Raw genomic sequence first — 55,193 nt, 5'->3', positions numbered from 1 at the left:
CTGCAGGGGCTGAAGGCCTTCCAGTACCCCTCGCCCCTTCACGCCAAGCAGATCGTCGAACTCCTGCCGCAGGTGAACGCCTCGGTCCTGTTCGCCACCGACACCTTCCTGAACCAGTACGCCCGCGTCGCCGCCGCGGACGACTTCGCCACCCTGAAGTTCGTCGTCGCCGGGGCCGAACGCGTGCGCGACGAGACCCACCATCTGTTCAACACCCGCTTCCATGGCCTGAAGCTGCTGGAAGGCTATGGCGCCACCGAAGCCGCGCCGGTGGTGGCCGTGAACCATCCTGACCGCAACCGCCCCGGCACCGTCGGCCAGATGATGCCTGGCCTCGAATGGCGCATCGACCCCGTCGAGGGGATTCCCGAGGGCGGCCGGCTGTATCTGCGCGGCCCCAACGTCATGCGGGGCTACCTCTCGGCCGACGATCCGCTGTCCATCGACCCGCTGGCGGGGGGCTGGCATGACACGGGCGATATCGTCGACATCGACAAGGACGGCTACGTCTCGATCCTCGGCCGGGTGAAACGGTTCGCCAAGATCGGCGGCGAGATGGTGTCCCTGACTGCAGTGGAGGGGCTGGCCAGCGCGGTCTGGCCCGACGCGCGCCACGCCGTCGTCTCCATCCCCGACAGCCGCAAGGGCGAGAAGCTGGTGCTGGTCACCGACCGCAAGGACGCCGACGTCGCGCGCCTGGCCGAATGGGCCCGCAGCCACGGCGCCCCCGAACTGGCCGTGCCCAAGAAGATCCTGCGCGTCGTCGAGGTGCCCGTCCTCGGCACCGGCAAGACCGACTACGTCCGCATCCAGCAGATGGCGGAGGTCGACAAGGCCGCCTGAATTTCACCGTTGAACTGACACAGCCTCTGTTCCAGTCTGTCGGTATCAGAAGGAGGGTTTCATGTTCGATTCAGTCGCGCGGTATCAGCCGCAGCTTCTCAGCGTCCTGCGCATCGTGTCCGGCCTGCTGTTGCTGGAACACGGCACGGCCAAGGTGCTGGGCTTTCCGGCCGTCGAAGGCGTGCCGCCGCCCGGCCTGAGCCTCGCCGGCCTGTCGGGTCCGTTCGAGCTGGCTCTGGGTCTGCTGCTGACCCTCGGCCTGTTCACCCGACCGGCCGCCTTCCTCGCGGCCGGCTTCTGCGCCGTCGGCTACTGGGCGATTCACGGCCTGCAGAGCCCCTTCCCCATCCTCAACGGCGGGGAGACCATCGCCCTCTACTGCTTCGTCTTCCTGTATCTGATGGCCGCGGGTCCGGGGCCGTGGAGCATCGACGCGGCGATGCGGAAAAAACCCTACGTCTGACCGATCCGCACGCCCGTCATCGAGATCGAACCGCCCTCGATGACGTCGTTGAAGAAGCTGACCTCGTCGCCCGGCAGCCGCTGGGCGGCGACGTAGAGCAGCGGCAGATAGTGTTCGTCGGTCGGCACGCTCATCTGCGCGTCCTCGGCCAGGCCGACCCAGTCGATCAGGGCGGCGTCATCGCCCCGCATCAGGGCCGACTTGACCGCCTCATTGAAGCCCGAGGCCCAGGGGTAGGCCTCGCCGCCGGTCCGCTTCCAGGTCCGCAGATTGTGGACGAAGTCACCCGAACCGGCGATCACCACATCCTCGTCCCGCAGGGCCGAGAGCCGACGCGCCAGGTCGAAATGGCCCTGGGCATCCAGCCGGCGGTTCAGCGACAGCTGCACCACCGGCACGTCGGCCTCGGGCCAGACGTGGGCCAGCACCGACCAGGTTCCGTGATCCAGCCCCCACTGCGTCGTCGGCGTCGCCCCGGTCAGGTCAGAGACACGCGCCGCCAGCTCCGGCGAGCCGGGCGCCGGATATTGCATGGCATGGAGGGCGTCGGGAAAGCCGCCGAAGTCATGAATGGTTTCCGGCCGCGCCTGAGCCGTCACGCCCAGCCCGTCGGTTTCCCAATGGGCCGAGACCATGACCACGCCTTTCGGCTTGCCGATCGACGCCCCGACCTCGCGCCAGACGTCCGCACAGGGACCGCCCAGGGCGTTCATAGGCGAGCCGTGACCGAAGAAGATCGCGGGCTGGCGCATCAAGCCACCAGCTTCTTCGCCGTCTCGGCGACATAGCGGCCCTGCCAGCGTGCGCCTTCGAGTTCGTTGGCGCTGGGCATGCGCGATCCGTCGCCGCCGGTGATGGTGGTGGCGCCGTAGGGCGAGCCGCCGGTCATCTCGTCGATGCGCGACTGTCCGGCCCACGCATACGGCAGCCCCGCGACCAGCATGCCGTGGTGCAACAGGGTCTGGATCAGGCCGATGAGGGTGGTTTCCTGCCCGCCGTGCTGGGTCGCGGTCGAGGTGAAGGCCGAACCGACCTTGCCGACCAGAGCGCCCTTCATCCACACGCCGCCGGTCTGGTCCCAGAAGTTGCGCATCTGGGACGCCGCCGTGCCGAAGCGGGTGCCCGCGCCGACGATCACGGCGTCATAGGTCTCCAGATCGGCCACCGCGGCGATCGGGGCGGCCTGATCGAGCTTGTAGCCGCTGGCCCTGGCCAGTTCGTCCGGCACCAGTTCGGGCACGCGCTTGATGTCCACCACCGCGCCCTCGACCGACCGCGCGCCTTCGGCGACGGCCTCCGCCAGGGTTTCGATATGGCCGTAGGTGGAGTGATAGAGAACGAGAATCCGGGGCATGAAACCCTCCCATGATGACAACACGACTCTGTTCCGCAACAGTGTCTGTGCCTGATGTGGGATATCAGGACGTCTCTGCAAGGGGCCGCGTTCTGAAACCGTCGGTCAGGACCGCGGTTCCTCCCTCCGGGGGCCGATCGGGCAGATGCGGTCGTAGAAGGCCTGGTCGGCCGGGGTGCGCTGTCCGCGGATCAGGCGGAAGCGATGCTCCACCACCATCGCCTGCTGTTCGATGTTCAGATCGCCCCAGGCGCAATCCATGCCGACCGGATATTCATAGGACGAGGGCCGGTCGCCGGCCCTGAGCTTGCCGGTCAGCAGATTCACGCCCTGCTGCGCCTGCCAGACGTGGGTCAGTTCGTGAATGAAGGTCGCCTGCAGCCGCAACGGGGCTGCGGCGATGTCGCGTGGCAGCGTCCGCCCCGGCCAGACGATCCAGTCCCGCCCGAACCAGCGTCCGGCCACAAAGGCCCGGTCGAACGGCCAGGGAGAGTGCAGGAAGCGGATGCTGCGGAGGTCCAGGCTGTCGCCGAACGCCTGTTCCGCCAGCGCCCGCTCCGCGACCGTCAACAGGCGGATCATGGGCCGGCGTAGCCACCGGTCGGGCTGACCCACTCCCAGTGCCAGGGCTCGTAGACATAGGGGGTGAAGCCGAACCGGCCCGCATTCTTGACCAGCCAGCGGTAGGTCGGGCTCCGCGCCATGTGCAGCCGACTGGCCGGCGAGGTGTTGTCGACCCCCAGATCCGCCAGCTGGCCGACATAGAGGTCCACCGCCGTCCCGGTCCGGTGCGGCGAGCAGACGGCGCGCCTCAGCCCGTCGCAATTGCCCGCCGCCGCGCAGCGGGCCGCGTCCGCCTCGGGATCGCGGAAGCCGGAAAAGATCTGCAGCAGTTCGGGATCGTGGGCGACCTCGGGAACCTCGGCGCGCGCGGCCTGGACCAGGCGGCGATAGGCGTCCAGCACGTCGCGGCGCAGCAGCCGCGTCAGGCGGTCGGCGTGCTCTTCCGATTCGACCAGATAGCCCAACTGGTACAAGGGCGGCGGATCCGGGCAGGGTTCGTCGCGCACCCGCGCCATGATGAAGGGCCGCCGCTCCTGCCACAGGCCGCGGAAGGTCTGGAAGGTCGCCGCGTCGAACCAGCCGGTCGGCGGCAGGCCATGCCCGATCTGGAACTCCGCCAGCCGCCGCGCGAACACCGGCGAGTTCGGCGCGCAGTCGGTGCCAAGCTCCCGCTGGATCAGCGGCAGATAGGTCTCCCAGCCGTACTCGGTCGGGCCGAAGGGGGCCCATTCCATGCGCTGCCACGACAGGCTGTTGGCGAGGGCCGGCCCGGCCCATTCGATGGGGTCGGCGTCGCACGCCTCGGCCTGGCCGCGCGGCGGCGCGCGATGCTGGGCCTCGACCGGGGTCGCCGCGCACAGGCCGAAGACGGTCAACAGCAGCAGGATCAGACGCATCGTCATGCGGGGATGGTGACCCTGTCCGTGTGGCCGCCGCAAGGCCTTTGAGGCGGGTGGGCCGCAGGCTCGCACGCGGCGCTCAAAGTCGGCATGGTGACCCCACGGCCGACTCGGGCCGGATCGCCGGACTCACCCATGACCGACGCACCCGTCGCCGCAGCCGCCCCGGGCCCGGCCCGCCGTTCCAACGCCGTTCTGGCGGCCTTCTCGGGTCCCTGCCTGCCGCTGGCCGCCTTCGGCGTCGCCCTGCCGGTGACCCTGCCGGAGTTCTACGCGACCTGGGTGGGACTGGAGCTGGGCGTGGTGGCCGCCGTCTTCATGGCGGTGCGGCTGATCGACATCGTCTTCGACCCCTTCATCGGCTGGGGCATGGACAGGACGAAGACGAAGTGGGGCCGTTACCGCCCGTGGATGGCGATCTCGACCCCGATCCTGATGCTGTCGGCCCTGATGATGTTCGTGCTGGTCCAGCCCGGCGCCGGCGCGGCCTATCTGTTCGGCTGGCTGCTGGTCCTCTATCTCGGCTTCTCGATCGGCACCCTGGGCCAGCTGGGCTGGGCCTCGGTGCTGGCGCCGCAGTACGACCAGCGCAGCCGCGTCTACGGCTGGTGGCAGGTGTTCAACATCATCGGCGTGATCCTGATCCTGATCCTGCCGACGGTGGTGGTGAAGACCGGGCTCGGCGACTACGCCGCCGGCGTGCGCATCATGGGCTGGGCCATCATGATCGCCCTGCCCGTCACCATCGGCCTGGCCATGTTCGTCGTGCCCGAGCCGGTCAACGCCGGCGCCGCCCCGCACGGCGGCCCGAAGGCCTATCTCAGCCTGTTCGGCAAGAAGACGGTGCGCAAGCTGCTGTTCGCCGACCTGCTGCTGGGCGTGGCGCCCGGCATCACGGGCTCGCTGCTGTTCTTCTTCTTCGGCCAGATCAAGGGCTACGACCACACGCAGGCCTCGCTGTTCATGCTGTTCTATTTCGTCGCCGGACTGGTCGGCGCGCCGTTCTGGGCGTGGCTGGCGACGAAGATCGGCAAGGACAAGGCCCTGGCGACGGCCAGCCTGATCTTCGCCGTCTTCTATATCGGCGCGACCCTGGTCCCGGGCGGTAATTTCGCCCTGACGGCGGCGGCCATGTTCATCGCCGGCCTGCCCTATGCGGCCGGCCTGTTCCTTCTCCGGGCCATGATGGCCGATGCGGGCGATGAGATCAGACTGGAGACCGGCGTCGATCGGACCGGCCTGATGTTCTCCATCCTGTCGGCGACCACCAAGATCGGCCACGTCGTGGCCCTGATCCCCTACCTGATCCTGCAATGGGTCGGTTTCCGCGCCATCCCGGGGGTCGAAGGGAACAGCGAAAGCGCGCTGCTGACGCTGCAGATTCTCTTCATTCTCGTGCCCGGCGTCCTGCTGGCGGCCGCCGCGCTCGTGCTCAAGGGCTATCCGCTGACCCCCGCCCGGCATGACGAGATCCGCAAGGCGCTCGAGGCGCGCGACGGCGTGGCCGCCGATCCGGTCGGGGAGCCCGCATGACCCCCATCGACCGCCTGACCGCCATCATGGCCAGGCTGCGCGACCCGGTCGGCGGCTGTCCCTGGGACGTGGAGCAGACCTTCGCCACCATCGCCCCCTACACCCTGGAGGAGGCCTATGAGGTCGCCGACGCTATCGAGCGGGGCGACATGGACGATCTCAAGTCCGAGCTGGGCGACCTGTTGTTCCAGACCGTCTTCCACGCCCGCATGGCCGAGGAACAGGGGCTGTTCGCCTTCGACGACGTGGCCAACGCCATCGCCGACAAGCTTGAGCGGCGGCATCCGCATGTCTTCGGCGACGAGGCGGCGAAACCGGACGGCGCCGCCCAGAAGGCCCGCTGGGAGGACATCAAGGCGGCCGAACGCGTCGCGAAAGCGCAGCACGGCGTGCTGGACGACGTGCCCGTCGGCCTGCCCGCCCTCGCCCGCGCCGCCAAGCTGACCAAACGCGCCGCCCGCGTCGGCTTCGACTGGCCCTCGACCGACGAGGTGTTCGACAAGCTGGACGAGGAGGTCGCCGAACTGCGCGTCGAGATCGCCGCCGGCGACCTCGACAAGGCCCGCGACGAGGTCGGGGACCTGCTGTTCGTGGTCGCCAACCTGGCGCGGAAGCTGGGAGTGGAGCCCGAGGACGCGCTGCGCGGGGCCAATGCGAAATTCGTGCGGCGGTTCGGCTTCATCGAGGCGGAACTGGCGAAGGACGGGCGGGGTCCGGAGCAGAGCGATCTGGCCGAGATGGACGGGCTGTGGGACGCGGCGAAGGCGCACGAAAGAGGCTGACCTTCTAACCTGAGATTGTATTCGCTGGCGTCGTTAGTTCTGCAGCATCCGATCGGCCCGTACGTTCTCGACTTCTACTGCGCGGCAGCGAAGTTGGCCGTCGAAGTCGACGGTCAAGGCCACGAACGTTCCGAGCAGATCGCGCACGACACGCGGCGCACAGCGTGGCTGCGCGAACAGGGCGTGAGGGTCTTTCGGCTCGCCGCCGAGGATGTCCGGGTGCATCTGGATGGGGTCGTGAATTTCATCCGGCGAACCGCTCATGAGCGGTGCGGCGGCTGATACCCCTCCACCGCTTCGCGGTCCCCCTCCCCATCGGCTTCGCCGACAGGGAGGAGACAACAGTGCTCCATCTCCTCCCTACGCAGTGGAGAGGGGGACCGCGAAGCGGTGGAGAGGAGCCCCGCCCCTACCCGAACTGCCGCTCGAACCGGCCCAGGGCCGCCGGGTGCAGCCGCACCACCACATGGGTCCGGCCCTGATCATCCGTCTCGCGGCCGGTGACGCGGCCGTTCTCGTACAGCCAGGCCAGGGCCTCGCCCTGGGACGGGTCCAGCACCAGTTCGGTCTCGGGGTCGTCGTCGATCAGCCCGGCGATGGCCTGGCGCAGGGGTTCGATCCCCTCCCCGGTCCAGGCCGAGACGGCGACCGCCTTGCCCTCGCGCGACAGGCGTTCGGCCTGGCCCAGCACGGCCTCGCGCACGTCGTCGGCCAGCAGGTCGATCTTGTTCCAAACCTCCAGCACCCGCCGCGTCTTGCCCTCCGGCGTCTCGATCTGCTTCAGCACCGCCTCGACGTCCTTGGCCTGGGCCTCGCTGTCGGCCGAGGCGATGTCGCGGACGTGCAGGATCAGGTCGGCCTCGCCGACCTCCTCCAGCGTCGCCCGGAAGCTCTCGACCAGTTCGTGCGGCAGGTCGGAGATGAAGCCGACGGTGTCGGCCACGATCGCGGGACGGCCCTGCGGCAGGCGGATGGTGCGCTGGGTCGTGTCGAGGGTGGCGAACAGCAGGTCCTTGGCGAAGACCTCGGAGCCGGTCAGCCGGTTGAACAGGGTCGACTTGCCGGCGTTGGTGTAGCCGACCAGGGCGATGGTCGGGAACGGGACCTTCTGGCGCTGCTTCCGGTGCAGGCCGCGGGTGCGGCGCACCTCGTCCAGCTCGACCTTCAGCTTGACGATCCGGTCCGCGATCAGGCGGCGGTCCAGTTCGATCTGGGTTTCGCCGGGGCCGCCGGTCGAGCCGGTGCCGCCGCGTTGCCGCTCGAGGTGGGTCCAGGTGCGGACGAGGCGGGATTTCTCATAGTCCAGCCGCGCCAGCTCGACCTGCAGCCGGCCTTCCTTGGTCCGCGCGCGGCGGCCGAAGATCTCGAGGATCAGGCCGGTGCGGTCGATGACCTTGCAGTCCCAGGCCTTCTCCAGATTGCGCTGCTGCACCGGCGAGAGGTCGTCGTCGACGACCACGGCCTCGGCCTCGGCGGCGCGGACCAGGGCGGCCAGCTCCTCGACCTTGCCCGAGCCGAACAGGGTCGCGGGGGTGACCTTGCGGATGCGCACGATCTCTTCGCCGCGCACGTCGAGGTCCAGCGCCCGGGCGAGGCCGACGGCTTCCTCCAGACGCTCGACCGACTGGCGCGAGCTGTCGCCGGCGCCGGAGTCGGAGCGTTCGGGGTGGATGACGACGGCCCGGATCAGCGGGACGGCGTGGTCGATGTGTTTGGTGGTCAGGTCTCGGGCTTTCTCTACGCCGTCACCCTCGGGCTTGACCCGAGGATCGGATGTTGGGGTGCGGATCGACAGATAGGAAGTCGACGGCCGTTGGGCCATCCCTGACGCACAGCCGCACCACGTNACCCGAGGATCGGATGTTGGGGTGCGGATCGACAGATAGGAAGTCGACGGCCGTTGGGCCATCCCTGACGCACAGCCGCACCACGTCTGGCCCTCGGGTCAAGCCCGAGGGTGACGGTCGAAGGGGCGGAGCGATCAGTCCTCGTCGGCTTCCGGCTCGTACAGCTGCACGGGCGCGGACGGCATGATGGTCGAGATGGCGTGCTTGTAGACCAGCTGCGACTGGCCGTCGCGGCGCAGCAGCACGCAGAAGTTGTCGAACCAGGTCACGATGCCCTGCAGCTTGACCCCGTTGACGAGGAAGATGGTCAGCGGCGTCTTGGTCTTGCGGACCGAGTTGAGGAAGGTGTCCTGAAGGTTCTTGGACTTGTCTTGCGACATGGCAGGTTCAGCCTGTTCTTGCTTGTTCTCCGGCCGAGGAGGAGCGGCGCGGGGCTGGATCGGATGTCCGGCCCCGTCAGCATAGGCATCGGCGGCGGCCGATCAATCTCATTCCGTGCGCGCGGACCTCAGATCGCGTCGCGGATCGCCTGATCGAGATACAGGGTCCGCAGCCGCGTCGCGATCGGTCCGGGCTTGCCGTTGCCGATCTTCGTTCCGTCGATAGACACCGCCGGCATGACGAAGCCGCTGGCCGAGGTGTAGAAGGCCTCCCTGGCCCGCGTGGCCTCGTCGACGCTGAAGGCCCGTTCCTCGAACGCCAGCCCCTCCTCCTCGATCAGCTTCATCACGGCGGCCCGGGTGATGCCGCGCAGGATGTTGGACTGGGCGTCGCGGGTTCTCAGCACGCCGTTCTCGTCGACGATCCAGGCGTTGGTCGACGACCCCTCGGTGACCAGGCCCATCTCGTCGACCATCCAGGCTTCGGCCGCGCCCTTTTCCTTGGCTGCCTGCTTGGCCAGGACGTTGGGCAACAGACCCACGGTCTTGATGTCGCAGCGGCCCCAGCGAATGTCGGGATGGGTGACCACGGCCACCCCCTTCTTCGCCGCCGCATTGCCCTTCGACAGCGGCAGGGAGCGGGCGGTGACGATCACGCTGGGCGCCGTGCCGTCGGGGGGGAACGGATGGTCGCGGCGGGCCGTGCCGCGCGTGACCTGGATATACACCAGTCCCTCGCGCACCCGGTTGCGCCGCACCGTCTCGTTCAGCACCCGCGCGAGTGCCTCGGCCGTCATCGGAACAGGGATCCGCAACTCGTTCAGGCTGCGGTGCAGGCGCGTCATATGGCCGTCGAAGTCGGCCAGGCGGCCGTCGAACACCGACCAGACCTCATAGACGCCGTCGGCGAACTGGAAGCCGCGATCCTCGACATGGATCACGGCCTGTCCGTGCGGCTGGTACTGGCCGTTGACGTAGGCGACCCGGCTCATGCCTCGACAACCTCTTCGATGTCTTCCTCGCCGCCGCGCGACGGCGACACGCCCAGAGACTTGAGCTTCCGGTGCAGGGCCGACCGCTCCATGCCGATGAAGGCCGCGGTGCGCGAGATGTTGCCGCCGAAACGCATGATCTGCGCCGCCAGATATTCCCGCTCGAACACCTCGCGCGCCTCACGCAACGGCAGGGCGATGATGCGCTCGCCGCCCAGAGTGCCGGTGGAGTTGGCGTTGGTCGCCTCCTGCGGCAGCATGTCGGCGCTGATCGGCTCGTCAGGATCGCCCGTGGCCAGGATCAGCAGCCGCTCGACGTTGTTCCTGAGCTGGCGGACATTGCCCGGCCAGGGATGGACCTGCAGCACGGCGATGGCGTCGTCGCCCAGCCGCCGCCGGGTCAGGCCCTGCGACGCCGACAGGGTGTCGATGAAGTAGTCGATCAGCTCCTGGATATCCTCGCGCCGCTCCGACAGGGCGGGCACGCGGATCGGCACCACATTGAGGCGGTGGAACAGGTCCTCGCGGAAGCGGCCCTCGGCGATCTCCTGCTTGAGGTCGCGCGAGGTCGAGGTCACCACCCGGATGTCGACCTGCACGTCCTGCTCGCCGCCCACCCGGCGGAAGCGCTGCTCGACGAGCACGCGCAGCACGCGGCTCTGGCTCTCGCGCGGCATGTCGCCGACGTCGTCCAGATAGAGGGTGCCGTTGTGGGCGCGTTCGAACACGCCGATCTTGCGCGGCCGGCCGTCGACGCCCTCCTCCCCGAACAGTTCGATATCCAGACGTTCGGGCGTCATGCCGGCGGCGGCGATGGCGACGAACTCGCCCCGCGAGCGGGCGCTGGCCTCGTGGATCTGGCGCGCGACCAATTCCTTGCCCGAGCCCGGCGGACCCGAGATCAGGACCCGGCTGTTGGCCGGCGCGACCTTGGCGATGGTGCTGCGCAGGGCCTGGGCCGCGGCGGAGCGGCCGATGAAGCCCGTCGGGGCCGCCACCTGGGCCCGCAGGCGCCGGTTCTCGCGCTTCAGCGAGCTGGCCTCGAGGGCGCGCTGGACCACCACCACCAGCCGGTCGGACTTGAACGGCTTCTCGATGAAGTCATAGGCCCCGCGCTGCAGCGCCGTGACCGCCGTCTCGATATTGCCGTGACCCGAGATCATCACCACCGGCAGGTCGGGATCCAGCTCCTTGATCACGTCCAGCAGTTCCAGCCCGTCCAGGCCCCCGCCCTGCATCCAGATATCCAGCAGCGCCAGCGACGGCTTTCGGGCCCGGATCGCGGCCAGGGCCTCGTCCGAGTTCGAGGCTGTGCGCACGGCGTGGCCCTCGTCCTCGAGCAGGCCAGAGACCAGCTCCCGGATATCGGCCTCGTCGTCGACGACCAGAATGTCGGCTCCCGTGGATCGCATGACGCCTCGCTATTCGGCGGCCGGGACGGCCGGGGACCGGGATGCTTTCGCATCCTTCGCCCCGGCCGCGCCGGTCGATTTGGGTTGGGATTTGAGGGGGAAGATCAGGCACACCCGGGCGCCCGAAAGGATTTCTGCATCGGCCATCTTCAACTCGCCGCCGTGCTCCTCGCAGATGCGTTTGACGATGGCGAGGCCCAGGCCGGTGCCCTTCTCGCGCGTCGTCACATAGGGCTCGGTCAACCGGTCGCGGTCCTTCGCGGGCAGTCCCATGCCGTCGTCCTCGATGACGAAGGTCGCCGTCTCGTCCTCGACCGTCAGCCGCGCCGAAATCCCCGGACGTTCGCCATCGCCCTCGCGCGGCGCGATCGCCCGGCGCGCCGCCACGGCCTCGCCCGCGTTCTTGAGGATATTGGTCAGGGCCTGGCCGATCATGGGCCGGTCGGCGTGCAGCACGGCCTTCGGCAACGGCTCGATCAGCTCGACCCCGATGTCGGACGCCGCCACGCGCTGGGCGAACACCGCCTCGCGAAGCAATTCGGCCGGATCGACGGCGGTGAAGCGCGGGGCCGGCATGCGGGCGAAGGACGAGAACTCATCGACCATCCGGCCGATGTCGCCGACCTGGCGGATGATGGTTTCGGTGCAGCGGTCGAACACCTCGACGTCGTCCATGACCTGGCCGCGGTAGCGCCGCCGCAGCCGCTCGGCCGACAGCTGGATCGGGGTCAGGGGGTTCTTGATCTCATGGGCGATGCGCCGCGCCACGTCGCGCCAGGCGGCGTTGCGCTGGGCCGTCACCAGCCGGGTGATGTCGTCGAAGGTCAGCACCATCTCGCCGCCGACGCCGCCCTCGATGCGCACGCGCAGCCGCCGGGTCTCGCCCTCCAGGCTGACGTCGATCTCTTCCTCGATATGGGCCTCAGCCCGGCCCGCCAGCTCGCTGAGCTCCGGCGACACGTCGCCGAGCGGCCGACCGATGATGTCGGCTTCGCGAATGGCCAGCAGTTCCACGGCGCTGTCGTTGATGGCCGAGACGCGGCGCTGGCGGTCCAGACCGATCACGCCCGCCGACACGCCGGACAGCACGGTCTCGATGAACCGGCTGCGGCCCGTGGCCTCCTCACTGGCGGCTCGCAATGCCGCCTGTTGGGCCGCGAGGTCGCCGGTCATGCGGTTGAAGGCGGCCGCCAGGGTCTTGATCTCGCCCGGCCCGTCGGCCGCGTCGACGCGCGCGGTCAGGTCTCCGCCGGCCACGCGGTCGGCGGCCTCGACCAGCCGGCCGATCGGCGCCGATATGGCGCTCGCCGCCCCCATGCCCAGCCATATGGCGCCGACCAGCACCAGCAGGGCCGTCTCGAAATAGCTCAGGGCGAAGGCGGCCTGGATGCGCTGCCGACTCTCCTTGGCCTCGCGATAGGCGACGATTGACTCCTCGCCGTTGCGCATCTGGGCGATCAGGCCGTCCTGCAGGGGCCGGACCAGATACAGATAGGCGTCGCCATAGGCCGGCAAGGCGATCAGCGACCGCACGGTGTCGGGGTTCTCCGTGACCTGCTGGGGCGGTTCCCCGCCTTGGGCCGCCGCCTCCAGCACCGCGATGGGCGGCGCGACATAGCGGGGGGCCCCGGGCGCCTCGCCGCTGGCCAGAACCTCGCCTTCCGGCCCGAGGATATAGATGGCGGGATAGCCGAACAGATCGGCGATCTGGGTCAGGGCGTCGGAAAACTGTATGCGGTTTTCGAACAGCGGCCGGGCCCCGACCAGTTGGTCTGCGATCACCCGCAGGTCCCCGTCCATCTCCTCCGAGACGTCGTCCAGATAGGCCTCGCCGATCAGGGCTCCGTTCTGGACCGCCGACTGGACGTTGTCGCTGAACCACTGGTCCACCCCGCGGTTGACCAGCACGCCGAACACCAGGGCGATCAGCACCGCCGGCACCAGCGCCACCAGCGAGAACAGGGTCACGAACCTCAGATGCAGGCGCGCGCCCGCGTCCGTCCGTCGCCGGAACAGGGACAAGGCTCGCCGTCCCACAACGATCGCCAGGCTTCCGATCAGCAGCAGGTTGGCGCTCAGGATGACCAGCACCGCCTGGCTGGCGCTTGCCCGCGCGCCCTCGCCGCTGCTGCCCGGCGCGACGGCGACCAGCCAGATGGCGGCGACGGTGATCAGGAAGGCGAGCGTGTAGAAGACGAGGAAGGTGTTGCGCCGCCGCTCCTCCGACCAGCCGGCGAACCAGCGAACCACACCGCGTCGGTCCGCGGCGGGTTCAGGCTCTGCGTCAGCGGTCGGAATATCCGTCATGCAACGCCAGCTTCGACCAACTGTGGCTGAATATCAACAACAGGGTTGCCGGAATGCGTCACTGGCCGCCACAGCGCGCCAAGCTCCCGCTCGACATCCTCCGGCGTTTCCAGGCGGCACAACCGGGACTTGGCCGCCCTGCGCTCAAGGGGATCGGCGGGCCAGGGCGCCTGTTCGATGTACCAGCCCAGATGTTTGCGGAACATCTTCAGGCCCAGCGGCAGGCCGTAGAAGGCGACCGAGGCGCGCAGGTGTTCGATGACGATGTCCAGCCGCTCTTCGCGCCCGGGCTCCAGCAGCACGGTCCCGTCGGCCAGGGCCCGTTCCATATGCGCCGCCAGCCACGGCCGGCCATAGACGCCGCGGCCCAGCATCAGCGCGTCGGCGCCCGACTGGCGCATGGCCTCGCGCGCGTCGTCGGCGGTCAGGATGTCGCCGTTGACGATGACGGGAATGCCCACCGCCGCCTTGACCTCGCCCACCGCCGTCCAGTCCGCCTGCCCGGTGTAGAACTGCGCCCGCGTCCGGCCATGCACGGTCACCGCCCGCACGCCGATCTCCTCGGCCCGTTTCGCCAGCAGGGGCGCGTTGCGGTGCGCGTCGTCCCAGCCCAGCCGCATCTTGACCGTCACCGGCCGCGTGGTCGCTTCGACCGCCGCCTGCATCAGCCGGCAGGCCAGCTCGGGCGTCCGCATCAGGGCCGAGCCGCAGGCCGAGCCGGTGACCTCCTTGGCCGGACAACCGAAATTCAGGTCGATGATGTCGGCCCCGGCCCTCTCGGCCATGCGCGCGCCCTCGGCCATCGCGGCTGGATCGCGCCCCACCAGCTGGATCACGGTGAGCGGCAGGCCCTCGCCCACGGCGGCGCGCCGCACCACGTCCGGCCGGGCCCGCGCCAGCTCGGCGGCCGCCACCATCTCGGTCGCGACATAGGCCGCGCCCAGCCGCGAGGCCAGCCGCCGGAACGGCAGGTCGGTGATCCCTGTCATGGGCGCGGTCAGCACCCGTCCGGGCACCCACACGTCGCCGATCTGTATGCCTGCAGCCATCGGTCCCTTTCCGCGCCGTCGCCGCCCCTCGTCAAGCGCAACCGCGGCGATTAGAAGGCCGGGATGACCACGCCCGCACCCGCCTTCGCCGCCATCGTGGTCGCCGCCGGCTCCGGCTCCCGCGCNATCTTCCAGCACCTTGCCCTCGGATGAGCTGTGCGTCGACGCCTCTCGTCAAGCGCAACCGCGGCGATTAGAAGGCCGGGATGACCACGCCCGCACCCGCCTTCGCCGCCATCGTGGTCGCCGCCGGCTCCGGCTCCCGCGCCGGAGGAGCCAAACAGTGGCGCGCCCTCGGCGGCAGGCCGGTCGCGCGCTGGTCGGTCGAGGCCCTGCTGAAGGCTGGCGCGCAGGATCTGGTCGTCGTGGTCTCCGCAGGCTCGGAAGCCGAGGCGCAGACCGCGCTCGCCGGTCTTTCGGGATGGCGGCTGGCCGCGGGCGGCGACACTCGCGCGGCCTCGGTCCGAAGCGGCCTGCAGGTTCTCGGCGGCCCCGGCGACCGTCCCGTCCTGATCCACGACGCCGCCCGGCCCTTCCTTGAGGCCGCCGTCATCCAGCGGCTGATCGCGGCGCTCGCCGACGCGGACGGCGCCCTGCCCGCCCTGCCCGTCGCCGACAGCCTGCGCCGCGCCACCAAAGGTCTTGTCTCCGGCGCCGTCGAGCGTGAGGGCCTGTGGCGGGCCCAGACCCCGCAGGCGTTCCGTTACCAGACCATCGTCGAGGCCTACGCCGCCTGGCCCGACGCTGAACCCGCCACCGACGAGGCCGCCGTTCTGGAGCGCGCCGGTGGCCGCGTCCGCGTCGTCGAGGGCGACGCGCGGCTGATGAAACTGACCTTCCCCGAGGATTTCGCCATGGCCGAAGCGCTCATCCCTCGCCAGATTCGCGTCGGCCAGGGCTTCGACGCCCACCGCTGGGGGCCCGGAACCTCGGTCTGGCTGTGCGGCGTCGAGATCGCCCACGACCAGACCCTGATCGGCCATTCCGACGCCGACGCCGGCCTGCACGCCCTGACCGACGCCATCCTCGGCGCCATGGGCGACGGCGACATCGGCGACCACTTCCCGCCCAGCGATCCGCAATGGAAGGGCGCGTCGTCCGACCTGTTCCTGATCCACGCCGTCGAGCGGCTGACCGCCCGCGGCGGGCGGCTGGTCAACGTCGACGTGACCCTGATCTGCGAGCGGCCCAAGGTGAAGCCGCACCGTCAGGCCATGCGCGAGCGGCTCGCCGACATCCTGTCGCTGCCGCTCGACGCCGTCAGCGTCAAGGCCACCACGACCGAGGCCATGGGCTTCACCGGCCGCGGCGAGGGTCTGGCCGCCCAGGCCCTGGCGACCATCGAACTGCCGGCCTAGAGCGGCCGTTCCGCCGGCGGGAACATGCTCCGCCACAACGAGCCGAACAGGTTGACGTAGTCGTCCGTCCAAGGCCGCACGGTCGTCGGCAGCGGCTGTTTCCAGCGCGCGTCGGCGCGGAAGTCCGCCAGCCCCTCGGGCGTCGGCGACAGGATCAGGGCCTCGGTCGAGGCCTCGGCCATCTCCGGCGTCGAGTCTCCCTCGTAGTAGATCTGGTGCAGGCTCGCCTTGCCCAGCGCCTGCGCCGCCGCGATGGCCGGCAGGGTGATGTCGAGGTTGCGGTTCGACAGGTGCAGCAGCACCACCCCGTCGGGCTTCAGCAGCTTCAGATAGCCTTCGATGGCCTCGGCCGTCAGCAGGTGGGTCGGCACGGCGTCCGACGAGAAGGCGTCGATGATCAGCAGGTCGTACGATCCCGCCGGCTGTTTCGCCAAGGTCAGCCGCGCGTCGCCCAGCACGGTGTCGATCGGTCCCGCGGCGCAGTCCGAGATATAGGTGAACCACTCGGGATCGCGCGACAGCCGGTCGACCATCGGATCGATCTCGAAGAAGGTCATCGAGTCCTCGGACCGCTTGTAGGTCGCCATGGCGCCCGAACCCTGGCCGACGACGCCGATCCGCGCCGGACCGCGCCGCTCGATCATCTCCGCCGCCTGGCCGATGGGCGTGGCGGGGGCGTAGTACAGGGTCGGCACGCAGTCGAAGCGGGGATCCCGCGCCTGGGCCCCGTGCAGGGTCGTGCCGTGCATCAGCACATGGACGTCTCCGCCCAGCCGGGGATCGGGCGAATTGGCCACCCGCATCACGCCGAAGAAGCTGCGTCCGGAATAACTCCAGTCATAGCCGCGCGCGATCCACTGCGACGACAGGGTGATCATCAGGAGGATGGCGGTGAAGGCCAGCGCCCGTTCCCGCACGAGGAAGGCGCAGATGGCCGCCGGCAGCAGGAGGATCATGGCCAGCTGGCCCATCTGGAAGGGCGACGTGGCGTAGAAGGCGGCCCGTGCTCCGTCATTGCTGTTCAGCCAGAGCGACAGCGCCACCGGCGAGACCGCGATCAGGGCGGCGGCCACGAGCAGACCGGTCTGTGTGGCGTTGAGCGGACCCCGGCCCCACGGGCGCGCCAGGCCGACCAGCACCAGCACCAGCGGATATTCCCAGACCATGTTGAAGATCACCGGAGCGATCAGGGCGGTGAAGGCGCCGCCGACCACGCCGCCCAGCGACATCAGCAGATAGAATTCCGTCAGCCGGTCGGGCGCCGGCCGCCGCGCCGCCAGCAGCTGGTGGCACATCAGGGCCGCGAAGAAGAAGGCGATCAGATGGATGGCGAAGGCCATGGACCAGTTGGACGAACGGAACGCCACCGTCAGCACGCAGACCGCTCCGATCGCCGCCTGGATCGGCAGGGTGGCCCCCAGCGGGATCCACGGCCGGTTCTGGAAGGCGATCACGAAGGTCAGCAGATACAGGGCCAGCGGCACGACCCAGAGGAAGGGCGCAGAGGCCACGTCGGTCGACAGGTGCGAAGTCACCCCCAGCATCAGGCTGGACGGCGCGGCGGCCAGGAGCACCAGGATGATCTTCTCGCGCAGCGTCATCGGCGGGCTGACGGCCAGCCGGGCGGGCTCCGCCGTCCGGTCCAGCCGGCGCCGCCAGACCACCAGGGCCAGGGCCACGACCATCAGCATGAAGGCGGCATAGCCGCCGCTCCAGCCCCACCGCTGCCCCGACAGGGTCGCCAGCGGCTCGATCAGCACCGGATAGGACAGCAGCGCCAGGAAGCTGCCGAGGTTGGAGGCGGCGTACAACACATAGGGGTTCCGGCCGTCCGCATAGCCGGCGCGCACGCGCGCGTACCAGGCCTGCAGCAGGGGCGCGGTCGCCGACAGCACGGCGAACGGCGCCCCGACCGACAACGCCAGGGTGGCCAGCAGCCAGCCGATGGGCGCCGACGGGTCGGGATCTCCCAGCCAGCCGTTGACGCGCAACGGCAGGAACAGTCCCGCCAGCACCAGCAGGCCCAGATGGATCGCCACCTGGGTCTTGATCGATCCCGCCTTCTGCAGGACGTGGGCATAGGCGTAGCCGGCCAGCAGCGCGGTCTGGAAGAAGACCATCGCCGTGTTCCACACCGCCGGCGATCCGCCCAGCATGGGCAGTACCAGCTTGGTCACCATCGGCTGGACCACGAACACCAGCGAGGCCGAGGTGAAGATGGCCAAAGCGAACAGCAGCGGCGTCAGCCTGTCCGCGGGCCTCCCGGGCGCGCCCGCGTCGATGCCCATCTCGACGTCCCGGTCCCCGGTGGTGTCGCTCATGCCCGCCCCGTATGCTGGCGCCGTTTCCCGGCGCTTTGAACCACCCTAGCCCGACTCGTCCCGCCTTCGGAAAGCCCCGCCGCATGTTCCCCGACGATATTCAGTCCCTGGCCCGACAGGTGGTCGAAGCGGCCGCCGCACGCGGCCTGATGATCGCCACGGCCGAAAGCTGCACCGGCGGCCTGGTCGCAGGCGCCCTGACCGCCATCGCGGGCTCCTCGGCGGCAGTCGAGCGCGGCTTCGTGACCTACAGCGACGCCGCCAAGAACGACATGCTGGGCGTCCCCGCCGATCTGATTGAAGCTCATGGCGCGGTCTCCGAACCCGTCGCCCGCGCCATGGCCGAGGGGGCCGTGAGCCGATCGGGCGCGTCCGTCGCCGTCTCGATCACCGGCATCGCCGGGCCGGGCGGCGGCTCGGCCGACAAGCCCGTCGGCCTGGTCCATTTCGCCGCGGCCGGTCCGACCGGCCTGATCCACGTCGAACACCGCTTCGGCGACCTCGGACGCGAGGCGATCCGGCTGGAAAGCGTGCGCTTGGCCCTGCGGCTGCTGCTTGACCGGCTCGGGGCATGATCGTCGACGCCCGCGGCCACCGCTGCCCGACCCCCAGCCTGAAACTTCAGAAGGCGATACGCGGCGCCCCCGCCGGCGCGCGCCTGACCCTGCTGGCCACCGACCCCATGGCCCGCATCGACGTGCCGCATCTGATGACCGGTCTGGGCGGCCGCGTCGTCTCGGTCGACGAGACGCAAGGCGTCCTGACTATCGTGGTCGAGACGCCCGCCGCTCCGACAGGCTGACGACCCTTTCGGGCAGCGGCTCCTCGGGTTCGATATCGGGCGCGCCGAGCGACCGCGCCGCGATCTCCATCTCGGTGGCGAAGGCCCCGCCGTAGAAGATGGCGTTGACGTTCCAGGACAGCCAGATGAGCAGGACGACGACCGCGCCGACCGAGCCATAGGTCGCGCCCAGCGGCGCGATCTGCTCGACATAGATGGCGCACAGCCACGACGAAATCGTCGACATCACCGTCGCCACCAATCCCCCGGCGATCGACGGCGCCCAGGCCACCGGCGTCCGGTGCGACATGGCGTAGCGGTAGAGCATGGTCAGGCCGATCGCGAGCCCCAGGGCGGGCCACAGCCCGTCCAGCGGGATGCCGCCGGGCGATGGCGCGCCCTCCGACGCCGGGCCGGCGTGCTCCAGCAGCCGCGAGGTCACGACCGCGCCCGACACCACGGTGAACAGCAGGAAGGCCGCCAGGGCGACGAAGAAGGCCAGCAGGTTGAACTTGAAGAAGCCGTGCGGCTCCTTCTCGTCGTGGATCAGGTTCAGCCCGGCCAGCAGGGCCTTGAAACCCCGGTGCGCGGCGTAGCCGCCGATGACCACGGCGAAGAAGCTCTGCGCCGACACGGTCCGCGCGGAGGCGTTGGCGAGCCGCTCGACCTCGGCCCGGAAGATCGCCCGGGCCGCCGTCGGCATGACGTCGGCCAGGGCCGCCGCCTGCTCGCTGACCTGGGCGATCGACAGCACCGCCTTGTAGAAGCCGATCAGGATGGCGATGGCCGGGAACACCGCCAGCAGGGCGAAGAACGACACCCCGCCGGTGTACAGCATCACGTCGCGGCCCCAGCTGCGCGTGAACGCCTTGACCGCCAGCCGGCCCCACAGCATGGGCGTGGCCCAGCGCGCGGCGGCTTCAATGTCCGATCTGGCCTGCAAGCCGGTCCCCACAACCGTTGAAGCGCGCACTTCTACCGCAATTCGCGCCGGGGGAAAGCGGGAGCCGGGGATAGGGGCCGCGGACCCGTTGCTTACAGCCGCCGACGGTCGCTATGGTCCGCCGCCATGAAACCGCGCCCGGGGCTGGGCGCGGCTGGAGACGCCGCCCTTGGGTTCCGATCCGCGCATTCTGGTCGTCGCACCCGACGACGACCTGGTCGGCCCCCTGTGTCAGGGGCTGGACGCCCTCGGCTGGCGCACGGTCACCGCCCGCTCGCTGGCCGGCGCCGTCCAGACGCTGATCGACTGGCCGCTGGAAGCGGTGCTTCTGGACGCCCGCCTGCCGAACGCGGCCGATGGCGTCGAGGCCCTTCGCCAGACCGTGTCGCCCCGCCGGCTGCCCGTCCTGGCCATCGGCCCCGAGACCCCGTCCTGGGAGTCGGGCCTGGCCGATATCGCCATGTCGAACCCGCCGCACGCCGCCCAGGCGGCCCTGCGGCTCGAAAACCTCATTCGCTCGGCCATCGCCGAGGAGGAAGTCAGCCTGCGCGAGGCCACCTTCGCCGCCCGCGGTCAGCCCCTGCCCCCGACCGATGTCGACGCGACCCCTCTGCGAGTGCTCGCGGCGGGCAAGCCGGACCGGCATTTCCTCGCCCTGTCCAACGCCCTGACCGAACGCGGCTGCGAGGTCGTGGCCGCGCCGACCCCCTACACCGCCTTCGACTATCTGCACGAAAAGCCGTTCGACGCCGCCGTCCTCTGGGGCGCCGAGGATCACGCGCCCGCCCTGTCGATCGCCTCGGGCATGAAGCGCAACACGCGCCTCTACCACATCCCCGCCGTGCTCTATCTGCGCGGCGCCGGCGAGATCAACCTGGCCGAGCTCTACAACCGCGGCTTCGCCGACGTCGCCGCCGCCGACACGCCGGAGGATGAAACCGCCGAGCGGATCGCCACCCTGGCCCGCGCCCACCGCCGCCACGTCGCCATCCGCAAGGCGCTGGAAAGCGCGCGGGGTTCGGGCCTGACCGACCCCGCCACCGGCCTGTTCACGCCTCAACTGTTCGCCAGCCATCTGGCCCGGGTGGCCGAGGGCGCCCGTCTGCGCCGCCGCCCCCTGTCCGTCGCCGTCTTGCGCGTCTCCGAGACCGAGGCCGTCGTCGAGGCCCGCAAGGGCGGCTGGCTGGACCGCGCCCTGCCCCAGATCGGCGCCATGGTCTCGCGCCTGATCCGCACCGAGGACACGGCGGCCCGGCTGTCCCCGGACGTCTTCGCCCTCGCCCTGCCGGCGACCCACGGCCCGTCGGCGCGCATCGCCGCGGACCGGATCGCGGCGGTGATCGGCTGCACCGCCTTCGACGCCGGTCCCGATCGCTCGCCCTTCGTGGTGGAGTTCGAGGTGGGGGTGGCCGAGATCGAGCCCGACGAATCTCCCGCCGCGGTGCTGGAACGCGCCTCGAAGGACGTCCGGTCCCAGGCCTGACGTTCATTTGACAATCTGATTTGTCTAATGCAGGTTCGCGCCATGACGGCGCGTCCTTCAGCCCTGCTCGACGACCTGGACACCGCCTTGCTGGCGCTGGCGCCCATCCGTCGGCGTATTCTCGCGGCCCTGACCGAGCCCGCCTCCGCCGCCGGCCTGTCGGAAAAGCTGGGCCTGCCGCGCCAGAACATCGGCCACCATCTGCGCGCCCTCGAGACCGCGGGCCTGATCCAGCTGGCCGAGGAGCGGCGCAAGCGCGGCTTCACCGAACGCCTGTTCGTCGCCGCCCGGAGCTATGTGTTCGACCCGGCCATGATGCAGGCCCCGGCCGATCCCGACGCGATCGACGCCCAGGATCGCCACGCCGCCGATCACCTGATCTCGACCGCCTCGACCATCGTCCGCGACGTCGCCCGCATGCGCCAGGACGCGGCCGCCGAGGGCTCGCGCCTGCTGACCCTGACGGTCGAGGCCGACGTGACCTTCGCCGCGCCCGCCGATTTCGACGCCTTCACCGAAGAGGTCAGCGCCGCCGTCGCGGCGCTGGCCCGCAAATATGCGGCCCCGTCCGGCCGCCGCTACCGCCTCACGGCCGCCGCCCACCCGGCGACGCCCAGACCCGCTCCAGCCAGGAACTGACCATGACCGAAGCCGCGAAGCCCATGGAAGACCACGTCCTCGTCGAGGTCACCGTGCCCGCCCCCGCCGACGCGGTCTGGGCCGCCCTGCGCGATCCGCAGCAGATCAGGAACTGGTTCGGCTGGGAGACCGAGGGCCTGAAGGATGAGATCGACTTCATCTTCGTCACCCACGCCGAGGCGGACGAAGCGCGCCGGACCGTCACCTTCGTCGGCGTCAACGACCGCTACGAGGTCGAGGCGACCGGCCCGACGACCAGCCTCGTCCGGGTGGTCCGCTCGGCCCCCGCCGGTGAATGGACCGACGTGTTCGACGGCATGATCGAGGGCTGGATTTCCTTCACCTGGCAGCTGGCCTTCGCCTTCGCCCGCCACGCCGGCCAGACGCGGCGCACCATCTTCTTCTCGGGCCCGCCTCGCGCCGACCGGCTGGGCCGGTCGCTGCTGGGTCTCGACGCCGCCCCGGCGCCGGGCGAGCCCTATGCGATGCCGCTCGGCCCCGATGATGCGTCCGGCCAGGTCTGGTTCACGGCGCGCCACCAGATCGGCGTCACGGTCGACGCCTGGGGCGACGGCCTGCTGGTCGTGCTGGACAGCCCACCCAGGGAAGACAAGCGCCCGCGCGGCTCCACCATGCTGACCCTGACCACCTACGGCCTGTCCGACGCGGCCTTCGCCGATCTGGAAGGCCGCTGGAAGACCTGGTGGGACGCGCGCTTCGAGAACGCCGACCCGCACACCGGTTAAGCGGCTCCGGCCACCCGCGCCAGATCGGCGGTGATGCGCTCGGCCACCTTCAGCCGGTCGGCCGCCGTGTCCCACTCGCCCTTGACCACGATCTTCTGGTCGGGCCGCAGCTTCCAGAAGGCGTGGTTCTTCTGGATCAGCCCCACCAGCCCCATCGGATTGGGGAAGGCGTTGTTGCGCAGCGTCAGCACCGCGCCCTTGGGCCCGATGTCGATGCGCTCGATGCAGGCCGTCTTGCAGTTGGCCTTGATGCCCACGATGCGCAGCAGCTGTTTCGCCTCGTCCGGCAGCGGCCCGAACCGGTCGATCAGTTCAGCCGCCAGGGCCTCGCGCGTTTCCGAGTTCTCGGCGTCAGACAGACGACGATACAGGCTCAGACGGACGTTGAGGTCCGGGACGTATTCCTCTGGAATCAATACCGCCGCGCCGACATTGATGGCCGGCGACCAGCCCCGATCGACGACGCCGCCGCCCTCGCCCGCCTGACGCAGTTCAGCGACCGCGTCCTCCAGCATCTGCTGGTACAGCTCGACCCCGACCTCGCGGATATGGCCCGACTGTTCGTCGCCCAGCAGATTGCCGCCGCCGCGCTGGTCCAGATCGTGGCTGGCCAGCTGGAAGCCGGCGCCGAGGTTGTCCAGCGACTGCAGCACCTGCAGACGGCGCTCGGACGACAGGCTCATCGGCTTGTTCGGCGGCGTGGTCAGATAGGCGAAGGCCCGCGCCTTGGCCCGTCCGATGCGGCCGCGGATCTGGTGCAGCTGGGCCAGGCCGAACATGTCGGCCTTGTGCACGATCAGGGTGTTGGCCGTCGGCACGTCCAGCCCGCTCTCGACGATGGTTGTCGACAGCAGCAGGTCGTAGCTGCCGTCGTAGAAGGCGCTCATCACGTCTTCCAGCTGGGTCGGCGACATCTGGCCGTGGCCGACGACGAATTTGATCTCGGGGACCTGCTCGCGCAGGAATTTCTCGATGTCCGGCAGGTCCGACAGGCGCGGCACGACGTAATAGGCCTGACCGCCGCGGTATTTCTCGCGCAGCAGGGCCTCGCGCACCAGCACCGGGTCCCAAGGCGTCACATAGGTCCGCACCGCCAGACGATCGACCGGCGGGGTGGCGATGATCGACATCTCGCGGATGCCCGAGAGCGCCATCTGCAGCGTCCGCGGAATGGGCGTCGCCGTCAGGGTCAGCAGATGGACGTCGGCCCGCAGGGACTTCAGCTTCTCCTTGTGCTTGACCCCGAAGTGCTGCTCCTCGTCGACGATCACCAGGCCCAGGTCCTTGAACCCGACCTGTTCGCTCAGCACCGCATGTGTGCCGACGACGATCTCGAACGAGCCGTCCTTCAGGCCCGCCCGAGTCTCGGCCGCATCCTTCGCCGTCACCATCCGCGACAGATGGCGCACCGTGACCGGCCAGCCGGCGAACCGCTCGCTGAAGGTCTTGAAATGCTGCCGCGCCAGCAGGGTCGTCGGGCAGACGATGGCCACCTGCTGGCCCGTCATGGCCACCACGAAGGCGGCCCGCAGCGCCACCTCGGTCTTGCCGAAGCCGACGTCGCCGCAGATCAGGCGATCCATCGGCGTGCCCTTGCCAAGGTCCTCCAGCACGTCGCCGATGGCGTTGAGCTGGTCGTCCGTCTCCTCGTACGGGAAGCGGGCGCAGAATTCGTCGAACAGGCCGTGCGGCGGCGTGATCGGGTCCGAAGAGCGCAGCGACCGCTTGGCCGCCAGGGCGATCAGCCCCTCGGCCATGTCGCGCAGGCGGGCCTTGGCCTTGGCCTTGCGCGCCTGCCAGCCCGCCCCGCCCAGCCGGTCCAGCTGCGCGCCATCGGAATCGCTGCCGTACCGGGTCAACAGGTCGATGTTCTCGACCGGCAGATACAGCTTGCTGTCCCCGGCGTAGAGCAACTCCAGACAGTCGTGCGGCGCCTGCTGGATCTCCAGCGTCTTCAGCCCCTCATAGCGGCCGATGCCGTGATCGAGGTGGACCACCAGGTCGCCGGTGGTCAGGGCCGAGGCCTCGGCGAGGAAGTTCGACGCCCGCCGCTTCTTCCTCGGCCGCGCGAGCCGGTCGCCGAGAATGTCGGTCTCGGAGATGACGGCGACATCCCCCGTCTCGAACCCGTGTTCGACCGGCAGGACGCCACGCAGATAGATGTCCTTCGGCGCCTTCTGGACGTCGGTCCAGTCGCGCACGGCGACGACATGCTCCAGCCCGTGATCGGCCAGCATGCCCGCCAGCCGCTCGGACGAGCCCTCTGTCCACGACGCGAACAGCACCCGCTTGCCCGCCGCCTTCACCGCCTCGGCGTGGCGCGCCACGGCCTCGAACAGATTGACGCTGTCCTGCGCCCGCTCGGCCGCGAAGCTGCGGCCCAGCCGGCCGCCGGCGTCCTCGCCCGCCCCGTGGAACGGCGACATCCGCCACACCCGGCGCCCGGCCAAGGCGGTGTTCCACTCGGCCTCGTCGAGATACAGCCGCTCGGGCGGCAGGGCGCGATAGGCCGAGCCCCCGCTGCCCGCCTTCCGGCTCATCGCCGCGTCGCGGCGCGCCTCGTAGGCGTCGCGGGTCAGGGTCCAGCGTTCGGCCCGCGCCGCCTCGACCTGATTGTCCAGAAACACCTTCGCGTCGTCGGGCAGATAGTCGAACAGCGTCTCCAGCCGGTCGTAGAGCAGCGGCAGCCAGTGCTCCATGCCCTGCCGCCGCGCGCCTTCGCTGATGGCCCCGTACAGCGGGTCGTCTCCCGCCGCGCCGAACAGGCTCAGATAGCCGGTGCGGAACCGCGAAATGCTTTCGGCGTCCAGCAGGGCTTCGGACACCGGCGCCAGAGACACCTCGCGCCGCTGCCCCGTCGACCGCTGGGTCGCCGGATCGAAGGTGCGGATCGATTCCAGCTCCGAGCCGAACATGTCCAGCCGCACCGGCTCTTCGAAGCCCGGTGGATAGACGTCGATCACCCCGCCGCGCACCGCGAACTCGCCGCGCTCCGACACCGTCGAGGCGCGCATGTAGCCGTTGGCCGCGAAATACCGCTCCAGCGCCGCCGTATCGAGATCCAGCCCGACCGTGGTCTCGAATCCGGCCCCGCACGTCACCTCGCGCGGCGGTGTCCGCTGGATCGCCGCCCCGACCGTGGTCACGACCAGCGTCGGACGGCTGTCGCCCGGTTGCCGCTGCGCCAGTTTCGTCAGCGCCGCCATCCGCTCGGCCGAAACCGAAGACGACGGGCTCAGCCGGTCGTAGGGCAGGCAGTCCCAGGCCGGAAATTCGATGACCTCGATATCCTGGGCGAAGAAGCCGAACGCCTGAACGAACTCGCCCATGCGGGCGTAGTCGCGGGCCACGAACACGCCGAGGCCGCCCTCGGCCCTCAGCCGCTCCGCGACCGTCAGCGCATCCAGGCCCTCCGGCGCGCCGCCCAGTTCCTGATCGCCCCGTTTGGGGACCGCCGCGTCCATCAGCCGGCGCCCTCGGCCACGGCGGCGGCGACGTGGTCGCGCATGAAGTCGCGGATCTTGCCCATCACCGGGGTCTCATGCTCGTCAGGGGTCGGCACGGTCCCGGTGATCCAGCCGTAAAGCGCATAGTCATCAGCATCCAGAAGCGCCTCGAACGCCCCCAGTTCCGCTTCGCTCAGCGACGGACCNCGCGCGAACATCGAAGCCGGACCCGGCGCCCTCGGCCACGGCGGCGGCGACGTGGTCGCGCATGAAGTCGCGGATCTTGCCCATCACCGGGGTCTCATGCTCGTCAGGGGTCGGCACGGTCCCGGTGATCCAGCCGTAAAGCGCATAGTCATCCGCATCCAGAAGCGCCTCGAACGCTCCCAGTTCCGCTGCGGACAGCGACGGGCCGACGCTGTCGACGAAGGGGCCCAGCACCAGATCGGCTTCGCGAAAGCCTCGACGCCACGCGCGAAAGCGCGCGCGGGCCAGACGGGTCTGCTCACGGTCATCGGTCATGAAGCGGGGGATATAGCGGGCGCGGAGCCCCGCCGCCACCGTACTTACGCGGGCCAGACAGCCTTTCCCCGGTCGGTCAGCGCCGTCCGCTCCGCCAGCCCCAGAACCCCGCCGTTGATCAGCCGGGTCACCCGCGCCACATCGTCCGCGTCCGCCGCCGCGTTCAAGCCCCGCGTGCGCCAGTAGTCGACCGCGCATTGGACAGATCCGGCCGGGGTCATGACCTGATCCGGATCCGCCTCATACCCTGCGCCGGTGCGGGCGTAGTTGGCGCGGCCGGTCAGCTGGATCAGACCCCGCCCCCGATATCGCCACCCGTCCCCCGGCCGGGTGTTGCCCAGATTGGCCGCGCCCCAGGTCCCGCCATAGACGGCGTTGGCGATGGCTTGCTGATCCGCCGGCCGTCCCGGCGCCCGCCCCAGCGCTTCGCATTGGGCCCGCGAGATGCGCGCGGCGGAAAACGTCTGCTTGAGGCCGTCGACCGAGTAGTTCAGGTTCTCGGCGATCGGGCGGAAACCACTCTCATGACTGACCTGGGCAAGGAAATGGATCAGCCGCAGGCGGGTGGTCAGTTCGCCAGCAGGCGCGTACTGCGCGATCAGGGCGCCCGTGCCGGCCGGCGCCCGGCCGTCGGACATATAGCCCGCGAAGGCCTGAAACGTTCGGGGCCCCAGCTGGCCGTCGGCCGCGCCGGGATCGTATCCCTTGGCGCGTAGAGTGTTCTGCAGATCCTGGACCGACATGCGCCTGCCCTCCGTCCTCGCCGAAATCGACTCCCGCATAAAGACACGGATGGCGCAGCGATACAATCTAGGGATGTATTGGTAATCATGCGCCCCGAGGTCCTGTTTCCATTGTTCGCCGAGGTCTCCACCCTGAAGGGCGTAGGTCCGAAGGTGCTCCCGCTCGTCCAGAAGCTGGCCGGGCCGCTGGTGCGCGACGTCGCGTTCCTGTCGCCGTCCGGACTGATCGTGCGTCGCCCGATGACCGCCGCGAACGCCGTCGAGGGCCAGGTCGGCGTCTTCGAGATCGTCATCGACCGCCTGATCGTCCCGCCCAAGCCCGGCGCGCCCATCAAGGTGCGGGCGACCGACGCCACCGGCTTCGTCCACCTGATCTGGTTCGGCGGCTCGGCCCAGCACATCGACCGCCTGCTGCCGCGGGGCCAGACCCGGCTGGTCACCGGCAAGGTCGAGCGCTTCAACAGCGAGGTGCAGATCGTCCACCCGGACATCTTCACCCCCGAACAGGCGGGCGACATTCCCGCCATCGAGCCCGTCTATCCGGCGACCCAGGGCCTGTCCTCCCGCATCATCCGCAAACTGGTCCAGGCCGCGCTCCAGCACGCTCCCGACCTGCCCGAATGGCAGGACCCGGCCTGGCTGGCCAGAACCCGCTGGCCCGGCTGGCGCGCCGCCCTCGAACGCCTGCACGCCCCGGAGGCCGAGCCCGATCTGGAGCCCGACGCACCCGCCCGCCAGCGACTGGCCTATGACGAACTGCTCGCCCACCAGCTGGCGCTGGCCCGTCGCCGCCGCGCCCGCCAGATCACGCCCGCGCCGGTGATCCATCCGGGCGACGCCTCGGCTCGCCTGCTCGAGTCCCTCCCCTTCCAGCTGACCGGGGCCCAGCATCAGGCCATCGCCGAGATTCGCCGCGACCTCGCCTCGGGCGAACAGATGGGCCGGCTGCTGCAGGGCGATGTCGGCTCGGGCAAGACCGCGGTCGCCGCCCTGGCCCTGGCCGACGCCGCCGCCTCGGGCTTCCAGTCCGCCCTGATGGCGCCGACCGAAATCCTCGCCCGCCAGCACTATCAGCGCATCGCGCCGATGATGGAGGCCGCCGGCGTCAGCGCCGTCCTCCTGACCGGCAGGGATGCGCCGGCCGAGCGCCGCGCCCGTCTCGCCGCCCTCGCCTCGGGCGAGGCCCAGGTCGCCATCGGCACCCACGCCCTGTTCCAGGACGCCGTCCGCTTCGACCGGCTGGCCCTCGCCGTGATCGACGAACAGCACCGCTTCGGCGTCAACGAGCGCCAGCGGCTCCAGGCCAAGGGCGACCCGCGCACAGGCGGCGTCCATCTGCTGACCATGTCGGCGACGCCCATCCCCCGCACCCTCGAACTGACACAGTACGGCGAACTCGAGGTCTCGCGCCTGATGGAGAAGCCGCCGGGCCGCACACCCGTCACCACCGCCGTCCTGCCTCTCGCCCGCATCGGCGAGGTGGCGAAGCGGCTCAAGGCCGCCATCGACAGCGGCGCCCAGGCCTACTGGATCTGCCCGCTGGTGGCCGAGAGCGAAGCCTCCGACCTCGCCGCCGCCGAGGCCCGCGCCGCCGACCTGCGCCGCATCCTCAAGGTCGAGGTCGGCCTCGCACACGGCCAGATGCCGGGGCCCGAGCGCGAGGCCGTCATGGCCGACTTCGCCGACGGCCGCATCCCGCTGCTGGTCGCCACCACCGTGGTCGAGGTCGGCGTCGACGTGCCCAACGCCACCATCATGGTCATCGAGCACGCCGACCGGTTCGGCCTGGCCCAACTTCATCAGCTGCGCGGCCGCGTCGGCCGGGGGGCCAAGGCCAGCGCCTGCATCCTGCTCTACGGCGGCGGAGACGACGGTCTCGGCGAGACGGCGAAGACCCGGCTGGAGACCCTGCGCCGCACCGAGGACGGCTTCGAGATCGCCGAGGAGGATTTCCGCCTGCGCGGCGGCGGCGATCCGCTGGGTCTGAAGCAGAGCGGCTTCCCGGCCTACCGCTTCGCCGACCCGATCCGGCACCGCGCCCTGATGCTGGCCGCCGCCGACGACGCCCGTCTGGTGCTGGGCCGCGATCCCGACCTGACCTCGCCGCGCGGCGAGGCGGTCAGGGTGCTCGAGGCCCTGTTCGACTGGCGCAACGACCGGCCGGGCATCGACTAGGCCGCCTGGCGAGCCTGCCAGGCCGTCAGACGCGCTTGAACATCTGCTTCAATGTCACCATAGAACAGATTGTATGGGCGAGACTTTCTTCGATCAGCCCAACTTCCGGTCTCGCGGAAGGACTCCGTCCTGGGCTCTGTGTGGCGCAGCAGGCCGCCGCGGCACTGGGTGGCGATCTCACGCGCCATCAAGGCCGGCCGCGCGCCCCACTCCAGCCCGGTGGCGTTGGTCGCTCCCTTGTGCCGCCGCGCCTCGACCGGCGCCGTGTCGGTCGAGCCGGTCACGGGATTGACGCACAGCGCCGGGCGCTGACCCAGGTCGACCAGCCGGCCCCGCGCGTCCCAGACCAGGGCCCGGCGCAGCCGCCGCCGAGCCGCGCCGTCATTGCCCTCGCCCACCGGCGACCAGCCGACGACGCAGCCGACCTGATCGCGCCTGGCGCAGGCAGGGACCCGGGGCGACAAGCCGTCGGCGGCCGCCACCACATCGATCAGATAGGCCGCGACGAGCCGTTGGCTCAGCGCCGGATCGGGGGCCACGCGCTCACGCACCAGCCGTTCGACGATGTCGCCGCCCTGTTCCACCCCGGCCAGCACGATCGGCCCGCCGGGATGGTTGGCGATCCAGACGTCGAACGCCGCCGCCGCATCGCCCCAGGCGAAGGCCCGCGCCTCGCGCGCATCCTCGCGCAGCGTCAGGCGAGTGTAGAGGCTGCCCTGCCGATAGCGCGGCGCGCTGATCGCCCCGGCGCGCGCGAACGGCCCGGCGTAGTTGGGCAGCACCACCCGGCTGAGATAGGCGTCCGCCGCCCGGTCTCCGATCGGACCGTTCCACTCGGCCCCGCCGTCATAGGTGGTCGAATGGACGAAGAAGACAGCCGCCGGCCCCGCGCCCGCTGTCCGCGTCTCCCGCAACGCCCAGGCCGCCGGCGCCCCGTAATCGGGCGCGGGCGGCGGCGTGTAGGTCTGGAACGGCACCTGGGGGTCCAGCCCGGCCCTGAGGATGTCGCCGCGCCACACCGCGACGGCGGCGGCCAGCACCAGGATGATCGTCAGGCCGATCCAGCCGACCCACTGGCGAAAGGTCAGCCTCGGCCGCGTCATCGATACGGGTCCGCCGTGGCGAGGAAGTCCTGCACATAGCGGCGCACGCCCTCTTCCAGCGGCGTCGATTGACCGCTGAACCCGGCTTCGCGCACCCGCTCCATCCGCGCCTCGGTGAAATACTGGTATTTGTCGCGGATGCTCTCGGGCGTATCGACGTATTCGATCCGGGGCGTCTTGCCCGCCGCCGCGAAGGTGGCGTTGGCCAGATCGAGGAAGGACCGCGCCTGCCCCGAGCCGGCGTTGAACACGCCCGACACCTCGGGCGTCTCCAGCAGCCATTCGACCATGTCGACCACGTCGTCGACGAACACGAAGTCGCGCATCTGGCCGCCGTCGGCGTAGTTCGGATTGTGCGAGCGGAACAGGGTCACCGGCTGATCGGCCTGAACCCTGGGCCAGATCTGGGCCACGACCGACTTCATCCCGCCCTTGTGGTACTCGTTCGGTCCATAGACGTTGAAGAATTTCAGCCCCGCCCACTGGGCCGGCGCCGTCCGGTATTGCGCCTGCCTCGCCGCATATTGATCAAACAGATATTTCGAATAACCATAGGCATTTAGCGGTCTAAGCGCAGACAGGGACCGAAGATCGTCATGGTCCTCGAACCCCAGTCCGCCATCGCCGTAGGTCGCCGCCGACGAAGCGTAGATCAGCCGCGCGTCGCGCAACGAACACCAGGCCCACAGGTCCCGCGACAGGCTGAAATTGGTGTGCAGGATCAGGTCCGCGTCCGGCTCGGTCGTCGACGAAATTGCGCCCATGTGAACCACGGCCTCGATCCGCTCGGCGTTCCGCTCCAGCTGATCGAACATCTCCTCGGGCGACCAGAAGTCGGCGATCGGATGTTTGGCGAGATTCCTCCACTTGCCCAGATCGGCCGTCTCCAGCCGGTCGACCACGACGATATCGCGCCGCCCCTCGGCGCACAGGCGCGCAACGATGTTCGAGCCGATGAAGCCGGCCCCGCCCGTCACCACGATCATGCGCCGGATCATCGTTCGCCCTTCATCTTCTCGACCGTCTTCGTGGTCGAATAGCCGTCCTCAAATGTGGCCAGCCTGACCTCGCCGCCCCAGCTCTCGACCAGATCGCCGCCGACCACCCCCTCGCGGGTGTAGTCAGCGCCCTTGATCAGGACATCGGGCCTCAGCCGTTCGATCAGGGCCAGAGGCGTCGGGTCGTCGAAGGCCGTCACCCGGTCGACGGACTGAAGCCCGCCGATGACCACCGCCCGGCTGTCCAGATCGTTGATCGGCCGCCCCTCGCCCTTCAGGCGGCGCACCGAGGCGTCGGTGTTCAGCGCCACCACCAGCCGGTCGCACCACCCGCGCGCCTGGGCCAGATAGGCGACGTGGCCGCGATGCAGGATGTCGAAACAGCCGTTGGTGAAGCCGACCTTCAGCCCCTGCCGCTTCCAGCCCTCGACCACATGCGCCAGCTCCTCCAGCGGCATGACCTTTGCGTGGGCCCCGGCGGCATGCTGGCTCATCTCGGCGTCGATCAGCTCGGCCGGGGTGACCACCGCCGTCCCCGCCTTGCCGACCACGACGCCCGAGGCGAGGATGGCGAACTCAACCGCCGTCTCCAGCGAAGCGCCCGCGCCCAGCGCCAGCCCCAGCGCCGCCAGACCCGTGTCGCCCGCGCCCGAAACGTCGAACACCTCGCGCGCCCGTCCGGGGAAATGTTTCGCCGCCTCCCCGCGCCGCATCAGGCTCATGCCCTTGCCGGCCCGGGTGACCACCACAGCCTTGACCGTGGTGGCGTGCAGCAGCGCCTTCAACGCCGCCTCGACCTCGGCGTCGCTCTCCACCGGCAGGCCCGTGGCGGCGGCAAGTTCGCTGGCGTTGGGCTTGATCAGATCCACCGCGCCATAGCGGGCGAAGTCGCGACCCTTGGGGTCGACCACCACCGGCGCGCCGCTCGTCTGCGACGCGGACAGGGCCTGGGCGATCACCAGATCGCTGATCACGCCCTTGGAGTAATCTGAGAGCAGATAGACGGAAGCACCCGTAAGGGCGTCGCTTTCATCACCCATCAAGGCCGCCGCTTCCTCATCGAGCCGCAACAGCTGCTGGCCGGCGGCGACGAAGCGCGTCTTGACGATGGTGGCCACGCCGGCGCGCCGCTCGACCGCGTCCTCGATGCCGGGTTCCGCCGCGATCAGCGCCGCCAGCTCATCGCCGGCCGCATCCTGCCCCGCCACCGCGCCCAGTCGCGCCACGCCCCCGAGGGCGGCGACATTGCGCGCCACATTGCCGACCCCGCCCGGCATGGCGAGGGTCCGACCCATGCGCAGAACGGGAATGGGCGCCTCGGGCGAAATCCGGCTGACCTCGCCATAGACATAGCGGTCCAGCATCAGGTCGCCGACGCAGGCGATCTTCAGCCCACGCACTCGCTCCAGCAGCGCCTGCAGTTCACCGAGATCGAGCGTGCGTTCAGCCATCCCCTTGGCCTATCGGATTCAGGCCGCCTTCGCCATCCGCGCCTTGGTCAGGTCGTCATAGGCGATCAGGTCGGCGGCAAGGGCCTCGAACTGGTCCAGCGGCACCATGTTCGGCCCGTCCGATGGCGCATTGTCGGGGTCCTGGTGCGTCTCCATGAAGACCGCGTCGACGCCCACGGCCACGGCGGCCCGCGCCAGCACCGGCACGAACTCGCGCTGCCCGCCCGAGGACGTGCCCTGCCCGCCCGGCTGCTGCACGGAATGGGTCGCGTCGAACACCACCGGACAGCCGATCTCGCGCAGGATCGGCAGCGACCGCATATCGCTGACCAGGGTGTTGTAGCCGAAGCTGGCCCCGCGCTCGCAGGCCATGACGTTGGGGTTTCCGGCGCCCACGACCTTGGCGATGACGTTCTTCATGTCCCAGGGAGCCAGGAACTGGCCCTTCTTGATGTTGATGACCTTGCCGGTCGCCGCGGCGGCCAGCAGCAGATCGGTCTGGCGGCTCAGGAAGGCCGGGATCTGCAGCACGTCCACCGCTTCGGCGGCGATGCGGCAATGCTCTTCCGTGTGTACATCGGTCAGCACCGGCAGGCCGGTGACCTCACGGATCTCCGCGAAGATCGGCAGCGAGCCCTCAAGCCCGAATCCGCGCGCGGCGGTGGCCGAGGTCCGGTTCGCCTTGTCGAAGCTGGTCTTGTAGATGACGCCGACGTTCAGCCGCTCGCCGATTTCCTTCAGCGCATGGGCCATCTCCAGCGCGTGCTGGCGGCTTTCCAGCTGGCACGGACCGGCGATGAAGACGATGCGCTGACCGCCGCCGATGCTTACGGGGCGCTTCAGGCCTTGTGTGATGTCGATGACGGCGTTGGGCTTGGACAAGGCAGACTTCCCGGAGTTGCGGCTTTGCGACGCGCGGTCGATGCCGCACTCATGCGGCCATCAGGTGGCGTCGGACGTATAGGTTCGCAAGCTATCACGGAGCCCGACCGCATGACCACCAAGGCCGACGCCCGACCCGTGATCCTGTGGTTCCGTCAGGATCTGCGGCTGGCCGACAATCCGGCCCTGACCCACGCCGCCGAAACCGGACGGCCGGTCGTCCCCGTCTACATCCTCGACCAAGGCTCGCGCGTCCGCCCCATGGGCGCCGCCTCCCTCTGGTGGCTGGACAAGTCCCTGCGCGCGCTTGACGCCGCCCTGGGAGAGCGCGGCTCGCGCCTGATCCTGCGCCGCGGCGACAGCGAGGCCGAACTGCGCCGACTGATCGACGAAACCGGCGCCGGCGCCGTCTTCATGAACCGGCTGTTCGAACCCGACGCCTTCGCCCGCGACGCCGACATCGCCCACGGCCTTCGGACCGAAGGCGTCGAGTGCAAGGGCTGGAACGCCGCCCTCCTGTCGCCTCCGGGCAGCGTCCTGAACGGGTCGGGCCAGCCCTACAAGGTCTTCACGCCGTTCCTGAAGGCCCTGCTGGCCACGGCCGCCCCCCCGCCGCACACGACCGGTCCGGCCGCCATCACGACTCCGGCCGACCCCGTCTCCGATGACATCGATGCCTGGGACCTGCATCCGGTCCGACCCGACTGGTCCGGCGGCTTCGACTGGAGCCCCGGCGAGGCCGGAGCCTCGGACGCCCTGTCCGCCTTCGTGGCCCGGGGGCTGAAATCCTACTCCGCCGGCCGTGACCGGCCCGCCGCGCCGGCGACGAGCCGCCTGTCGCCCCATCTGCATTTCGGCGAGATCAGTCCCTGGCGCGCCGTCCTGGCCGCCCGCCAGGCCGCCGCCGACGGCCGTGTGCCCGCCGCCGAGGCCGAAAAATTCGTGGCCGAGATCGGCTGGCGCGAATTCTCCGCCCACCTGCTGCAGGCCTTTCCGCAGATGCCGGACGCCGCCTTCCGTCCGGAATACGACGCCATGCCGTGGCGCGACGATCCCGCGGGCCTCTCGGCCTGGAAACGCGGGCGAACCGGATATCCCGTGGTGGACGCCGGCATGCGCGAGCTCTGGACGACCGGATTCATGCACAACCGGGTGCGCATGATCGTCGCCTCCTTCCTGATCAAACACCTGCTGATCGACTGGCGCGAGGGCGAACGCTGGTTTCACGACACCCTTGTCGACGCCGACCTCGCCTCCAATGTTCAGAATTGGCAGTGGGTCGCTGGATCCGGAGCCGATGCTTCACCGTACTTCCGAATCTTCAATCCGGTCATACAGGGGCAGAAANCGACCTCGCCTCCAATGTTCAGAATTGGCAGTGGGTCGCTGGATCCGGAGCCGATGCTTCACCGTACTTCCGAATCTTCAATCCGGTCATACAGGGGCAGAAATTCGATGCAGACGGCCGATACGTCCGACGCTGGGTTCCGGAACTCAGCCGACTGCCCGATCGCTGGCTCCACGCGCCATGGACGGCGCCCGCCGCAGTCCTGTCTGACGCCCGGCTCCGCCTGGGCCGGGACTACCCCGCCCCGATCGTCGACCACGCCGAGGCCCGTCAGCGCGCGCTCGACGCCCTCAAGGACGTCGTCGCGTGGCGCGAGGCCGGGGGGGATTGACGCCCGTCCCTCCTCAGGCGGAGAGTCGCTGTCATGACGTCGGTGACAGCCGAGCGGTATGAGGCAGGCGCCCGCACCCCCCGCGGATTTGCGATGCTGCTGCGCCTGCTCGCCGCCAACTGGACCTTCGGCCGGCTGACCGTCCACCTCCCCAATGGCGAGGTGCATCAGCTCGAAGGCTCGCAGCCGGGGCCGTCAGCCGTTTTCGACATCAAGGACTATCGCTTCGCCCGTCGCGTGCTGGCCTCGGGCGATATCGGCTTCGCCGAGGGCTATATGGCCGGCCAGTGGGAGAGCCCGCATCTCGCCGCCCTGCTGGAATCCTTCGCCCACAACTACGATCACATCCGGCGGCTGGTCGACGGCCATCCGGCGATGAAGGCGGTCCACTGGCTGTCCCACCGCCTGAACCGCAACAGCCGTTCCGGGTCGCGCAAGAACATCCACGCCCACTACGACCTCGGCAACGCCTTCTATGCGTCCTGGCTGGATGCCTCGATGACCTATTCATCGGCCCGATTCACGCGGGCGGGCATGGCGCTGGATGCGGCCCAACGGGAGAAGTACGCGTCTCTCGCGCGGTTGATGGACCTGCGCTCCGGCCAGTCGGTGCTGGAGATCGGCTGCGGCTGGGGCGGCTTCGCCGAGTTCGCGGCCCGCGACGTCGGCGCCCGGGTCACCGCCATCACCATCTCGCAGGAGCAGTTCGACTTCGCCCGCCAGCGCATGTTCAACGCCGGCCTGTCCGACCGCGTCGATATCCGGATGGCGGACTATCGCGATGTCGAGGGGACCTTCGACCGCGTCGCCTCGATCGAGATGTTCGAGGCCGTCGGCCTGGAATACTGGCCCACCTATTTCGGCAAGATCCATGACGTGCTGAAGCCGGGCGGCAAGGCCGGCCTGCAGATCATCACCATCGATGACGCGCTGTTCGCCGGCTACAACAAGCGCACCGACTTCATCCAGAAATACATCTTCCCCGGCGGCATGCTTCCGTCCGAGAAGGAGCTGAAACCCGTCATTGACCGCGCCGGACTGGAATGGCTGGCCATCGAGCGGTTCGGCCAGGACTATGCCGAGACGCTGAAGCTCTGGGATGAGCGCTTCCAGGCCGCCTGGGGCGACATTCGCCGCATGGGCGGGTTCGACGAGCGGTTCCGGCGGCTCTGGCGCTTCTACCTGGCCTATTGCGAGGCCGGCTTCCGCTCGGCCCGGACCGACGTGATACAGCTGGTTCTCGCCCGCGACTGACGGGCGCCGGACGCCGCCATGACCTCGCCGCTGATCACCACCGAAGACCTGGCTGACCGCCTCGGCGATCCCAACCTCCGCCTCGTCGACGCCAGCTGGCATCTGGATCGCCGCGACGGACGGCCGGACTTCGAGGCGGCCCGCCTGCCGGGCGCGGTCTTCCTCGATCTGGACGCCAGTTCGGACCCGGACAGCCCCCTGCCGCACATGCTCCCGACGTCCGCCGACTTCGCCGCGCGCATGGGCGGTCTGGGGATATCGGAGCGAGACGCGATCGTCGTCTACGACACGGTCGGCATCCGGTCGTCCGCCCGGGTCTGGTGGATGTTACGCGTCATGGGAGCCGCCAATGTCCGCGTTCTGGACGGCGGTTTGCCGAAATGGCTGGCCGAAGGCCGTCCGGTGGAGAGCGGCTCTCCGCCCGCCCCGGGCCCCGCCGTCTTCTCCGCGCGCCTTGACGCCGGAGCCGTCGCCGACCTCTCCGACATTCGCACAGCGCTGGAGACAGGCGGTCAGGTGCTGGACGCCCGGTCGGCGGGTCGCTTCCAGGGCCGCGAGCCCGAACCCCGCGCGGGCCTGCGCTCCGGCCATATGCCCGGCGCGCTGAACCTGCCCTTCCCGGCCTTGCTCAAGGCCGACGGAACGATGAAGCGGGGACCGGCCCTGGAACAGGCCTTCCGCGACGCCGGCGTCGATCCGGACCGTCCGGTCGTGACCACCTGCGGCTCGGGCGTCACCGCCGCCATCCTCAGCCTCGGGCTGGCCGAACTCGGCAAGCCGTCCCGTCTCTACGACGGCAGCTGGGCGGAATGGGGCGGCCGCTCGGATACCGTCGTGACCGCCCCCTAGACAGGCCGGCTTCAGGCCGGCGGTGCCACCGGCTCCGGCCCTGCGATCTCGGCCGGCACGTCGGCCTCGCCGCGGGACACCACCGTGGCCGCCACCAGGTCGCCGGTGACGTTCAGGGTGGTGCGGCACATGTCGAGGAAGCGGTCGACGCCCAGGATCAGGCCGATGCCCTCGGCCGGCACGCCGACCATGACGAGAATCAGGGCGATGACCGGCAAGGATCCCGCGGGAACCCCGGCCGTGCCGATGCCGCCGAGGATGCACACGAGCATCACCACCAGTTGCTGCTGGATGTTCAGGTCGATGCCGAAGAACTGCGCCAGGAAAAGCACCGTGACCCCCTCGAACAGGGCCGTGCCGTTCTGGTTGGCCGTGGCGCCGACGGTCAGGACGAAGCGCGAGATGCGCCGGGGAAGCTTCAGCTGCTCCTCGGCGGCCTTGATCGCGATCGGCAGGGTGGCGTTGGACGAGGCGGTCGAGAAGGCGACCACGAAGGGCTCGCGCACGCCCCTGGCGAACGTCAGCGGATTCATGCCGCCGAAGATCCAGATCAGCAGCGGATAGACGACGAACATATGGATCGCCATCGCGCCCACGGCGACGCCGGCATAGGCCCCCAGCCGCACCAGCAGGTCCCAGCCGAACACCGCCGACAGGTTGAACATCAGGGCGGCGATCGCGAACGGGGCCAGTTTGATGACCAGGTTGATCAGCTTCATCATGACTTCCAGCAGACCCTGCAGGGCCTGTTGAAGCGCGTCCGTGGCCGGGCTCTTGGCCATGACCATGCCGATGCCGAAGATCAGGGCGAAGATCATCACCGGCAGGATCTGGTTCTCGGCCGCTGCGGTGACGACGTTGGACGGGATCATGTCGAGGAAGAATTTCCCCGCCTCGATCGACTTGGGCGCATTGCCGACGATGGCCGAGGCGCCTTCGGCCCCCTGGGCCAGGAGTTGCTGCGCCAGCGCCGGATCGACGCCGTCTCCGGGCCGGAACAGGTTGACCATGCCCAGACCGATACCCACGGCGATGGCCGAAACGACAACGGTGAACAGCAGGGTCTTGAGTCCGACCCGGCCCAGCGACTTGAGGTCGCCCATCTCGGCCACCCCGACCGCCAGGGCGGCGAACAGCAGCGGCAGGACCAGCATGAACAACAGGCGAAGGAAGATCTGGCCGACCGCCTGGATGATGTCCATCACGGCCGGGATCACCGTCTGACCCGTCAGATTGACGTACAGCCCGCCTCCCAGGCCCACCACGAAGCCCAGCAGCATCCACAGATAGAGCGGCACGCCGCCCTTTTTGGTCGTTTCCATGCGTCCCCCCGGCCCTCGGCCGATGTCGTTATCTGATGGGCAGGGCGTAGATCAGTCCGCCCGGCGTTGCGTTCCATTGTGCGTTAAGCCCGCGCGTCAGGTCGAGCGATGATTCCGCCCCGACGTTCCGCGCGAAAATCTCACCGTAGTTTCCCTCGGCCTCGATCGCCAGCCTGGCCCAGTCCCTGCGCAGTCCCAGCATGGGCCCGACGTTGCCCTCGACCCCCAGCAGGCGCCGGACCTGGGGATCGCGCGAATCGTCCGCCAGGTCGCCGGCGTTGTCGCGGGTCACGCCCAGCTCCTCGCCCAGGATGACCGCGTTCAGGGTCCAGCGCACGATCGACGTCCAGGCCTCATCGCCGCGCCTGACCGCGGGCCCCAGCGGCTCCTTGGAGATGACGTCCGGCAGGACCGCGTGCTGTTCGGGATTCGACAGGGTGGTGCGGGCCGCCGCCAGGGCCGAGATGTCCGCGCTGAAGGCGTCGCAGTCCTCGCGCCCGTAGGCCGCGCGCGCCGCCTCCTCATTGGCGGTGACCACCGGCGTGTATTCCAGCCCCCGTGAGCGAAACCAGTCGGCGACGTTCAGTTCCGAGGTCGAGCCGCGCTGCACGCAGATCCGCGCGCCGTTCAGTTCCGTGGCGCTGGCCAGGTCGAGCGACCGCCGCACCAGGAAACCCTGGCCGTCATAGTAGTTTATCCCGGCGAAGCGGACGCCCTCCCGGGCCTCCCGCGACAGGGTCCACGACGTCGAGCGCCACAGCACATCGACCCGTCCGCTGCGCAACGCCTCGAACCTCTGGCTGCTGACGAGCGGCACGAACCGCACCGCGTCCGCGTCGCCCAGCACCGCCGCCGCCAGGGCGCGGCAGAAGTCCGCGTCGAACCCGCGCCACTGGCCTCGGTTATCCGTGAAGGCGAAGCCGACCAGTCCCTCATGCACGCCGCAGTTCAGCCGGCCGCGCCGCTTGATCGCAGCCAGGGTCGGGCTGGCGAAGGCGGGAGCGGCGGTTTCGGTCTGGGCGTCGGCGTCCGTATCCGCGTCCCCGCCGGCGTCGCGCTCGCCGCGCCCGCAGGCGACCAGCGTCAGGGCCGCCGCGATCGCCGCAGCCGCCGTCCAGCGTCCTGCCAAACCTGCCCTCATTACGCCTCGCCAAAGCCTTCAGACCTTGCGCCTCGCCTCGCTTTAGAGGCTTTTGCAGACCGAACCGCAAGCCTCCCGGGACCCGAATGTCCGACCGCAGCGACCGCACCCGACTGATCGCCTCCGCCACCCGGCGCGGACGCGGACGTCGTGGCGTGGCCCCGCCGGTCGAGCGGGCCTCCACCCTGCTCAACGATGCGCCCGGGGCCATGCGCGACGAGACGGTCGGCCCCGTCTACGGCATCGAGGATCTGACCGCGGCCCGCGAACTGCGCGCCGCCCTCGCCGATCTTGAGGGGGCGAGGGAGGCCTGGCTGGTTCCGTCCGGCCTCGCCGCCGTCACCGTGCCCCTGACCGCGTTGGCGCGCCCCGGCGACGAGATCGTGACGACCGACGCCCTCTATGGCCCCAGTCGCCGCTTCCTGACCCGACACATGAAGGCGCGCGGCGTGACCACGGTGTTCCACGCGCCGGACGCCTCCACCGATGCAGTCCTCGCCGGCTTCACCGACCGCACCCGCGTCCTGCTGATCGAATCGCCCGCCTCCCTGACCTTCGAGATGCTGGACGTCCCCGCCTTGGCCGCCGCCTGCCGCGCCCGAGGGGTCCGCACCGTCATGGACAACACCTGGGCCGCGGGCCTCGCCTTCCATCCGCTGGCGCATGGCGTCGACGTCAGCGTCCAGGCCGTGACAAAATATGTCGGCGGCCATTCCGACCTGCTGATGGGCTCCATCGCCGTCGCCGACCTCGCGGTCGGCCGGGTCATTTCAGAGACGATCGAGGATCTCGGCTGGCGGGTTTCGCCCGACGACGCCTGGCTGGCCCTGCGCGGCGCCCGCACCCTGCCCCTTCGCTACGAGGAACAGGCCCGATCGGCGATGACCGTGGCGACCTGGCTGCAGGCCCGCCCCGAGGTCGCCAGGGTCCTCTATCCCGCCCTGCCCGGCTCGGTCGGCCACGACCTCTGGCGGCGCGATTTCACGGGCGCCGCCTCCCTGTTCGGCGTCGTCATGCACGGCGGCGACGAAGCCGCCGCCCACGCCCTGATGTCGGCGCTGGAGCTCTTCGGCCTCGGCTATTCCTGGGGTGGGTTCGAAAGCCTGATCACCCACGAGACCGGCCAGCTCGCCCACCGCCGCGACCCGCCCGTGCTGGCGGGCCAACTGCTGCGACTCCACGTCGGGCTCGAGGCGCCAGCCGACCTGATCGCCGACCTCCAATCCGGCCTAGCGGCCTGGCGGGCCGCTATCCGCTGAGCTTCGCCCGCGCCGTCTTCAGCTTCGCGCGCAATGCATCCGTCGCCTTCGCCTGACGGTTCGCCAGGGCCGACGCCTCCCGCTCCAGCGCCGCCCGCCGCGCCTCCAGCCCCTGCGTTTCCGCCTGCTGCGTGGCGTCCAGCGCAGCCAGCTCGCTCTCCAGCGCCTCGACCCGGGCCATGTCCTTCGCGCTCGGCCCGCGTTTCTTCGCCGCCTTCGGAGCCCTGGTCTTCTCAACCCGTCCGATATCGACCGAAAGGCCCCGCTCGATCAGTTCGCCCGGAGCCATGAGCGCCGCCTGCCGATCCGGCCCTTCCGCCGCCTCCACCGCCGCGCCATCCTTGAACAGGTCCCGCTTCACGCCCCAGGCTTCCAGCGCCTTCGCCCGCGACGTCGCCGCCACGGTCCACGAATGGAAACCGTCGGAATAGGAAAAGACCTTCAGGGCGCGCGCCATGACCCCTGAACGGCCCCGCTGCGTGCCGGTTCAGTCCAGCACGATCCAGGTCGGCGCATGATCGCTGGCCCGCTCGCGCCCGCGCACCTCGCGGTCCACCCCCGCGTCGCTCAACCGCCCGGTCACGGACGGGCTCAGCAACAGATGGTCGATCCGCAAACCGGCGTCCCGCTCCCATGCCTGCCGGAAATACTGCCAGAAGGTCCACGGCGGCGGATCGTGCGGAAACCGCTCGCGGATCGCGTCGGTCCAGCCCTGGTCCAGCAGCCTTGCATACGCCGCCCGGCTTTCGGGCTGCAGCAGGGCGTCCTTCTTCCACGAGCGGCTGTTGTAGATGTCGGCCTCGGTCGGCACGACATTGTAGTCGCCCGCCAACACCACCGGCGCCCCGCTGGTCAGCAGATCCGCCGCATGGGCGATCAGCCGCTCGAACCAGGCCAGCTTGTAGTCGAATTTCGGCCCCGGCTGCGGATTGCCGTTGGGTAGGTACAGGGATGCGATCAGCACCCCCTCAACCGCCGCCTCGATATAGCGGCTCTGCGCGTCGCCCCCGTCCCCGGGCAGGCCGCGCCGCGTCACCACGGGCTCTGCGCTCCGGGACAGGATCGCCACTCCGTTCCAGCGATGCTCGCCCTTCCACACGGCGTGATACCCCGCGTCGCGGATGGCCGCCGCAGGGAACTGCGCGTCCGTGGACTTGAGCTCCTGCAGGCACACGACATCCGGCCGCGCCGCCTCCAGCCACGCCAGCAGGTTGGGCAGCCGCGTGTTGACGCCGTTGATGTTGAAGGTGGCGATCCGCATCGCCCCTCAATGCGCGGGCGCCGGGCCGGTTCAGGAATGGCGCGCCCAGCAGGACTCGAACCTGCAACATCCCGCTTAGAAGGCGGGTGCTCTATCCGGTTGAGCTATGGGCGCCGACGGCCACCGCGCGATCCGGCTCAAGTAGCCCGAAGCGCGGTAGCCGAACAACCGCGCGGCTCAAGTAGCCCGAAGCGCGGTAGCCGAACAACCGCGCGGCTCAAGTAGCGCGAAGCGCGGTAGCCGCAACAGGAATCAATGCGTCCAGGGTTGTTTGCGGAAGGTGGCGAAATTGTCAGCGTAGGCCTTGAGGATCACGGGCGGATCCTGCGGCTCGTGCAGGCGGAACGGGATCCCGTGCCGCTCGGCATAGGCCACCGCCTCCTCGGCCGAATCGAAGGTCAGGCGGACCTGGCCGTTCATGTCGGACGAGCTGGTCCAGCCCATCAGCGGATCGATCGTTCGCGCCGACGCCGGCTCGAACTCCAGACGCCAGTCTCTCGCCGTGGCCTTGCCCGATTGCATCGCGGTCTTGGCGGGGCGGTAGATGCGGGCAAGCATGGAGGGCTCCTGGCGGTCGTGGGCGGATGCGGTCCGCGCAGGGCCAGATACCCCGACGCCGGACCCCGGTCCAGCGCCGGGCGATCCCGACGCCGGCGCGGCGCGCGGCGATCCGACGCAGCGGCGGTTGCGCTGGATCAAATCCGCCGCAGCAGGTACGGCGCAGCTTGGTCACAGCCTGCGGGAATTCGCCGATGATCATCTATCTGTCCGAGTCACGCCACGCCCGCCCCGCGTTCGGGGGGCTGTCCATCGGCTTGCACTGGCTGATGCTGCTCCTGCTGGCCGCGGTCTACGCCTGCATCGAACTGCGGGAATTCTATCCGCGCGGCAGCGACATCCGCGAGGGCCTGAAGACCTGGCATTTCATGCTCGGTCTGTCGGTCTTCGTCCTCGTCTGGATCCGGCTGATCGCCCGCTGGCGGACGCCCCTCCTGTCGCCTTCGCCCGGCTGGACCCGTTGGCCGGCGGCGGTCGGGCATCTCGCCCTGTATGGCCTGATGATCGCCATGCCGCTGCTCGGCTGGCTGGCGCTGAGCGCCGACGGCAAGGACATTCCCTTCTTCGGCCTCTCCCTGCCGCCCCTGGTCGCGCCGAACGAGGGCCTGACCGAACAGCTCGAGGAGTGGCACGAGACCCTGGGCGTCGCCGGCTACTGGCTGATCGGCCTGCACGCCGCCGCCGCCCTGATCCACCAGTATGTGTTGAAGGACGGGACCCTGGGGCTCATGCTGCCTCGCCGCCGCTGACCGGGGAGACCGTCCATGAGCCGCCTTGAGCGTCACCCCGAACGCCACCTCGTCGCCCGCATCGGCTGGCTGCGCGCCGCCGTTCTCGGCGCCAACGACGGCCTCGTCTCCACGGCCAGCCTCGTCGTCGGCGTGGCGGCGGCCGAGGCCGCGCGCGGCGGCATACTGATCGCCGGCGTCGCGGGCCTGGTGGCCGGGGCCATGTCGATGGCCGCAGGCGAATACGTCTCGGTCAGCTCCCAGTCCGACACCGAAAAGGCCGACCTCGCCCGCGAAACCGCCGAACTGGCGGCCGATCCGGAAGCCGAGGTCAACGAACTGGCCGCCATCTACGCCGCCCGGGGGGTGGAGCCCGCCCTGTCGCGGCAGGTGGCGCAACAGCTGATGGCGCGGGACGCCCTCGGCGCCCATGCCCGCGATGAGCTGGGCATTTCCGACTTCACCACCGCCCGGCCGATCCAGGCCGCCCTGACCTCGGCCCTGACCTTCGCCCTCGGCGCGGCCCCGCCCCTGGTCGTGGTGCTGCTGGCGCCGCTCAACGGCCTGATCGTATGGGTCGGCGTCACGGCTCTGGCGGGGCTGATGGGGCTGGGGGCGCTCGGCGCGATGGCGGGCGGCGCCAATGTGCCGCGGTCGGTGCTTCGCGTGGCCTTCTGGGGCGTCATCGCCATGGCCGCCACCGCCGGCATCGGTCGCCTGTTCGGAACGGTGGTCTAGGAGAGGCCCTGCCCGGCGACAGCGCGTTTCAGCGGGAACGCAAGTTCAAGCCCGGGGGGCCTATGCACGCTTCCAGAGTTTTTGGTCGGAGTGAGAGGATTCGAACCTCCGACCCTCTGGTCCCAAACCAGATGCGCTACCAGGCTGCGCTACACTCCGGCGGCGGGATTTGACACACTCNGATGGTCGGAGTGAGAGGATTCGAACCTCCGACCCTCTGGTCCCAAACCAGATGCGCTACCAGGCTGCGCTACACTCCGGCGGCGGGATTTGACACACTCGACGCCGCGCCGCAACGCACCCGGCCGGGTTATTCTGCGAAGAACGGATGGCGCACCCTGTCGCCCGCCTTCGCCCCGATCTCGTCGGCGCGACCCGCCCGCAGTTCCAGCACGCCGCTGGCCGGGCCGTTGGACGGGATGACCGTGTCCGACTGGGGCGTGGCGTTCTTCGCGATCGAGACGATCCGCCCGCGCGGGTCGATGTAGATGATGTCCAGCGGGCTCGGTGTGTTGCGCATCCAGAAGCCGCGCTCGGCCACGTCGGGGAACTGGAACAGCATGCCGCGGTCGTCCGCCAGCGGATCGCGGAACATCAGCCCGCGCTGGCGCTCGGCGTCGTCGTCGGCGATCTCGACCATGAAGCGGTGCTCGCCGCTGGCGGTGGTGATGGTCAGGGCTTCCAGAGGGTTTCCCTGGGCGTCCCTGGGCGTTCCCGCCCCGGCGCAGCCGGCCAGCAGGACCGCGGTGGACAGGACGGCCAGTATTCCACGACGTAGCATCACGCATCCACCCTCTTCGGGGGCGGAGACTATCCGCCCGGCCTGATTTCAGCGACCACCAGGCCCTTGGGCCCCTCGGCGAACCGCACCGCGACCGTCTCGCCCGGCAGGAGGTCATCCAGCCCGCAGCGCCGCAAGGTCTCGACATGGACGAAGATATCGCCGGGCGCGCCGTCGCGCACCACGAATCCGTAGCCCTTGGTGCGATTGAACCATTTTACCACGGCCGTCTCCAGCGGGCCGCCGGACGCCGTCTCGCCGTCGGCGATCCGCGACGCCTCCTGTTGCCTCAGGCCCTCATAGCCGCTGCGCTTCGGCGCCGGCGCGAGGTCTGGATCGCCCTCGCCCAGTTCGTGGACCTCGGTGACCTGCCAGCCCTTGGGCCGCCGCGCGCAATCGCAGGTGATGGGCGCGCCTTCGGGCGCCGTATCCCGCCCGCTGTCGCGCAGGCTGGAGATGTGCAGCAGGACATCCTTCATATCCGTCAGGCTGGGATCGTCGGGCACGATGAAGCCGTATCCCTTGCCGGGATCGAACCATTTCACCCGCCCCGCGATACGCACCGCGGCGGTAATCGTCCCAACGCCCTCGTAGTCAGACACAGCCTTCCCCCTGCCCGCAACCCTTGCGGACGGCGCTTATTTAACACGGTTCTGTGAAGGCCGGAAAAGCAAAAAACTCCGGTTTCCCGCCGGAATCGCCGAATTGTGTTCAGATCGGCGGCTGCGGCTCGTCCAGAACGGCGCGAATCTTCCGCATCAGATCGGGGCTGCGGTAGGGTTTGCCGATCAATTCCAGCCCGCCGCGGTCATCCGAGCGGTCACCCCAGCCGGTCGTCAGCAGGACCGGCGTTCCCGGCCGCAGCCGGCGCACCTCGGCCGCCAGGGCGACCCCGTCCATCGCGCCGGGCATGACGATGTCGGTGAACAGCAGGTCGAACGACAGGCCTTCCGCGACCAGCGCCAGAGCCTCGTCGGCGTCGCCGGCCTGGTGGACCTCGAACCCCGCCTCCTCCAGCAGGGTCGCGCCCATCGTCCGGACCTCGGCATTGTCCTCGACCATCAGCACGGACTCGCGGCCGTCCTCACGCCGCAGGTCGCGTATCGGGGTGGGCGTCTCGGGCATCTGGATCAACCGGCTCCTCCCTCGCCCGGCGACCGGACGCGACGTTCAAACGCGCCAGACCCGGAAAGGCTCGGCGTTGCGACGGTCACAGCGAAAAAGGGAAGCTCCGCGCTGGCAGTCCCTAGGGGAGTCGAACCCCTCTTTTCAGGTTGAAAACCTGACGTCCTAACCGATAGACGAAGGGACCGCTGCGCGGAGAGCGGGCGATATAGCCGCCGATTCCGGGGCNGGGGAGTCGAACCCCTCTTTTCAGGTTGAAAACCTGACGTCCTAACCGATAGACGAAGGGACCGCTGCGCGGAGAGCGGGCGATATAGCCGCCGATTCCGGGCCGTGCAACCCGCAAAACGCCGAGGGCCGACACACAGTATTCCGGGCATCCCGGCTCGCGGGAATATGCCGGGTATTCACGCCATCCGCGGATCGGCCACGTCCTCGATCTCGAATTGCACGCCCTTGCGGCCGTTCCAGTCGTCGGCCTTCAACCGTCCGACCACGCTCAGCCCGCCCTGTCCGGACAACAGCGACTGACCGCCGGGCAAATCGGCGCAGCGCCAGGAAATGGCTTTCACCGACGCCCCGTCGGCCCCGACCAGCCGGCAGCGCACATGGCCGCCGGTCATGGCCACAGCGTCGCGCACCGAGACATGCTCGAGGGCGAACAGCGGCTCGGGATTGGCCGGGCCGAACGGCGCCAGCTGCTCGAACTGTTCGAACAGTCCCCGCGTCGCCGCGCCCGGATCGATCAGGGCGTCGATCTCGACCAGGTCCAGCGCATCCGCCGCCGCCTGCTCGCCCGCCATCCGCTCGTTCAGAAAATCGCGCAGCCGGCCGATGTCGTCGGCCCGCACCGTCAGCCCCGCGGCCATGGCGTGGCCGCCCCCGGCCATCAGCACGCCGCTCTCCCACGCCGCCTGCACGGCCTTGCCCAGATTCATGCCCGGCTGCGACCGGCCCGAGCCCTTGCCGACGCCGTTGATCGCATCGACGCCGATGACCACGACCGGCTTGCGCCAGCGTTCGCGCAGACGGCCCGCCACGATGCCGACCACGCCGGGATGCCAATCGTCGCCCTCGATCACCACCACCGCTGAACCATCCGCGTGGGCGCCGGTGGCCTCGACCATGCGCGTGGCCTGTTCCGTCACCTGCCGCTCGACCTCGCGCCGGGCGATGTTCAGGGCGTCAAGCTCCTGGGCCAGCGCCGCGGCCTCGACGGGATCGTCGGTCGACAGCAGGCGCGCGCCCAGATCCGACTTGCCGATCCGCCCGCCCGCATTGATCCGCGGCCCCAGGATAAAGCCCGCATGGTTCGACTTGGCCGGCCCCGGCTCGGCCCCCGCCGCCGCCAGCAGCGCTCGCAGGCCCGGATTGGCCCACTCGGACATCCGCCGCAGGCCCAGGCTGGTCAGGGCCCGGTTGAAGCCGGTCAGGCCCGTCACGTCGCAGATCGCCCCCATGGCCGCCAGATCCAGCCACTGGCGGATGTCCGGCTCCTTCAGGTCGCCGAACATCCCGCGCCGCCGCGCCTCGCGGTTCAGCGCCGCCAGCAGCACGAACACCACCCCCGCCGCCGCCAGGTTGCCCTGCCCCGAGTTGCATCCCGGCCTGTTCGGATTGACCACGGCGGCGCAGACCGGCGGATGCTCGCGCATCATGTGGTGGTCGATGACCACGACCTTCAACCCGATCGCCGCCGCATGGGCCACCGCCTCATTGGCCGCCGCGCCGCAGTCCACGGTGATGACCAGATCGGCGCCCGAGGCCTTCAGCGTGTCGAAGGCCCGCGCGCTGGGGCCGTAGCCCTCGGTCATCCGGTCCGGCACATAGATCGGCAGCTCGGCCCCCACGGCCCGGAACCAGCGCACCAGCAGGGCCGCGCTCGACGCCCCGTCGACGTCATAGTCGGCGAAGACATGGATCGAGGCCTTGGCCTGCAAAGCATCGAGGATCGCCTCGGCCGCCGCATCCATGTCCATGAAGCTGGACGGATCGGGGAACAGCGCCTTCAGCGTCGGCTGCAGGAAGTCGGCCCCCTGATCGGCGCGCACGCCGCGCGCCGCCAGCGCCCGCGCCAGAGGCTCTTCCAGACCCAGGGCCTGCATATGGCTGCGGATCAGACCGGCCTCGGCGGGCCGCTGCCGCCAGGCGCGTCCGGACAGGGAGCGGGACACGCCGAGGAACGCAGGCCCGAAGTCCGCGTCCGCGCCCCCGTCGGCCATCAGAGCGGCCGGATGGTGCGGATGCGCTGGACCGTCCGCGTCGAGGAATCCATCACCAGCGTATGCGTCGAAACGAAGCCGTCGGCGACCTTGACCCCGTCCAGCATGGCGCCCTTGGTCACGCCGGTGGCGGCGAAGATGGCGTCCTTGGACACCAGCTCATGCAGGTCGTATTTGCGGTCGAAGTCGGTGACCCCCGTCTTGCGCGCCCGTTCCCGCTCGTCGTCGTTGCGGAAGATCAGCCGACCCTGGAAATGGCCGCCGACGCATTTCAGCGCGCTGGCCGCCAGCACGCCTTCCGGCGCCCCCCCCGAGCCCAGATACAGGTCGATGCCCGTCTCCGGCTCCGCCGTGTGAATCACGCCCGCCACGTCGCCGTCGGTGATCAGCAGCACCCGGGCCCCGACCTCGCGCAGCGCCGCGATCAGCTCGGCGTGGCGCGGCCGGTCCATGACGCAGACGGTGATGTCCTCCGGCTTCACCCCCTTGGCCGAAGCCAGCGACCGGACGTTGTCCCCCGGCTTCATGTCCAGGTCGACGGTGCCGGGCGCGAAGCCGGGACCGATGGCGATCTTGTCCATATAGGTGTCGGGCGCGTGCAGCATGCCGCCGCCCGGCGACATCGACAGCACGCACAGGGCGTTGGCCATGGCCTTGGCCGTCAGGGTCGTGCCTTCCAGCGGGTCCAGGGCGATGTCGATCGCCGGGCCTTTGCCGGTGCCGACCTTCTCGCCGATGTACAGCATCNTAGGTGTCGGGCGCGTGCAGCATGCCGCCGCCCGGCGACATCGACAGCACGCACAGGGCGTTGGCCATGGCCTTGGCCGTCAGGGTCGTGCCTTCCAGCGGATCGAGCGCGATGTCGATGGCCGGGCCCTTCCCGGTGCCGACTTTCTCGCCGATGTAGAGCATCGGGGCCTCGTCGCGCTCGCCCTCGCCGATGACGATCTTGCCGTCGATGTCGAGGCTGTTCAGCGCGGTGCGCATGGCGTCCACGGCCAGCTGGTCGGCCTGTTTCTCGTCGCCGCGGCCGATCTGGGCGTAGCTGGCGATGGCGGCCAGTTCGGTCACCCGCGCGGCGTCGGCGGCAAGCGTGGATGCATAGGGAGCCGAAGCGGCCATGGGCGTTCTCCTGAGGCGATGATCCCCGGATTCTGCCGTCCGGGCGACTGTTCTGTTGGATCTACCGGCGATCGACCGGCGGCGGGGCGCGGCCGCGCTCGCGGGTGCGGCGCACGAATTCGTCCATCTCCGCCTGGGTCTGGGCCGTCACCGGCGCGACCGGCGTGGCCTCGACCCGCGCCCGGACGTCGTCGGCGAAGACCTCGGGATCGCCCGCGGTCTGCCAGTCGATGCGCGACACCTCGCCCGCCAGACTGCCGCCGGTCACCCGCAGCGTGTTGACCCGGGCCGCGATGGCGACCGGCGCGGGCAGCGGCTCGACGACCTTGGGGAAGTCGGCCCAGCGGGGGTATTCCCGGTGCGCGTCGACCAGCGCCTGCACGCGGGGCGCGACCGGCGAAGTGGCGTCGGTGGCGGGGTCGAACAGGCCGGCGCAGGCCGACAGCCCCCCCGTCAGCAGGGTCGCCGCCGTCATCGCTGCGATTTTCCGGATTGGCGCGTTCATATCAGGGGCGGTCATATGCCATGATCGCCACAGGCGGAAGGGCGCGCGGCCCTTGCACCGATCCTGACGACCCCGGAGCCCTCCCCCATGGCCAAGCGCCCGACCCCTCCGCCCGCCCCCAATCCGGAGACGATCGCCCCCCGCCCGCCGCGCAAGTCCGGCCGCCCGACCTCGGCCAAGCCGCCCCGCCCGCGCGCCGCCCAGGCCGAGGCCAAGCCGGCTCCGCCGCCCGGACAGCCCGCGCCGCAACCGGAACCGGCGCCGGCCGCCGCCGACGCCTTCGCCTTCCCCGGCGCCGACCAGCGCCAGATGCTCGAAACCCTGTCGATGAACCTGGCCCGGGCGGCCATGACGGCCCAGTCGGCCATCGCCGAGGCCGCCCTGTCCCAGGCCGACCGCCCCGCCGCCCTCTCGCCCGACCCGTTCAACGTCGGCCCGGCCATGAACTCCGTCATGACCAGCCTGGCCTCGCGCCCGGACAAGCTGTTCGCCGCCCAGGCCGATCTGTTCAACCGCTACATGGACCTGTGGGCCTCCACGACCCGCCGCGCCGCCGGGGACGAGACCCCCGCCGCCCACGAGGCGAAACTGTCCAAGGACAAGCGCTTCAGGGACCCCGCCTGGTCCGAAAACCCGATGTTCGATGTCATGCGCCAGTCCTATCTGGTGACCTCGGACTGGATGAACGGCCTCGTCTCCAGCGTCGAGGACGTCGATCCACTGACCAAGCGCCGGGCCGAATTCTTCACCAGACTGCTGACCGACGCCTTCTCCCCCTCCAACTTCCTCGCCTCCAACCCCGCGGCTCTCAAGGCCCTGGCCGAGAGCAACGGCGAATCGCTGGTGAAGGGGATGCAGAATTTCGCCGCCGACATGGAGCGCGGCGCCGGCAAGCTGAAGATCAGCCAGGCCGATTACGGCAAATTCGTCGTCGGCGAGAACGTCGCCACCGCCCCCGGCCAGGTGGTCTGGCGCGACGAGCTGTTCGAACTGATCCAGTTCGATCCCGCGACGGAGAAACAGCGCGCCATCCCCCTGCTGATCTTCCCGCCCTGGATCAACAAATTCTACATCCTGGACCTGCAGCCCGAGAACTCGATGATCCGCTGGCTCTCGGCCCAGGGCTTCACGGTCTTCGTCTGCTCCTGGGTCAATCCGGATGTCGACAAGGCCGGCTTCGGCTTCGACGACTATCTGGAAAAGGGGATCTACCGCGCTGTCGAGAAGGCGCTGGAGCAGTCGCAGGCCGAGCACATCAACACCGTCGGCTACTGCATCGGCGGCACCCTCATGGGCGCGGCCCTGGCCCACATGGCCGCGAAGGGCGACAGGCGCGTCACCGCCAACACCTTCTTCGCCGCCCAGCACGACTTCGCCGAGGCCGGCGACCTGCTGCTGTTCACCGACGAGCACTGGCTCAACGAGATCGAGCAGCAGATGGACGCCGCCGGCGGCGTCCTGCCCGGGGCTTCCATGGCCGAGACCTTCAACGCCCTGCGCGCCAACGACCTGATCTGGTCCTTCTTCGTCAGCAACTATCTGATGGGCAAGGACCCGCCCGCCTTCGACCTGCTGTTCTGGAACGCCGACCAGACCCGCATGCCGAAGAAGCTGCACATGGACTACCTCCGCTCCATGTACGGCCAGAACAGGCTGGCCCGGGGCGAGTTCGTCATCGGCGGGCTCAAGGTCGACCTGTCCAAGGTCACCCTCCCCCTCTATTTCCAGGCCAGCCGCGAGGACCATATCGCGCCGATGAATTCGGTCTACCGCTCGGCCCGCGCCTTCTCCAACGCCGACGTGACCCTGACGCTCGCCGGATCGGGCCATATCGCCGGGGTGGTCAATCCGCCCTCGGCCAACAAATACCAGCACTGGACCAACCCCGCCCTGCCCGCCACGCTCGGCGAATGGCAGGCCAAGGCCGTCGAACATCCCGGCAGCTGGTGGAACCACTGGGCCGACTGGCTGCATGACAAATCCGGCGGCTGGGTTCCGGCCCGCGACCCCAAAAAGGGCCCGCTTCCTGCGATAGAACCGGCGCCGGGGTCCTATGTGAAAGTGAAGTCTTGAAGCGTCTGGAACCCAATCTCCTGCTGGCCGTCACCACCGGCTTCGCCCTGCTGCTGGTGGTCATCACCGCCACCGTCTACGGCCCGCCCGTCGGCCTGATCCGCAATCCGTTGCTGGCTATCATCTGCGCCGGCGGCTTCGTGCTGCTCAATCCGGTGATGCTGCGGATGATGAAGATCACGCCGCGCCCGCCGATGATCCATCCGGACGCGCCGGGCACGGCCGTCTGGGCCACCCTGTTCCCGATGATGGTCATTCTCTCCGCCGCCGTGCCCGTCTTCTGGCCGGGTCGCGACTACGGCCTGCTGGTCATCATCGCCGCCGTCTGGTTCGGGGTGACGGCCGAGTCCGCGATCAAGGCCCGCTCTCAGGCCGGCTGAAACTTCAGCGCCACGCCGTTGTTGCAATAGCGTTTTCCGGTCGGTCTCGGCCCGTCCATGAACAGATGCCCCTGATGCCCGAGGCAGCGGGCGCAGTGATACTCCGTCCGCGGAAAGCCGATGGCGAAGTCGGTCTTCGTCCCGATGTTGGCTGCGATGACGTCATAGAAGCTGGGCCACCCCGTGCCGCTGTCGAACTTCCACGACGACCGGAACAACGGCAGGTCGCAGCCGCGACAGACGAAGGTCCCGCGCCGGTGCTCATTGTTCAGCTGACTGGTCCCGGGCCGCTCCGTCGCCTCATGGCGCAGCACGTCATAGCTGGCCCGCGGCAGCCGCTGACGCCACTGGGCGTCGGTGATCCGCCGGAACGGCGAACCGGCGTACTGCCGCTCCGACGCATCCGCGCGCCCGGGCGAACAGGCGGACACGGCGACCGCCCCGGCGGTCACGAGCAGATGGCGGCGGTTGATCGGGCTCATGCCGGAGATACGTCGGCGTCGCCGCGGAAGTTTCAAGTGCGCCTTCCTTCTCCCCCCGAGGGGAGAAGGATCACGAAAGGCCAGTATCTTCCCCAAGCCCCAGCATCAGGTTCAGGTTCTGCACCGCCGCTCCCGACGCCCCCTTGCCGAGGTTGTCCAGCAGGGCCACCAGCCGCACCTGCTCCGCGCCCCGGTCGCCGAACACATGCAGCCGCATCCGGTTGGTCCCGTTCAGCCCCTCGGGATCGATCCCAGTCATGGCCTCGGTCTCCTCCAGCTCGGCCACCTCGACGAAGCGGCAGCCGGCATAGGCCGCGGCCAGGGCGCCGTGCACCACCTCGACCGACGGCGACTTCGGCAGGGCCCCGAGGTGCAGCGGAACCTCGACCAGCATCCCCTGCAGATACCGCCCCACCGCCGGGGCGAACAGCACGCGCCGCTCCAGCCCGGTGTGCAGCGTCATCTCCGGCACATGCTTGTGCTGCAGCGACAGGCCGTAGGCGTGGAAGGCCTCGGTCGTATGGGCCGAGCAGGTCTCGTCCTCGTAGCGGATGATCATGGCCTTGCCGCCGCCGGAGTATCCCGACACGGCGTTGACCGTGACCGGCCAGCCCGCCGGAATGATCCCCGCGCTGACCAGCGGCCGGACCAGGCCGATGAAGCCGGTCGGATAGCAGCCCGGGTTCGACACCCGTTTCGAGGCCGCGATCTTCTCCCGCTGACCCGGCGCCATCTCGGCGAAGCCATAGGTCCATGCCGGATCGACCCGATACGCCGTCGAGGCGTCGATCACCCGTACGGCGGGGTTCTCGATCATCGCCACGGCTTCCTTCGCCGCCTCATCCGGCAGGCACAGGATCACCGCATCGGCGGCGTTCAGCGCCTCGCGCCGCGCCTCCACGTCGCGCCGCCGGTCGCCCAGCAGGATCAGTTCCAGATCGGAGCGCGCCTCCAGCCGCTCGCGGATCTCCAGCCCCGTGGTCCCGGCCTCGCCGTCGATGAAGATGGTGTGGGTCATGTCCGGACGTCTGCTCTTAGATTTGGTTCTCAGGGCGCAGATCGCGGATGCGCTCGTCCTGTAGCCAGATTGCGTCGATGATGGCGAAAACCTCGTCCGCCAGCTTTGTGCCGACGACATCGCTGCGGCTCAACGCTTCGCCGACAACGGGGCTCATCGAGAAGGCGCGGTCAGGCGCGTCGATGATCGTAAAGCCCGGCCCCGACGCCATTTGCCGATACTCAAGGCTCACCGCGATGCGCTTCGATGAGGGAGCGCCGCCCCATGCACCGACGATGAGATCGAAATTGGCGCCGTTCGCGACCACGTGGCCGTCGGTCCATTGGACCATATACGTGGCGAGCGCCCCAAGCTCGTCCGAGGCGTAACCACTCAACGCACGCGTCGCACGACCACAGCAATCGCAGTGCGTCGGCGGTTGCTCGATGCCCTTTTCGATCGTGATGGCCACTGGCGTCTCCAAAGAAAAAGGGCGCTCCGGTTTCCCGAAGCGCCCTCCTCCATACCGTATGTGAAACGGCCTAGCGCTTCGAGAACTGGAAGGACTTGCGGGCCTTGGCGCGGCCGTACTTCTTGCGCTCGACGACGCGGCTGTCGCGGGTCAGGAAGCCGTGCGGCTTCAGGACCGGGCGCAGCGCCGGCTCATAGTGGGTCAGGGCGTGCGACAGGCCGTGGCGGAT

Annotated in this window: 55 protein-coding genes, 5 tRNA genes and 2 pseudogenes (1 of these 62 running past the window's edge); 21 read left to right on the top strand and 41 right to left on the bottom strand. The window is 69.6% G+C overall.

Features of this window, described 5'->3' with window-relative positions; genetic code table 11:
- Both ASD25_RS27895 and ASD25_RS27890 read left to right on the top strand, forming a co-directional pair.
- Positions 1–843: the 3' portion of an AMP-binding protein gene (locus ASD25_RS27895; RefSeq protein ID WP_082560101.1), read on the top strand. The gene continues 717 nt to the left of window position 1, outside the view; 843 of the gene's 1,560 nt are visible here — the last part of the coding sequence; its start codon lies off the left edge, out of view; the stop codon is at positions 841–843.
- A 61-nt stretch (positions 844–904) separates the two neighbouring features.
- On the top strand, positions 905–1,306 hold the full coding sequence (locus tag ASD25_RS27890; RefSeq protein WP_055830167.1) for a DoxX family protein: 402 nt from the start codon (positions 905–907) through the stop codon (positions 1,304–1,306).
- On the opposite strand, the gene ygiD is transcribed toward ASD25_RS27890, so the two are convergent.
- From ygiD to ASD25_RS27870, 4 genes are all read right to left on the bottom strand, one after another.
- Positions 1,297–2,058, bottom strand: a complete 762-nt coding sequence (gene ygiD, locus ASD25_RS27885) for a 4,5-DOPA dioxygenase extradiol (protein WP_082560100.1) — start codon at positions 2,056–2,058, stop codon at positions 1,297–1,299. The genes ASD25_RS27890 and ygiD overlap by 10 nt on opposite strands.
- On the bottom strand, positions 2,058–2,660 hold the full coding sequence (gene wrbA / locus ASD25_RS27880) for an NAD(P)H:quinone oxidoreductase (RefSeq protein WP_055830165.1): 603 nt from the start codon (positions 2,658–2,660) through the stop codon (positions 2,058–2,060). Before wrbA ends, ygiD begins: the two co-directional genes overlap by 1 nt.
- Positions 2,661–2,765: 105 nt before the next feature.
- On the bottom strand, positions 2,766–3,242 hold the full coding sequence (locus ASD25_RS27875; protein WP_055830162.1) for a hypothetical protein: 477 nt from the start codon (positions 3,240–3,242) through the stop codon (positions 2,766–2,768).
- Entirely contained in the window at positions 3,239–4,126 is an 888-nt protein-coding gene (locus ASD25_RS27870) for a D-alanyl-D-alanine carboxypeptidase family protein (protein ID WP_235561745.1), read from the bottom strand. The genes ASD25_RS27875 and ASD25_RS27870 overlap by 4 nt, the downstream gene beginning before the upstream one ends.
- A gap of 132 nt (positions 4,127–4,258) precedes the next feature.
- On the opposite strand from ASD25_RS27870, the gene ASD25_RS27865 reads away from it, so the two are divergent.
- The 3 genes from ASD25_RS27865 to ASD25_RS29980 are packed head-to-tail and all read left to right on the top strand — an operon-like array spanning position 4,259 to position 6,720.
- Positions 4,259–5,656 (top strand): MFS transporter, encoded by a 1,398-nt coding sequence (locus ASD25_RS27865; protein ID WP_055830161.1) that lies wholly within the window; start codon positions 4,259–4,261, stop codon positions 5,654–5,656.
- Entirely contained in the window at positions 5,653–6,438 is a 786-nt protein-coding gene (gene mazG / locus ASD25_RS27860; RefSeq protein ID WP_055830160.1) for a nucleoside triphosphate pyrophosphohydrolase, read from the top strand. Before ASD25_RS27865 ends, mazG begins: the two co-directional genes overlap by 4 nt.
- A 15-nt stretch (positions 6,439–6,453) precedes the next feature.
- Positions 6,454–6,720, top strand: a complete 267-nt coding sequence (locus ASD25_RS29980; protein ID WP_055830159.1) for an endonuclease domain-containing protein — start codon at positions 6,454–6,456, stop codon at positions 6,718–6,720.
- 127 nt (positions 6,721–6,847) lie between these two features.
- On the opposite strand, the gene hflX is transcribed toward ASD25_RS29980, so the two are convergent.
- The 6 genes from hflX to dusB form a co-directional block, all read right to left on the bottom strand.
- Positions 6,848–8,161, bottom strand: a complete 1,314-nt coding sequence (gene hflX / locus ASD25_RS27850; protein WP_055830673.1) for a GTPase HflX — start codon at positions 8,159–8,161, stop codon at positions 6,848–6,850.
- Between the two features lie 258 nt (positions 8,162–8,419).
- Positions 8,420–8,665 carry an RNA chaperone Hfq gene (hfq, locus tag ASD25_RS27845; protein WP_055830158.1) on the bottom strand — a complete coding sequence of 82 codons (246 nt, stop codon included), beginning with the start codon at positions 8,663–8,665 and terminating at the stop codon, positions 8,420–8,422.
- Between the two features lie 128 nt (positions 8,666–8,793).
- Entirely contained in the window at positions 8,794–9,657 is an 864-nt protein-coding gene (locus tag ASD25_RS27840) for a D-amino-acid transaminase (protein WP_055830156.1), read from the bottom strand.
- Positions 9,654–11,069 carry a sigma-54 dependent transcriptional regulator gene (locus tag ASD25_RS27835; protein WP_055830154.1) on the bottom strand — a complete coding sequence of 472 codons (1,416 nt, stop codon included), beginning with the start codon at positions 11,067–11,069 and terminating at the stop codon, positions 9,654–9,656. Before ASD25_RS27835 ends, ASD25_RS27840 begins: the two co-directional genes overlap by 4 nt.
- A 9-nt stretch (positions 11,070–11,078) precedes the next feature.
- On the bottom strand, positions 11,079–13,376 hold the full coding sequence (locus ASD25_RS27830; RefSeq protein ID WP_055830152.1) for a PAS domain-containing sensor histidine kinase: 2,298 nt from the start codon (positions 13,374–13,376) through the stop codon (positions 11,079–11,081).
- Positions 13,373–14,425 (bottom strand): tRNA dihydrouridine synthase DusB, encoded by a 1,053-nt coding sequence (dusB, locus tag ASD25_RS27825; protein ID WP_055830151.1) that lies wholly within the window; start codon positions 14,423–14,425, stop codon positions 13,373–13,375. Before dusB ends, ASD25_RS27830 begins: the two co-directional genes overlap by 4 nt.
- Before the next feature lie 206 nt (positions 14,426–14,631).
- On the opposite strand from dusB, the gene ASD25_RS27820 reads away from it, so the two are divergent.
- Positions 14,632–15,783, top strand: a complete 1,152-nt coding sequence (locus tag ASD25_RS27820; protein WP_055830149.1) for a bifunctional 2-C-methyl-D-erythritol 4-phosphate cytidylyltransferase/2-C-methyl-D-erythritol 2,4-cyclodiphosphate synthase — start codon at positions 14,632–14,634, stop codon at positions 15,781–15,783.
- On the opposite strand, the gene ASD25_RS27815 is transcribed toward ASD25_RS27820, so the two are convergent.
- On the bottom strand, positions 15,780–18,104 hold the full coding sequence (locus ASD25_RS27815; RefSeq protein WP_235561743.1) for a fused MFS/spermidine synthase: 2,325 nt from the start codon (positions 18,102–18,104) through the stop codon (positions 15,780–15,782). The genes ASD25_RS27820 and ASD25_RS27815 overlap by 4 nt on opposite strands.
- A gap of 83 nt (positions 18,105–18,187) precedes the next feature.
- Here ASD25_RS27815 and ASD25_RS27810 point away from each other — a divergent pair, with 83 nt between their 5' ends.
- Both ASD25_RS27810 and ASD25_RS27805 read left to right on the top strand, forming a co-directional pair.
- Positions 18,188–18,679 carry a CinA family protein gene (locus ASD25_RS27810; RefSeq protein ID WP_055830146.1) on the top strand — a complete coding sequence of 164 codons (492 nt, stop codon included), beginning with the start codon at positions 18,188–18,190 and terminating at the stop codon, positions 18,677–18,679.
- Positions 18,676–18,906 (top strand): sulfurtransferase TusA family protein, encoded by a 231-nt coding sequence (locus tag ASD25_RS27805; protein WP_055830144.1) that lies wholly within the window; start codon positions 18,676–18,678, stop codon positions 18,904–18,906. Before ASD25_RS27810 ends, ASD25_RS27805 begins: the two co-directional genes overlap by 4 nt.
- Here the strand turns inward: ASD25_RS27805 and ASD25_RS27800 are convergent.
- Positions 18,869–19,780 (bottom strand): YihY/virulence factor BrkB family protein, encoded by a 912-nt coding sequence (locus tag ASD25_RS27800; protein ID WP_055830143.1) that lies wholly within the window; start codon positions 19,778–19,780, stop codon positions 18,869–18,871. The genes ASD25_RS27805 and ASD25_RS27800 overlap by 38 nt on opposite strands.
- Before the next feature lie 217 nt (positions 19,781–19,997).
- Here ASD25_RS27800 and ASD25_RS27795 point away from each other — a divergent pair, with 217 nt between their 5' ends.
- Genes ASD25_RS27795 through ASD25_RS27785 form a run of 3 tightly spaced genes read left to right on the top strand, consistent with a single transcriptional unit; the run spans position 19,998 to position 22,696 of the window.
- Entirely contained in the window at positions 19,998–21,311 is a 1,314-nt protein-coding gene (locus tag ASD25_RS27795; RefSeq protein ID WP_055830140.1) for a diguanylate cyclase domain-containing protein, read from the top strand.
- A 42-nt stretch (positions 21,312–21,353) separates the two neighbouring features.
- Positions 21,354–21,950, top strand: coding sequence for a winged helix-turn-helix domain-containing protein (locus tag ASD25_RS27790; protein ID WP_162246624.1), 597 nt, complete (start codon positions 21,354–21,356; stop codon positions 21,948–21,950).
- 2 nt (positions 21,951–21,952) lie between these two features.
- The gene (locus ASD25_RS27785) at positions 21,953–22,696 is read left to right on the top strand and encodes a hypothetical protein (RefSeq protein WP_055830136.1); all 744 of its coding nucleotides are present in this window, start codon (positions 21,953–21,955) and stop codon (positions 22,694–22,696) included.
- On the opposite strand, the gene mfd is transcribed toward ASD25_RS27785, so the two are convergent.
- The 4 genes from mfd to ASD25_RS27770 form a co-directional block, all read right to left on the bottom strand.
- Complete coding sequence (gene mfd, locus ASD25_RS27780) at positions 22,693–26,160, bottom strand: transcription-repair coupling factor (protein ID WP_056621527.1); 3,468 nt, start codon at positions 26,158–26,160, stop codon at positions 22,693–22,695. The two genes, ASD25_RS27785 and mfd, sit on opposite strands and share 4 nt — an antisense overlap.
- Positions 26,160–26,339, bottom strand: a complete 180-nt coding sequence (locus ASD25_RS29975) for a succinate dehydrogenase assembly factor 2 (protein ID WP_255356207.1) — start codon at positions 26,337–26,339, stop codon at positions 26,160–26,162. Before ASD25_RS29975 ends, mfd begins: the two co-directional genes overlap by 1 nt.
- 10 nt (positions 26,340–26,349) lie before the next feature.
- A partial coding sequence (locus ASD25_RS27775; protein ID WP_156389500.1) for a succinate dehydrogenase assembly factor 2 occupies positions 26,350–26,664 on the bottom strand: 315 nt, incomplete at its 3' end.
- A gap of 44 nt (positions 26,665–26,708) precedes the next feature.
- The gene (locus ASD25_RS27770) at positions 26,709–27,407 is read right to left on the bottom strand and encodes a hypothetical protein (RefSeq protein WP_055830131.1); all 699 of its coding nucleotides are present in this window, start codon (positions 27,405–27,407) and stop codon (positions 26,709–26,711) included.
- Between the two features lie 87 nt (positions 27,408–27,494).
- Between ASD25_RS27770 and recG the strand changes: the two genes are divergently transcribed.
- Positions 27,495–29,582: an ATP-dependent DNA helicase RecG gene (gene recG, locus ASD25_RS27765; RefSeq protein WP_055830129.1), complete on the top strand. Its 2,088-nt coding sequence runs from the start codon at positions 27,495–27,497 to the stop codon at positions 29,580–29,582.
- Here recG and ASD25_RS27760 read toward each other — a convergent pair.
- Genes ASD25_RS27760 through kdsA form a run of 4 tightly spaced genes read right to left on the bottom strand, consistent with a single transcriptional unit; the run spans position 29,579 to position 34,016 of the window.
- Positions 29,579–30,685 carry a DUF3089 domain-containing protein gene (locus tag ASD25_RS27760; protein WP_055830127.1) on the bottom strand — a complete coding sequence of 369 codons (1,107 nt, stop codon included), beginning with the start codon at positions 30,683–30,685 and terminating at the stop codon, positions 29,579–29,581. The genes recG and ASD25_RS27760 overlap by 4 nt on opposite strands.
- Positions 30,682–31,683 (bottom strand): ADP-glyceromanno-heptose 6-epimerase, encoded by a 1,002-nt coding sequence (gene rfaD, locus ASD25_RS27755; RefSeq protein ID WP_055830125.1) that lies wholly within the window; start codon positions 31,681–31,683, stop codon positions 30,682–30,684. Before rfaD ends, ASD25_RS27760 begins: the two co-directional genes overlap by 4 nt.
- Positions 31,680–33,134 carry a D-glycero-beta-D-manno-heptose 1-phosphate adenylyltransferase gene (rfaE2, locus tag ASD25_RS27750; RefSeq protein WP_055830124.1) on the bottom strand — a complete coding sequence of 485 codons (1,455 nt, stop codon included), beginning with the start codon at positions 33,132–33,134 and terminating at the stop codon, positions 31,680–31,682. Before rfaE2 ends, rfaD begins: the two co-directional genes overlap by 4 nt.
- Positions 33,135–33,152: 18 nt before the next feature.
- Positions 33,153–34,016 carry a 3-deoxy-8-phosphooctulonate synthase gene (kdsA, locus tag ASD25_RS27745; protein WP_200943746.1) on the bottom strand — a complete coding sequence of 288 codons (864 nt, stop codon included), beginning with the start codon at positions 34,014–34,016 and terminating at the stop codon, positions 33,153–33,155.
- Positions 34,017–34,067: 51 nt separating this feature from the next.
- Between kdsA and ASD25_RS27740 the strand changes: the two are divergent.
- The 4 genes and pseudogenes from ASD25_RS27740 to ASD25_RS27730 all read left to right on the top strand — a co-directional run.
- Positions 34,068–35,363: pseudogene (locus tag ASD25_RS27740) on the top strand (deoxyribodipyrimidine photo-lyase); the annotation flags it as partial.
- A gap of 74 nt (positions 35,364–35,437) precedes the next feature.
- Complete coding sequence (locus ASD25_RS33475) at positions 35,438–35,695, top strand: FAD-binding domain-containing protein (protein ID WP_369816703.1); 258 nt, start codon at positions 35,438–35,440, stop codon at positions 35,693–35,695.
- 33 nt (positions 35,696–35,728) lie between these two features.
- Positions 35,729–36,949 (top strand): cyclopropane-fatty-acyl-phospholipid synthase family protein, encoded by a 1,221-nt coding sequence (locus tag ASD25_RS27735; protein ID WP_055830120.1) that lies wholly within the window; start codon positions 35,729–35,731, stop codon positions 36,947–36,949.
- 18 nt (positions 36,950–36,967) lie between these two features.
- Complete coding sequence (locus ASD25_RS27730; RefSeq protein WP_055830117.1) at positions 36,968–37,798, top strand: sulfurtransferase; 831 nt, start codon at positions 36,968–36,970, stop codon at positions 37,796–37,798.
- Between the two features lie 11 nt (positions 37,799–37,809).
- On the opposite strand, the gene ASD25_RS27725 is transcribed toward ASD25_RS27730, so the two are convergent.
- Together ASD25_RS27725 and ASD25_RS27720 are read right to left on the bottom strand one after the other, a co-directional pair.
- Positions 37,810–39,120 (bottom strand): dicarboxylate/amino acid:cation symporter, encoded by a 1,311-nt coding sequence (locus tag ASD25_RS27725; RefSeq protein ID WP_055830116.1) that lies wholly within the window; start codon positions 39,118–39,120, stop codon positions 37,810–37,812.
- 28 nt (positions 39,121–39,148) lie between these two features.
- Positions 39,149–40,261 carry an amino acid ABC transporter substrate-binding protein gene (locus tag ASD25_RS27720; RefSeq protein ID WP_055830114.1) on the bottom strand — a complete coding sequence of 371 codons (1,113 nt, stop codon included), beginning with the start codon at positions 40,259–40,261 and terminating at the stop codon, positions 39,149–39,151.
- Positions 40,262–40,347: 86 nt separating this feature from the next.
- Between ASD25_RS27720 and metC the strand changes: the two genes are divergently transcribed.
- On the top strand, positions 40,348–41,520 hold the full coding sequence (gene metC, locus ASD25_RS27715) for a cystathionine beta-lyase (protein WP_055830112.1): 1,173 nt from the start codon (positions 40,348–40,350) through the stop codon (positions 41,518–41,520).
- Here the strand turns inward: metC and ASD25_RS27710 are convergent.
- The 4 genes from ASD25_RS27710 to ASD25_RS27695 form a co-directional block, all read right to left on the bottom strand.
- Positions 41,510–41,977 (bottom strand): hypothetical protein, encoded by a 468-nt coding sequence (locus tag ASD25_RS27710; RefSeq protein ID WP_055830105.1) that lies wholly within the window; start codon positions 41,975–41,977, stop codon positions 41,510–41,512. The two genes, metC and ASD25_RS27710, sit on opposite strands and share 11 nt — an antisense overlap.
- 30 nt (positions 41,978–42,007) lie before the next feature.
- Positions 42,008–42,781, bottom strand: a complete 774-nt coding sequence (locus ASD25_RS27705) for an exodeoxyribonuclease III (protein WP_055830102.1) — start codon at positions 42,779–42,781, stop codon at positions 42,008–42,010.
- A 37-nt stretch (positions 42,782–42,818) separates the two neighbouring features.
- A tRNA-Arg gene (locus ASD25_RS27700) sits at positions 42,819–42,895 on the bottom strand.
- Between the two features lie 138 nt (positions 42,896–43,033).
- Entirely contained in the window at positions 43,034–43,339 is a 306-nt protein-coding gene (locus ASD25_RS27695) for an ETC complex I subunit (RefSeq protein WP_055830101.1), read from the bottom strand.
- Between the two features lie 194 nt (positions 43,340–43,533).
- Here ASD25_RS27695 and ASD25_RS27690 point away from each other — a divergent pair, with 194 nt between their 5' ends.
- Positions 43,534–44,088, top strand: a complete 555-nt coding sequence (locus ASD25_RS27690; protein ID WP_055830100.1) for a cytochrome b — start codon at positions 43,534–43,536, stop codon at positions 44,086–44,088.
- A gap of 15 nt (positions 44,089–44,103) precedes the next feature.
- Entirely contained in the window at positions 44,104–44,805 is a 702-nt protein-coding gene (locus tag ASD25_RS27685; RefSeq protein WP_055830099.1) for a VIT family protein, read from the top strand.
- Positions 44,806–44,887: 82 nt separating this feature from the next.
- Here ASD25_RS27685 and ASD25_RS27680 read toward each other — a convergent pair.
- The 11 genes and pseudogenes from ASD25_RS27680 to ASD25_RS27640 form a co-directional block, all read right to left on the bottom strand.
- Positions 44,888–44,964: transfer RNA gene (locus ASD25_RS27680), tRNA-Pro, on the bottom strand.
- Positions 44,965–44,988: 24 nt separating this feature from the next.
- Positions 44,989–45,065, bottom strand: a tRNA-Pro gene (locus ASD25_RS27675).
- Positions 45,066–45,115: 50 nt separating this feature from the next.
- The gene (locus ASD25_RS27670) at positions 45,116–45,586 is read right to left on the bottom strand and encodes a DUF192 domain-containing protein (RefSeq protein ID WP_055830098.1); all 471 of its coding nucleotides are present in this window, start codon (positions 45,584–45,586) and stop codon (positions 45,116–45,118) included.
- A 29-nt stretch (positions 45,587–45,615) separates the two neighbouring features.
- Entirely contained in the window at positions 45,616–46,188 is a 573-nt protein-coding gene (locus tag ASD25_RS27665; protein ID WP_055830097.1) for a cold-shock protein, read from the bottom strand.
- Between the two features lie 109 nt (positions 46,189–46,297).
- Positions 46,298–46,711 (bottom strand): response regulator, encoded by a 414-nt coding sequence (locus tag ASD25_RS27660; RefSeq protein WP_156376959.1) that lies wholly within the window; start codon positions 46,709–46,711, stop codon positions 46,298–46,300.
- Positions 46,712–46,823: 112 nt separating this feature from the next.
- A tRNA-Glu gene (locus tag ASD25_RS27655) sits at positions 46,824–46,898 on the bottom strand.
- Positions 46,899–46,930: 32 nt separating this feature from the next.
- Positions 46,931–47,001, bottom strand: a tRNA-Glu gene (locus ASD25_RS30885).
- 117 nt (positions 47,002–47,118) lie between these two features.
- Entirely contained in the window at positions 47,119–48,933 is a 1,815-nt protein-coding gene (gene recJ / locus ASD25_RS27650; protein WP_055830093.1) for a single-stranded-DNA-specific exonuclease RecJ, read from the bottom strand.
- A pseudogene (locus ASD25_RS27645) lies at positions 48,933–49,680 on the bottom strand (fructose-bisphosphatase class II family protein); the annotation flags it as partial. The gene recJ and the pseudogene ASD25_RS27645, both read right to left, overlap by 1 nt.
- Before the next feature lies 1 nt (position 49,681).
- A partial coding sequence (locus tag ASD25_RS33470; RefSeq protein ID WP_156389499.1) for a fructose-bisphosphatase class II occupies positions 49,682–50,055 on the bottom strand: 374 nt, incomplete at its 3' end.
- Between the two features lie 61 nt (positions 50,056–50,116).
- A complete protein-coding gene (locus ASD25_RS27640; RefSeq protein ID WP_156389495.1) occupies positions 50,117–50,575 on the bottom strand; it encodes a hypothetical protein in 459 nt (152 codons plus the stop codon).
- Positions 50,576–50,647: 72 nt separating this feature from the next.
- On the opposite strand from ASD25_RS27640, the gene phaC reads away from it, so the two are divergent.
- Positions 50,648–52,633 carry a class I poly(R)-hydroxyalkanoic acid synthase gene (phaC, locus tag ASD25_RS27635; RefSeq protein WP_156376958.1) on the top strand — a complete coding sequence of 662 codons (1,986 nt, stop codon included), beginning with the start codon at positions 50,648–50,650 and terminating at the stop codon, positions 52,631–52,633.
- On the top strand, positions 52,630–53,013 hold the full coding sequence (locus tag ASD25_RS27630) for a hypothetical protein (RefSeq protein WP_055830087.1): 384 nt from the start codon (positions 52,630–52,632) through the stop codon (positions 53,011–53,013). Before phaC ends, ASD25_RS27630 begins: the two co-directional genes overlap by 4 nt.
- Here the strand turns inward: ASD25_RS27630 and msrB are convergent.
- The 4 genes from msrB to rpsI form a co-directional block, all read right to left on the bottom strand.
- The gene (gene msrB, locus ASD25_RS27625) at positions 53,001–53,495 is read right to left on the bottom strand and encodes a peptide-methionine (R)-S-oxide reductase MsrB (protein WP_055830085.1); all 495 of its coding nucleotides are present in this window, start codon (positions 53,493–53,495) and stop codon (positions 53,001–53,003) included. The genes ASD25_RS27630 and msrB overlap by 13 nt on opposite strands.
- Positions 53,496–53,565: 70 nt before the next feature.
- Positions 53,566–54,513 (bottom strand): N-acetyl-gamma-glutamyl-phosphate reductase, encoded by a 948-nt coding sequence (gene argC / locus ASD25_RS27620; RefSeq protein WP_055830083.1) that lies wholly within the window; start codon positions 54,511–54,513, stop codon positions 53,566–53,568.
- 16 nt (positions 54,514–54,529) lie between these two features.
- Positions 54,530–54,964 carry a hypothetical protein gene (locus ASD25_RS27615; RefSeq protein ID WP_055830081.1) on the bottom strand — a complete coding sequence of 145 codons (435 nt, stop codon included), beginning with the start codon at positions 54,962–54,964 and terminating at the stop codon, positions 54,530–54,532.
- A 70-nt stretch (positions 54,965–55,034) separates the two neighbouring features.
- Positions 55,035–55,193, bottom strand: a 159-nt coding sequence (rpsI, locus tag ASD25_RS27610; protein WP_082572638.1) for a 30S ribosomal protein S9, incomplete at its 5' end; no start/stop codon positions are given.

The organism is Brevundimonas sp. Root1423, assembly GCF_001426805.1.
The sequence above is the reverse complement of the archived record's forward strand: the minus strand, read 5'-3'. Positions and strand labels throughout refer to the sequence as shown.

Coding starts and splice junctions, on each gene's coding strand:
- ASD25_RS27890 (WP_055830167.1), top strand. CDS start 905: ATGTTCGATTCAGTCGCGCGGTATCAGCCGCAGCTTCTCAGCGTCCTG.
- ygiD (WP_082560100.1), bottom strand. CDS start 2,058: ATGCGCCAGCCCGCGATCTTCTTCGGTCACGGCTCGCCTATGAACGCC.
- wrbA (WP_055830165.1), bottom strand. CDS start 2,660: ATGCCCCGGATTCTCGTTCTCTATCACTCCACCTACGGCCATATCGAA.
- ASD25_RS27875 (WP_055830162.1), bottom strand. CDS start 3,242: ATGATCCGCCTGTTGACGGTCGCGGAGCGGGCGCTGGCGGAACAGGCG.
- ASD25_RS27870 (WP_235561745.1), bottom strand. CDS start 4,126: ATGACGATGCGTCTGATCCTGCTGCTGTTGACCGTCTTCGGCCTGTGC.
- ASD25_RS27865 (WP_055830161.1), top strand. CDS start 4,259: ATGACCGACGCACCCGTCGCCGCAGCCGCCCCGGGCCCGGCCCGCCGT.
- mazG (WP_055830160.1), top strand. CDS start 5,653: ATGACCCCCATCGACCGCCTGACCGCCATCATGGCCAGGCTGCGCGAC.
- hfq (WP_055830158.1), bottom strand. CDS start 8,665: ATGTCGCAAGACAAGTCCAAGAACCTTCAGGACACCTTCCTCAACTCG.
- ASD25_RS27840 (WP_055830156.1), bottom strand. CDS start 9,657: ATGAGCCGGGTCGCCTACGTCAACGGCCAGTACCAGCCGCACGGACAG.
- ASD25_RS27835 (WP_055830154.1), bottom strand. CDS start 11,069: ATGCGATCCACGGGAGCCGACATTCTGGTCGTCGACGACGAGGCCGAT.
- ASD25_RS27830 (WP_055830152.1), bottom strand. CDS start 13,376: ATGACGGATATTCCGACCGCTGACGCAGAGCCTGAACCCGCCGCGGAC.
- dusB (WP_055830151.1), bottom strand. CDS start 14,425: ATGGCTGCAGGCATACAGATCGGCGACGTGTGGGTGCCCGGACGGGTG.
- ASD25_RS27820 (WP_055830149.1), top strand. CDS start 14,632: ATGACCACGCCCGCACCCGCCTTCGCCGCCATCGTGGTCGCCGCCGGC.
- ASD25_RS27815 (WP_235561743.1), bottom strand. CDS start 18,104: ATGAGCGACACCACCGGGGACCGGGACGTCGAGATGGGCATCGACGCG.
- ASD25_RS27810 (WP_055830146.1), top strand. CDS start 18,188: ATGTTCCCCGACGATATTCAGTCCCTGGCCCGACAGGTGGTCGAAGCG.
- ASD25_RS27805 (WP_055830144.1), top strand. CDS start 18,676: ATGATCGTCGACGCCCGCGGCCACCGCTGCCCGACCCCCAGCCTGAAA.
- ASD25_RS27800 (WP_055830143.1), bottom strand. CDS start 19,780: ATGCTGTGGGGCCGGCTGGCGGTCAAGGCGTTCACGCGCAGCTGGGGC.
- ASD25_RS27790 (WP_162246624.1), top strand. CDS start 21,354: ATGACGGCGCGTCCTTCAGCCCTGCTCGACGACCTGGACACCGCCTTG.
- ASD25_RS27785 (WP_055830136.1), top strand. CDS start 21,953: ATGACCGAAGCCGCGAAGCCCATGGAAGACCACGTCCTCGTCGAGGTC.
- mfd (WP_056621527.1), bottom strand. CDS start 26,160: ATGGACGCGGCGGTCCCCAAACGGGGCGATCAGGAACTGGGCGGCGCG.
- ASD25_RS27770 (WP_055830131.1), bottom strand. CDS start 27,407: ATGTCGGTCCAGGATCTGCAGAACACTCTACGCGCCAAGGGATACGAT.
- recG (WP_055830129.1), top strand. CDS start 27,495: ATGCGCCCCGAGGTCCTGTTTCCATTGTTCGCCGAGGTCTCCACCCTG.
- ASD25_RS27760 (WP_055830127.1), bottom strand. CDS start 30,685: ATGACGCGGCCGAGGCTGACCTTTCGCCAGTGGGTCGGCTGGATCGGC.
- rfaD (WP_055830125.1), bottom strand. CDS start 31,683: ATGATCCGGCGCATGATCGTGGTGACGGGCGGGGCCGGCTTCATCGGC.
- rfaE2 (WP_055830124.1), bottom strand. CDS start 33,134: ATGGCTGAACGCACGCTCGATCTCGGTGAACTGCAGGCGCTGCTGGAG.
- ASD25_RS27735 (WP_055830120.1), top strand. CDS start 35,729: ATGACGTCGGTGACAGCCGAGCGGTATGAGGCAGGCGCCCGCACCCCC.
- ASD25_RS27730 (WP_055830117.1), top strand. CDS start 36,968: ATGACCTCGCCGCTGATCACCACCGAAGACCTGGCTGACCGCCTCGGC.
- ASD25_RS27725 (WP_055830116.1), bottom strand. CDS start 39,120: ATGGAAACGACCAAAAAGGGCGGCGTGCCGCTCTATCTGTGGATGCTG.
- ASD25_RS27720 (WP_055830114.1), bottom strand. CDS start 40,261: ATGAGGGCAGGTTTGGCAGGACGCTGGACGGCGGCTGCGGCGATCGCG.
- metC (WP_055830112.1), top strand. CDS start 40,348: ATGTCCGACCGCAGCGACCGCACCCGACTGATCGCCTCCGCCACCCGG.
- ASD25_RS27710 (WP_055830105.1), bottom strand. CDS start 41,977: ATGGCGCGCGCCCTGAAGGTCTTTTCCTATTCCGACGGTTTCCATTCG.
- ASD25_RS27705 (WP_055830102.1), bottom strand. CDS start 42,781: ATGCGGATCGCCACCTTCAACATCAACGGCGTCAACACGCGGCTGCCC.
- ASD25_RS27695 (WP_055830101.1), bottom strand. CDS start 43,339: ATGCTTGCCCGCATCTACCGCCCCGCCAAGACCGCGATGCAATCGGGC.
- ASD25_RS27690 (WP_055830100.1), top strand. CDS start 43,534: ATGATCATCTATCTGTCCGAGTCACGCCACGCCCGCCCCGCGTTCGGG.
- ASD25_RS27685 (WP_055830099.1), top strand. CDS start 44,104: ATGAGCCGCCTTGAGCGTCACCCCGAACGCCACCTCGTCGCCCGCATC.
- ASD25_RS27670 (WP_055830098.1), bottom strand. CDS start 45,586: ATGCTACGTCGTGGAATACTGGCCGTCCTGTCCACCGCGGTCCTGCTG.
- ASD25_RS27660 (WP_156376959.1), bottom strand. CDS start 46,711: ATGCCCGAGACGCCCACCCCGATACGCGACCTGCGGCGTGAGGACGGC.
- recJ (WP_055830093.1), bottom strand. CDS start 48,933: ATGGCCGACGGGGGCGCGGACGCGGACTTCGGGCCTGCGTTCCTCGGC.
- ASD25_RS27640 (WP_156389495.1), bottom strand. CDS start 50,575: ATGACCGCCCCTGATATGAACGCGCCAATCCGGAAAATCGCAGCGATG.
- phaC (WP_156376958.1), top strand. CDS start 50,648: ATGGCCAAGCGCCCGACCCCTCCGCCCGCCCCCAATCCGGAGACGATC.
- msrB (WP_055830085.1), bottom strand. CDS start 53,495: ATGAGCCCGATCAACCGCCGCCATCTGCTCGTGACCGCCGGGGCGGTC.
- argC (WP_055830083.1), bottom strand. CDS start 54,513: ATGACCCACACCATCTTCATCGACGGCGAGGCCGGGACCACGGGGCTG.